The sequence below is a fragment of the Vibrio mediterranei genome, assembly GCF_900088415.1.
In the GTDB taxonomy this organism is placed as follows: domain Bacteria; phylum Pseudomonadota; class Gammaproteobacteria; order Enterobacterales; family Vibrionaceae; genus Vibrio; species Vibrio mediterranei.
This window is the reverse complement of record NZ_FLLQ01000001.1, coordinates 1-57,671: the sequence shown is the minus strand read 5'-3', so window position 1 is coordinate 57,671 and position 57,671 is coordinate 1. Positions and strand designations below refer to the sequence as shown.

The 57,671-nt window shown below is 43.7% G+C and carries 50 protein-coding genes (1 of these 50 running past the window's edge); 22 read left to right on the top strand and 28 right to left on the bottom strand.

The genetic code is table 11. From position 1 onward, the window contains the following. The 4 genes in view from potG to VME0621_RS00240 are tightly spaced (at most 60 nt apart) and all read right to left on the bottom strand, a layout consistent with a single transcriptional unit that may run on beyond the window. On the bottom strand, positions 1–434 hold the beginning of the coding sequence (potG, locus tag VME0621_RS00255) for a putrescine ABC transporter ATP-binding subunit PotG (RefSeq protein ID WP_031494535.1). 709 nt of this gene lie to the left of the window's left edge; 434 of the gene's 1,143 nt are visible here — the first part of the coding sequence; the start codon lies at positions 432–434; its stop codon lies beyond the left edge, outside the window. A gap of 55 nt (positions 435–489) precedes the next feature. After that, a complete protein-coding gene (locus VME0621_RS00250) occupies positions 490–1,599 on the bottom strand; it encodes a polyamine ABC transporter substrate-binding protein (RefSeq protein WP_062461176.1) in 1,110 nt (369 codons plus the stop codon). A 58-nt stretch (positions 1,600–1,657) separates the two neighbouring features. Continuing rightward, a complete protein-coding gene (locus VME0621_RS00245) occupies positions 1,658–3,022 on the bottom strand; it encodes an aspartate aminotransferase family protein (RefSeq protein ID WP_062461173.1) in 1,365 nt (454 codons plus the stop codon). Positions 3,023–3,082: 60 nt separating this feature from the next. Beyond that, positions 3,083–4,414 (bottom strand): glutamine synthetase family protein, encoded by a 1,332-nt coding sequence (locus VME0621_RS00240; RefSeq protein ID WP_006069543.1) that lies wholly within the window; start codon positions 4,412–4,414, stop codon positions 3,083–3,085. Positions 4,415–4,650: 236 nt separating this feature from the next. On the opposite strand from VME0621_RS00240, the gene VME0621_RS00235 reads away from it, so the two are divergent. Together VME0621_RS00235 and VME0621_RS00230 are read left to right on the top strand one after the other, a co-directional pair. Next, a complete protein-coding gene (locus VME0621_RS00235; protein ID WP_031496044.1) occupies positions 4,651–6,063 on the top strand; it encodes a glutamine synthetase family protein in 1,413 nt (470 codons plus the stop codon). A 13-nt stretch (positions 6,064–6,076) separates the two neighbouring features. Further along, on the top strand, positions 6,077–7,354 hold the full coding sequence (locus VME0621_RS00230; RefSeq protein WP_062461170.1) for an NAD(P)/FAD-dependent oxidoreductase: 1,278 nt from the start codon (positions 6,077–6,079) through the stop codon (positions 7,352–7,354). Positions 7,355–7,512: 158 nt separating this feature from the next. On the opposite strand, the gene VME0621_RS00225 is transcribed toward VME0621_RS00230, so the two are convergent. After that, on the bottom strand, positions 7,513–8,145 hold the full coding sequence (locus tag VME0621_RS00225; RefSeq protein ID WP_031496042.1) for a response regulator: 633 nt from the start codon (positions 8,143–8,145) through the stop codon (positions 7,513–7,515). Further along, the gene (locus VME0621_RS00220; RefSeq protein WP_062461167.1) at positions 8,142–9,521 is read right to left on the bottom strand and encodes a sensor histidine kinase; all 1,380 of its coding nucleotides are present in this window, start codon (positions 9,519–9,521) and stop codon (positions 8,142–8,144) included. Before VME0621_RS00220 ends, VME0621_RS00225 begins: the two co-directional genes overlap by 4 nt. A gap of 332 nt (positions 9,522–9,853) precedes the next feature. Between VME0621_RS00220 and pstS the strand changes: the two genes are divergently transcribed. From pstS to pstB, 4 genes are all read left to right on the top strand, one after another. Continuing rightward, positions 9,854–10,897, top strand: coding sequence for a phosphate ABC transporter substrate-binding protein PstS (gene pstS / locus VME0621_RS00215; RefSeq protein ID WP_062461164.1), 1,044 nt, complete (start codon positions 9,854–9,856; stop codon positions 10,895–10,897). Between the two features lie 53 nt (positions 10,898–10,950). Next, complete coding sequence (gene pstC / locus VME0621_RS00210; protein ID WP_062461161.1) at positions 10,951–11,880, top strand: phosphate ABC transporter permease subunit PstC; 930 nt, start codon at positions 10,951–10,953, stop codon at positions 11,878–11,880. Next, positions 11,877–12,713 (top strand): phosphate ABC transporter permease PstA, encoded by an 837-nt coding sequence (gene pstA, locus VME0621_RS00205; protein WP_062461158.1) that lies wholly within the window; start codon positions 11,877–11,879, stop codon positions 12,711–12,713. The genes pstC and pstA overlap by 4 nt, the downstream gene beginning before the upstream one ends. 116 nt (positions 12,714–12,829) lie before the next feature. Further along, positions 12,830–13,576: a phosphate ABC transporter ATP-binding protein PstB gene (pstB, locus tag VME0621_RS00200; protein WP_370736754.1), complete on the top strand. Its 747-nt coding sequence runs from the start codon at positions 12,830–12,832 to the stop codon at positions 13,574–13,576. Between the two features lie 49 nt (positions 13,577–13,625). Here the strand turns inward: pstB and VME0621_RS00195 are convergent, their stop codons facing one another. Then, positions 13,626–14,285 carry a DUF3313 family protein gene (locus VME0621_RS00195; RefSeq protein ID WP_143696321.1) on the bottom strand — a complete coding sequence of 220 codons (660 nt, stop codon included), beginning with the start codon at positions 14,283–14,285 and terminating at the stop codon, positions 13,626–13,628. Between the two features lie 158 nt (positions 14,286–14,443). Here VME0621_RS00195 and VME0621_RS00190 point away from each other — a divergent pair, with 158 nt between their 5' ends. Beyond that, positions 14,444–15,589, top strand: coding sequence for a ribosomal protein uL16 3-hydroxylase (locus tag VME0621_RS00190; protein ID WP_062461152.1), 1,146 nt, complete (start codon positions 14,444–14,446; stop codon positions 15,587–15,589). A 49-nt stretch (positions 15,590–15,638) separates the two neighbouring features. Here VME0621_RS00190 and VME0621_RS00185 read toward each other — a convergent pair whose 3' ends face one another. Beyond that, positions 15,639–16,814 carry an MFS transporter gene (locus tag VME0621_RS00185; protein WP_062461149.1) on the bottom strand — a complete coding sequence of 392 codons (1,176 nt, stop codon included), beginning with the start codon at positions 16,812–16,814 and terminating at the stop codon, positions 15,639–15,641. A 325-nt stretch (positions 16,815–17,139) separates the two neighbouring features. Here VME0621_RS00185 and VME0621_RS00180 point away from each other — a divergent pair, with 325 nt between their 5' ends. Together VME0621_RS00180 and VME0621_RS00175 are read left to right on the top strand one after the other, a co-directional pair. After that, the gene (locus VME0621_RS00180; protein WP_006069531.1) at positions 17,140–17,877 is read left to right on the top strand and encodes a nucleoside recognition domain-containing protein; all 738 of its coding nucleotides are present in this window, start codon (positions 17,140–17,142) and stop codon (positions 17,875–17,877) included. Next, positions 17,874–18,341 carry a YjiG family protein gene (locus tag VME0621_RS00175; protein ID WP_006069530.1) on the top strand — a complete coding sequence of 156 codons (468 nt, stop codon included), beginning with the start codon at positions 17,874–17,876 and terminating at the stop codon, positions 18,339–18,341. Before VME0621_RS00180 ends, VME0621_RS00175 begins: the two co-directional genes overlap by 4 nt. A 61-nt stretch (positions 18,342–18,402) precedes the next feature. On the opposite strand, the gene VME0621_RS00170 is transcribed toward VME0621_RS00175, so the two are convergent. Beyond that, positions 18,403–20,400: a methyl-accepting chemotaxis protein gene (locus VME0621_RS00170; RefSeq protein WP_062461146.1), complete on the bottom strand. Its 1,998-nt coding sequence runs from the start codon at positions 20,398–20,400 to the stop codon at positions 18,403–18,405. 157 nt (positions 20,401–20,557) lie between these two features. On the opposite strand from VME0621_RS00170, the gene VME0621_RS00165 reads away from it, so the two are divergent. The 4 genes from VME0621_RS00165 to VME0621_RS00150 all read left to right on the top strand — a co-directional run bounded on the left by VME0621_RS00165 (position 20,558) and on the right by VME0621_RS00150 (position 23,984). Then, entirely contained in the window at positions 20,558–21,475 is a 918-nt protein-coding gene (locus VME0621_RS00165) for a LysR family transcriptional regulator (protein ID WP_062461143.1), read from the top strand. Between the two features lie 179 nt (positions 21,476–21,654). After that, positions 21,655–22,677 (top strand): hypothetical protein, encoded by a 1,023-nt coding sequence (locus tag VME0621_RS00160; protein ID WP_062461140.1) that lies wholly within the window; start codon positions 21,655–21,657, stop codon positions 22,675–22,677. 73 nt (positions 22,678–22,750) lie between these two features. Next, entirely contained in the window at positions 22,751–23,434 is a 684-nt protein-coding gene (locus VME0621_RS00155; protein WP_065311637.1) for a hypothetical protein, read from the top strand. 10 nt (positions 23,435–23,444) lie between these two features. Then, a complete protein-coding gene (locus VME0621_RS00150; protein WP_038227055.1) occupies positions 23,445–23,984 on the top strand; it encodes a hypothetical protein in 540 nt (179 codons plus the stop codon). Positions 23,985–24,058: 74 nt separating this feature from the next. On the opposite strand, the gene VME0621_RS00145 is transcribed toward VME0621_RS00150, so the two are convergent. The 6 genes from VME0621_RS00145 to VME0621_RS00120 all read right to left on the bottom strand — a co-directional run bounded on the left by VME0621_RS00145 (position 24,059) and on the right by VME0621_RS00120 (position 31,408). Further along, positions 24,059–25,663, bottom strand: coding sequence for an ABC transporter ATP-binding protein (locus VME0621_RS00145; protein WP_062461137.1), 1,605 nt, complete (start codon positions 25,661–25,663; stop codon positions 24,059–24,061). A 10-nt stretch (positions 25,664–25,673) separates the two neighbouring features. After that, positions 25,674–26,696, bottom strand: a complete 1,023-nt coding sequence (locus VME0621_RS00140; protein WP_062461134.1) for an ABC transporter permease — start codon at positions 26,694–26,696, stop codon at positions 25,674–25,676. After that, positions 26,697–27,785: a microcin C ABC transporter permease YejB gene (locus VME0621_RS00135; RefSeq protein WP_006069524.1), complete on the bottom strand. Its 1,089-nt coding sequence runs from the start codon at positions 27,783–27,785 to the stop codon at positions 26,697–26,699. It lies immediately after the preceding gene. 9 nt (positions 27,786–27,794) lie between these two features. Beyond that, entirely contained in the window at positions 27,795–29,591 is a 1,797-nt protein-coding gene (locus tag VME0621_RS00130; RefSeq protein ID WP_231892912.1) for an extracellular solute-binding protein, read from the bottom strand. A 197-nt stretch (positions 29,592–29,788) separates the two neighbouring features. After that, positions 29,789–30,745: a sensor domain-containing diguanylate cyclase gene (locus tag VME0621_RS00125; protein ID WP_062461131.1), complete on the bottom strand. Its 957-nt coding sequence runs from the start codon at positions 30,743–30,745 to the stop codon at positions 29,789–29,791. 234 nt (positions 30,746–30,979) lie between these two features. Then, entirely contained in the window at positions 30,980–31,408 is a 429-nt protein-coding gene (locus tag VME0621_RS00120) for a PACE efflux transporter (RefSeq protein ID WP_062461127.1), read from the bottom strand. Between the two features lie 135 nt (positions 31,409–31,543). Between VME0621_RS00120 and VME0621_RS00115 the strand changes: the two genes are divergently transcribed. Next, positions 31,544–32,440: a LysR family transcriptional regulator gene (locus tag VME0621_RS00115; RefSeq protein ID WP_062461124.1), complete on the top strand. Its 897-nt coding sequence runs from the start codon at positions 31,544–31,546 to the stop codon at positions 32,438–32,440. A gap of 45 nt (positions 32,441–32,485) precedes the next feature. Here VME0621_RS00115 and VME0621_RS00110 read toward each other — a convergent pair whose 3' ends face one another. The 10 genes from VME0621_RS00110 to VME0621_RS00065 all read right to left on the bottom strand — a co-directional run bounded on the left by VME0621_RS00110 (position 32,486) and on the right by VME0621_RS00065 (position 46,622). Further along, positions 32,486–33,262, bottom strand: coding sequence for a carboxylesterase family protein (locus tag VME0621_RS00110; protein ID WP_062461121.1), 777 nt, complete (start codon positions 33,260–33,262; stop codon positions 32,486–32,488). 102 nt (positions 33,263–33,364) lie between these two features. Further along, positions 33,365–34,888, bottom strand: a complete 1,524-nt coding sequence (locus tag VME0621_RS00105) for an MGH1-like glycoside hydrolase domain-containing protein (protein ID WP_157769582.1) — start codon at positions 34,886–34,888, stop codon at positions 33,365–33,367. A gap of 135 nt (positions 34,889–35,023) precedes the next feature. Then, positions 35,024–36,685: an ABC transporter substrate-binding protein gene (locus VME0621_RS00100; RefSeq protein WP_062461113.1), complete on the bottom strand. Its 1,662-nt coding sequence runs from the start codon at positions 36,683–36,685 to the stop codon at positions 35,024–35,026. A gap of 434 nt (positions 36,686–37,119) precedes the next feature. Then, positions 37,120–38,067 (bottom strand): LacI family DNA-binding transcriptional regulator, encoded by a 948-nt coding sequence (locus VME0621_RS00095; RefSeq protein ID WP_062461110.1) that lies wholly within the window; start codon positions 38,065–38,067, stop codon positions 37,120–37,122. A 221-nt stretch (positions 38,068–38,288) separates the two neighbouring features. After that, positions 38,289–40,856: a glycoside hydrolase family 3 protein gene (locus VME0621_RS00090; RefSeq protein WP_062461107.1), complete on the bottom strand. Its 2,568-nt coding sequence runs from the start codon at positions 40,854–40,856 to the stop codon at positions 38,289–38,291. Positions 40,857–40,877: 21 nt separating this feature from the next. Further along, positions 40,878–41,906: an ABC transporter ATP-binding protein gene (locus tag VME0621_RS00085; protein WP_062461104.1), complete on the bottom strand. Its 1,029-nt coding sequence runs from the start codon at positions 41,904–41,906 to the stop codon at positions 40,878–40,880. A 2-nt stretch (positions 41,907–41,908) separates the two neighbouring features. Beyond that, entirely contained in the window at positions 41,909–42,916 is a 1,008-nt protein-coding gene (locus VME0621_RS00080; protein WP_062461101.1) for an ABC transporter ATP-binding protein, read from the bottom strand. Further along, positions 42,909–43,847 carry an ABC transporter permease gene (locus tag VME0621_RS00075; protein WP_062461098.1) on the bottom strand — a complete coding sequence of 313 codons (939 nt, stop codon included), beginning with the start codon at positions 43,845–43,847 and terminating at the stop codon, positions 42,909–42,911. The genes VME0621_RS00080 and VME0621_RS00075 overlap by 8 nt, the downstream gene beginning before the upstream one ends. Before the next feature lie 13 nt (positions 43,848–43,860). After that, positions 43,861–44,850, bottom strand: a complete 990-nt coding sequence (locus tag VME0621_RS00070; protein ID WP_062461094.1) for an ABC transporter permease — start codon at positions 44,848–44,850, stop codon at positions 43,861–43,863. Between the two features lie 116 nt (positions 44,851–44,966). Continuing rightward, the gene (locus VME0621_RS00065; RefSeq protein WP_062461093.1) at positions 44,967–46,622 is read right to left on the bottom strand and encodes an ABC transporter substrate-binding protein; all 1,656 of its coding nucleotides are present in this window, start codon (positions 46,620–46,622) and stop codon (positions 44,967–44,969) included. A 355-nt stretch (positions 46,623–46,977) separates the two neighbouring features. On the opposite strand from VME0621_RS00065, the gene VME0621_RS00060 reads away from it, so the two are divergent. Then, complete coding sequence (locus VME0621_RS00060) at positions 46,978–48,759, top strand: ABC transporter ATP-binding protein/permease (protein WP_062461090.1); 1,782 nt, start codon at positions 46,978–46,980, stop codon at positions 48,757–48,759. An 84-nt stretch (positions 48,760–48,843) separates the two neighbouring features. Here VME0621_RS00060 and VME0621_RS00055 read toward each other — a convergent pair whose 3' ends face one another. Together VME0621_RS00055 and VME0621_RS00050 are read right to left on the bottom strand one after the other, a co-directional pair. Continuing rightward, positions 48,844–49,113, bottom strand: coding sequence for a hypothetical protein (locus VME0621_RS00055; protein WP_006069509.1), 270 nt, complete (start codon positions 49,111–49,113; stop codon positions 48,844–48,846). Between the two features lie 518 nt (positions 49,114–49,631). Then, positions 49,632–50,531 carry a LysR family transcriptional regulator gene (locus VME0621_RS00050; protein ID WP_065311636.1) on the bottom strand — a complete coding sequence of 300 codons (900 nt, stop codon included), beginning with the start codon at positions 50,529–50,531 and terminating at the stop codon, positions 49,632–49,634. Positions 50,532–50,634: 103 nt separating this feature from the next. Between VME0621_RS00050 and VME0621_RS00045 the strand changes: the two genes are divergently transcribed. The 4 genes from VME0621_RS00045 (at position 50,635) to VME0621_RS00030 (ending at position 54,217) form a co-directional block, all read left to right on the top strand. Further along, complete coding sequence (locus tag VME0621_RS00045; RefSeq protein ID WP_062461087.1) at positions 50,635–51,501, top strand: MBL fold metallo-hydrolase; 867 nt, start codon at positions 50,635–50,637, stop codon at positions 51,499–51,501. A gap of 13 nt (positions 51,502–51,514) precedes the next feature. Further along, positions 51,515–52,186 (top strand): glutaredoxin 2, encoded by a 672-nt coding sequence (grxB, locus tag VME0621_RS00040; RefSeq protein ID WP_062461084.1) that lies wholly within the window; start codon positions 51,515–51,517, stop codon positions 52,184–52,186. A gap of 11 nt (positions 52,187–52,197) precedes the next feature. After that, positions 52,198–53,403, top strand: coding sequence for a multidrug effflux MFS transporter (locus VME0621_RS00035; protein WP_062461081.1), 1,206 nt, complete (start codon positions 52,198–52,200; stop codon positions 53,401–53,403). 217 nt (positions 53,404–53,620) lie between these two features. After that, complete coding sequence (locus VME0621_RS00030; RefSeq protein ID WP_062461079.1) at positions 53,621–54,217, top strand: tyrosine-type recombinase/integrase; 597 nt, start codon at positions 53,621–53,623, stop codon at positions 54,215–54,217. A gap of 867 nt (positions 54,218–55,084) precedes the next feature. On the opposite strand, the gene VME0621_RS00025 is transcribed toward VME0621_RS00030, so the two are convergent. After that, a complete protein-coding gene (locus tag VME0621_RS00025; RefSeq protein WP_065311635.1) occupies positions 55,085–55,312 on the bottom strand; it encodes a hypothetical protein in 228 nt (75 codons plus the stop codon). 706 nt (positions 55,313–56,018) lie between these two features. Here VME0621_RS00025 and VME0621_RS00015 point away from each other — a divergent pair. The 3 genes from VME0621_RS00015 to VME0621_RS26740 all read left to right on the top strand — a co-directional run. Beyond that, positions 56,019–56,252, top strand: coding sequence for a hypothetical protein (locus VME0621_RS00015; protein WP_062463950.1), 234 nt, complete (start codon positions 56,019–56,021; stop codon positions 56,250–56,252). 219 nt (positions 56,253–56,471) lie between these two features. Beyond that, the gene (locus VME0621_RS00010) at positions 56,472–57,413 is read left to right on the top strand and encodes a substrate-binding domain-containing protein (protein ID WP_065311633.1); all 942 of its coding nucleotides are present in this window, start codon (positions 56,472–56,474) and stop codon (positions 57,411–57,413) included. 11 nt (positions 57,414–57,424) lie between these two features. After that, positions 57,425–57,671 (top strand): hypothetical protein (locus VME0621_RS26740; RefSeq protein WP_197498241.1); only part of this gene is annotated, 247 nt, incomplete at its 3' end.

Genomic DNA, 57,671 nt, shown 5'->3' with positions numbered 1-57,671 from the left:
TCGGTCATTCTGACCAGCTCAAGCATATGTTTAACGGTACTAGCGATTTCTTGGCTTGGCATGCCGTCTTGCTTTAACCCAAACGCAATGTTCTTTTCTACTGTCATGTGAGGAAACAGTGCATAGGACTGAAACATCATATTGACAGGTCGTTTGTATGGAGGGATATCGGCAAGATCTTCACCATCAAGAATAATCTGTCCTGCGCTTGGTTGTTCAAATCCAGCGAGCATTCGTAGCAAGGTTGATTTTCCGCACCCCGACGCGCCTAATAGCGCAAACAGTTCACCTTGGTTGATCGTAAGATCGATGTTATCTACCGCAAGATGGCCGCCGAAGTCCTTCGTCAGTCCTCGGATTTCTAATAATGGTTTTGGTGGCACCGGCGAAACATGTTGGTGATTGAGTTCTGTATCAAGTGACATCACTGTCATGGTAGTCTCCAAGCAAAATTGGCGACTCAAAGCGAGTCGCCAAATTAGGGTTTGATCAGTTCTTAATGAAATCCGTCCAAGCGCGAGTCATAGCACGTGATGTCTTATGCGGTAACATCTTTGAGCTATATAACTTCGCTTGCGCTTCTTCTGTTGGGTAGATTCCTGGATCTTCCAAGATTTCTGCGTCAATAAACTCACGTGATGGTGGGTTTGGATTCGCATACCAAACATAGTTACTGATTTCAGCAATCACTTCTGGACGAAGTAGATAGTTGATAAACAAGTGAGCGTTTTCTGGGTGCTTCGCTTCTTTTGGAATCGCCATTAAATCAAACCAGGCAAGCGCTCCCTCTTTTGGAATCGAGTACGCCACTTCTACGCCATTATCTGCTTCAGCTGCACGATCTGCCGCTTGCAGAACATCGCCTGACCAACCAATCGCCACACATACATCGCCGTTAGCTAGGTCATTGATGTATTGTGATGAGTGGAAATAGGTTACATAAGGACGAACTTGTTTAAGCAGTGCAAGCGCATCTTTTTTATAAGCGTTAGGATCAGTACTGTTTGGATCTTTGCCGATATAGTTCAGCGCCGCTGCCATGATCTCTGTCGGTGCATTCAGGAAACCAACACCACACTTAGAAAGTTTCTCCATGTTTTCTGGTTTGAATACTAAGTCCCAGCTATCCACTGGCGCGTCTTCACCCAAAACCTCTTTCACTTTAGCAACGTTGTAACCGATGCCCGTTGTGCCCCAAAGATATGGCACAGAGTAAGCGTTGTCGGGGTCGACAGTGTCCGCCAGAATCCCCATTAATTTAGGGTCTAGGTTGCTGTAGTTAGTTAGCTTTGACTTATCCAGCTTTTGGAACGCGCCAGCTTGGGCTTGACGTCCCAGAAAATCATTACTTGGCACAACTAAGTCAAAGCCTGTATTACCAGATAATATCTTCGCCTCTAATACTTCATTTGAGTCGAATACATCGTAAACCACCTTGATGCCTGTCTCTTCCTCAAACTTTTTAATCGTATCTTCCGCGATATAGTCTGACCAGTTATAGATATTGAGCACTTTTTCCTCAGCCGCATAGGATGTCATTGAGCTAAGTCCTATCGTCATCCCTAACGCGATACCGAAGCATGCTTTTGTTTTCTCCATTTGGATCTCCGTTCCTGTTTGCTCTTTGGTTAATACCTTTGGGTATAAATCTCGTCGGCTACTGCGAAACGTCGGCGAGTGTGTTGTCTAAGGCTATTTTTGCCTTGTCGATAAACTCATCAATTTCTGCACGCGTAATGATGAGCGGTGGTGAACAGATCATGGTGTCGCCAACAGCTCGCAACACGACACCCGCGGCAAAGCAGTGTTCACGACATCGAGTACCGACATCAAGTTCTTTGTCAAAACGCTCATTGGTGGTCTTGTCCTTGACTAATTCAATAGCCCCGACCAGTCCTTTCGTTCTAGCTTCTGCCACCATTGGGTGTTCAAGAAGTTCATTCCAACGAGAAGCAAAATACGGAGCAATATCTTCACGCACACGATTAACAATATTGTGTTTTTGCATCTCTTTAATGTTGGCGATAGCAACTGCACATGCCGCTGGGTGACCCGAATAGGTAAAGCCATGAGCGAATTCAGTATCTGCGTCTGTCAACACTTGTGCGACATGATCTCGGACCATTACACCGCCAAGTGGTAAATACCCAGAAGTAATGCCTTTCGCCATACACATCAGATCAGGTTTGATGTTGAATGTTTGGCTTGCGAACCACTCACCGGTACGCCCAAAGCCACAAATGACTTCATCAGCAATAAGTAAGACTTCATACTTGTCACAGATACGTTGAATTTCAGGCCAATAACTGTCAGGCGGAATAATAACGCCACCTGCACCCTGAATGGGTTCCGCAATAAACGCAGCGATATTGTCTTCACCCAGTTCTAGGATTTTGGCTTCAAGCTGCTGCGCACGTTCTAGACCAAATTCATTCGCGTCGATCCCTTGTCCTTCACCAAAATGATACGGTTGATCAATATGAACGATATTCGGTAGTGGTAGACCACCTTGGGCATGCATAAATGCCATGCCACCTAGACTTGCCCCTGCCATCGTACTGCCGTGATATGCATTCTTACGACTAATAATGGTTTGTTTATTTGGCTTATCTAAGCTTGCCCAGTAATGACGCACCATTCTAACCACGGTATCGTTGCACTCTGAGCCTGAACCGGTAAAGAACACGTGGTTCATGCCTTCAGGCGCTACTTCGGCAAGCAAAGTTGAAAGCTCTACAGCTGGTGGATGAGTGGTTTGGAAAAACAAATTGTAGTAAGGCAACTCTTGAAGTTGATTCGTCGCAGCCTCGATAAGTGGCTGGCAGTTATAGCCCATATTGACGCACCATAACCCTGCCATTCCATCTAGGATTTTGTTGTCATCTTCGTCGTAAATATAAATGCCTTCCGCTCGGGTAATAACGCGTGAGCCTTTATCGTTGAGTGCTTTAAAGTTGGTAAATGGGTGCAAGCAGTGTGCACTATCTTGTTCAATCCATTTAGACCCAGTTTGTTTTGACATAACTTAATTCCATTTCTCGCTGTATTAACGGGTTTGCTTTTCTCTATAGCGTTGCCTGTATTAAACGTTCAATAATAAGAACTCTCTTTCCCAAGAACTGATGACTTGGAAATACGTTCTGTACTCCTTACGTTTGATGGCTACGTAAGCAGATACGAATCGGTCACCTAAAATTTCTCTCAGCTCGTCACTGTTTTCTAACAACACCAAAGCATCTTCTAGGTTGTGAGGAAGTGAGTATGGCTCAGTGGTCATATCGCCGGTGCTTTTTTCCGTTGGTGTAAGCTTCTCTTTCATGCCTAAGTAGCCACATGCCAACGTCAATGCCATAGCGAGATACGGGTTTGCATCCGCGCCGGCGTAGCGGTTTTCAAGACGGCGAGACTCTTTATCAGAGATAGGCACACGTAATCCAACAGTACGATTATCTTCACCCCAAGCCACATTCGTTGGTGCAGAGTCACCAAATACTAAACGGCGATAGGAGTTCACGTTAGGTGCGAAGAACGCAATAGCCGCTGGCGTGTATTTCTGCATACCGCCGATATAGTTCAAGAAGAGGTCACTGTTAGTACCATCTTCATTGGCAAACAGGTTTTTTCCGTTTTTATCCACCAAACTCTGGTGAATATGCATTGCACTACCAGGCTCATCTTCCATTGGTTTTGCCATAAAGGTGGCATACACATCATGTCTTAAAGCTGCTTCACGTACAGTGCGTTTAAATAAGAACACTTGGTCAGCTCTATCGAGCGGCTCACCGTGGTCAAAGTTCAGCTCCATTTGTGCAGCGCCAGATTCATGCACCAAAGTATCGACGTCCAATTCTTGAGCTTCACAGTAGTCGTACATGTCTTCAAAAATAGGATCGAACTCATTCACTGCATCAATACTAAAAGACTGACGAGCTGTTTCAGGGCGTCCATTTCGACCAATTGGCGGCTCTAATGGATAGTCCCAATCTAGATTCTTCTGTACCAGAAAGAACTCAAGTTCAGGGGCAACAACAGGTTGCCACCCCTCTTTTGCATAGAGGTTTAGCACTCGACGTAGCACGGCTCTCGGTGAGATATCTACCGGGTCTCCATCGACGGTAAAACAATCATGGATAACCTGAGCGGTAGGCTCTTTTGTCCATGGAACAAAACGAATGGTATTTTGGTCAGGCTCCAGAGTCATATCCTTCTCTGTCAGGTCGATCATACTTTCATCGTCTGGCCAGTCTCCGGTTACAGTCTGGAAAAAAACCACTTCGGGAAGACGCATGCCCCCTTCTCGAAGGAATTTTTTCGCAGGCATAATCTTGCCTCGCGCGTTGCCTGTAATATCGGGGATCAGGCACTCAACTTCAGTAATACGGTTCTCTTCTATCCATTTCCTAATCGTTTCCATAAATCCTTCTTTTTCAAAAATTGCTCAACGAATTTATCAATAAGCTCCATTTAGGATTGGCAGCAAGCTGTACAATTGTCAAACAAATATGTTAATTATTTTGTAACTTTTGAGATGCTGATTAACATTTTATATACATTTGTGTTGTCTTTTACTGAACATTATGTCTATGGTTAAAAAGCAACCAGTGGCGCAAGATTCAAAACAAAGGCTTGCTATACATGGATAGGTTGGAGATAAGTGGAGGAGCCACAGTGGGAACAAGTCAACTTTCAAACAGTGCTGACAACATAGAACCAATACAGGTTAGTCACGATAAGCTAACAATTGAACGATTTATTGAACACCACCCTGACGTGACAACGTTGGATCTCATATTGTTCGATATGAACGGCGTAGTGAGAGGTAAGCGCGTTCCTTTATCACAACTAAATAAGGTACTAGAGCAAGGTATCTGTCTTCCGGCTTCTGTATTTGCCTTAGATATTTGTGGAGAAACCGTAGAAGAAACTGGTTTAGGTTTCGAAAAAGGCGATGGTGACAGAATTTGTCGTATGGTCACAAGTTCTTTGGTTACTACACCATGGCAGGAAAACAGTGCTCAAGCCATTGTGACTATGTTTGAACCCACATCCAATCAACCGTTTTTTGCCGACCCTCGCCACGTACTAGAAGTACAGCTAGACAAATTAGCTACGAAAGGCTTTAAGCCTTGTATAGCCGTTGAGCTCGAGTTTTACTTACAAGACCTTGAGCCCGATGAAGCGGGTAACCCGCAACCACCATTGATGCCGATAAGCGGTGAAAGGATGACACAAACGCAAGTCTACTCACTCGAAGAGCTCGATGAGTTTAAAGCGTTTCTAGATGAAGTGATTGAGACCTGCAACGCTCAAAATATCCCTGCCGACAATATCACCGCCGAATACGCACCTGGACAGTTCGAGGTCAACCTCAAACATACGAGCGACGTACTTCTGGCTTGTGACCAAGCTATGCTGCTAAAACGTGTAGTGCGAGCGGTGGCAAAGAAACACGGCTTCTACGCAAACTTTATGGCCAAACCCTACACCGAGTATGCTGGTAACGGCTGCCATGTCCACATTAGCCTGCAAGACGACGTCGGCAACAACGTATTTGGTGAAAATGAAGAACTACTACTCAATGCCATCGCGGGCGTTCTCGCTCATTTAGAGGATAGCATGGCAATATTTGCGCCCAATGCAAACTCCTATCGTCGACTTCAACCCAATATGTTTGTACCACTTCACGCTACATGGGGATGGGACAATCGTACTGTAGCGGTAAGAATTCCAGCGAGCGGTACCGAAGACAAAAGAATTGAACATCGACTCTCCGGCGCGGACGTAAACCCTTATCTCACGGTAGCAGTATTGCTAGCATCAATAATCGACGGAATAGAGAACAAACTGACTCCACCAGCACCAATTGAAGGGGATGCGACCCTACTAGAACTGCCTATGCTTCCTATTTCATGGGATATGTCTCTCCATGAGTTTGAAAACAGTCAGTTTATGAAAAGCAGTTTTGGTGAAGAGTTTTGTAAAGTCTATCTTGCCAATAAAAAACATGAACAGGCGCGCTTTTCAGCACAAGTCTCTCCATTAGAATACCAGTGGTACAAATAAGTAAGGATACAAAATGAAAGTCAAACACACAGACTCTTACTATGCAGCATCAAGAAATCAGCATTTCGATTTCCCCAAACTTATGGGAGAACATGTTGCCGACGTCTGTGTGATAGGCTCCGGAATCACCGGAGCCACCGCTGCATTAGAGCTGGCTAACAAAGGCTTTAAAGTCATTGTGTTAGAAGCTAATCGCGTGGGCTGGGGGGCATCTGGTCGCAGTGGAGGCCAAGCCATTTTCGGTTGGGCATCAGAGCAGGACACACTTGAGAAATTAGTCGGTAAATCCGATGCAAAAAAGCTTTGGGACATCTCTGTCGAAGCGCTGGCGTTAACGAAATCGAACATCAACAAATACAACATTGATTGCGACTGGCGTGATGGCATGGTTCATGTAGGTATGAAACCACGCCACGATAAAGAGTTAAAAGCATGGTATGACGATTTAACTGAAAACTATGGTTATGAATCATTAGAAATGTGGGACAAAGATGAAGTTGCCAGTCGCATTGCAAGTACCAAGTATACCTCTGGAATGTTTGATAGTAACAGTGGCCACTTACACCCGCTCAACTATACCTTAGGTTTGGTTAATGCAGCCAAACTCGCTGGGGCAGAATTTTATGAAGATAGCGCAGTAAACAAGATTGAACATGGTGATCCGGCAACGCTGTTTACTAGAGATGGAAAAGTAAAAGCAAATCACGTCATTCTTGCTTGTAATGCCTATATGGAAGGGCTGGAATCGAAACTCGAAAATAAAGTAATGCCGGTTGGTACTTATATTTGCGCGACCGAGCCATTAGGCAAGGAAGTAACAGGATCGCTGATGCAAGATCATATCTCAGCTTGCGATATCAACTTCGTTCTCGATTACTACCGATGTTCCGGTGATCACCGTATGCTATTTGGTGGAAGGGTGAGTTATTCAGGCGTCGCACCATTTAACTTAGAAAAAGCCATGCGCGCGCGGATGCTTGATATATTCCCACAGCTTAAAGACACAAAAATCGAATACGCTTGGGGCGGAAATGTCGCCATCACTATGAATCGAGCCCCCCACTTTGGCCGGCTAAAACCAAACGTCTATTTTGCGCAAGGTTTTTCAGGCCATGGTATCGCCGCGACAGGTATGGCGGGTACATTAATGGCGGAGTGTATTGCGACCACTGCAGAGCGATTCTCTATATTTGATAAAATCAAACACATGCCCTTCCCGGGTGGTCGAATGTTTAGAACCCCAGCGTTGGTTCTAGCCATGTCTTATTTTAGAGTTCGAGACCTTTTATAAAGTAGATAAAAAAGGAGCTGATAGTAGCTCCTTTTTTTAGATTTTTAAATATTAAATTAACCAACAACCTATTGAGTTATATTAACGTCATAGTTTGATAGATAATGTATAACGCTTTTCTTAGGGATTTAATTGTTATATCAATTAAATCCCCATCATTATTTTAATAATCCCGAATGGACTTGCAGCCCCATTTGAGTCAAAGAATAAATTTTCCCTTCACCCTTAAACACCAGCCCGGCTTTAACTAATTGACGTAAATGAAAATTGAATTTGGTGTGATCTTCTACCCCCACTACTCGACATAGATCCATGAACTTCATTTTACGATGCAGTCGTAATTGTTTAAGCACTTGTCGTCGAATAGGATTCGACAGAGCGCTAAACACTAAATCATCATCCCGCTCTAGCTTAGGGGACTTAGGAGATCGCTGAGCATGAATTCGTTTCAAGGTTGTCGACACTGTAGTGAGGTTAAAAGGTTTAGTAAGAAACTCGTCCGCTCCCTTTTTCATCGCATCCACAGCAACATCTACCGTCGCAAATGCCGTAGAAATCACTATGCCAATGTTCGGGTGAATTCGACGAAGACTTGATAACGCTTCTATGCCCGTTATACCAGGCATCACCACATCGAGTAACGCAACATCAAAGTGTTGTACCAATGCAGCCTCAATGGCATCTTCGGCATTATCAAATGCAACGACATCAAATGACTCGAGGCTAAGTGCTTCAATCAGTGCTTCTTGCAGTTCTTTGTCATCTTCAGCTAGTAACAATCTCAGTGTCATTTCAAATATCTCGGAAGTTTTATTTCTACGGTCAAACCACAACCTTCGTTGTAGAGGTTCATTGACCCATTGTGCTGCATTACCAATTGATTCACTATAGCAAGCCCCATCCCTGTCCCTTCACCTTTTGGTTTCGTTGTGAAAAATGGCTTACAAGCATTCGCAATGATCTCTTTACTCATACCGCCAGCATTATCTTTAAACACTAGGACTGCGTTCAACTGCTCTTGATAGGCCTTAGAGGTTATAATTAACCCATCTTTTTTAGCGTCACAAGCATTCGATATCAGGTTAGAAATTACATCTTGCAAAGCTTGAGCATCACCAACTATCTCTAAATCATGTTGACAATCTACTTGCCAATCAGTGCCGTCAAGTCGAAATCGATTAAGCTCAAATGTATTGTAAATCACGTCTTGTACGTTCACTCGTTCTCGTAATACGGGCTTTTTATGTGCGTAATTTAGGACTTCTTGACTGATATCTGCAGCTCGTTCAAGCCCAGTACGAATTCGCGTCAACTGGCGTTGATATACATCGTTTTCAGGTAGCTGACGCTCAAGAATATCACAGCCCATCGTTGCACTTGAGAGTGGTGTCTTGATCTCGTGGGCCACGGCTGACGATAGCTCTCCCAATTCACGAAGCTTCACGTCATGCAGTGACTGCTGAAGCCGAGTTTCTAACTGTATATCTCGTTCACGATCAAAGACTCGCAAAGCTCTCCAAATGAAGATAAGTATGAGTATTGCGCTAACCGTTCGCAGTATTATTACCCAGATGCCAAACTCGGCAGTAAGTACTCCTGCTGAAATGCCATATAAAACTAATGCGAGTCCAGTTAATTTAAACGGTTTTGAAGCACCATGCCCTTCGTGTTCAAGCTCATTCGCGTAAACGTACATCACTAAACCTGCTGAACAAGCAGCACCAAAGCCAAAAATCAAGCGAACTTGATTGGCAATCAGTTGCAGGTAATCGCTATAGCTTAACGCCCAGTACTGGATAACCACACTGAACATGAAATAGATAAACGCAGCGCAACCTAATGCTTTTATCCATCTTATCTGCCGCCAAGTGGTTACTGAAAGCAACTGCCACGCAAAAACACCCAATGCAATATACGACAGCCACAACTTGGCGACCTTGAAGGTTGCTAAGCCCGTGACACTTTCTAGGTCGTCAGCGTAAATAACAAGATAAAGCTCAGACCACTCATGCAGACCATGTAATAAACCGAACGCAGCAAGCGTCGGTAGTGCCGATGCCATTGAAATACGACTTTGACTCAGGTCTCGGAACAATATAGCGAAAAAGATCGCAAAGAAAGCGAGTCCATAAACCAAATAAACTGAAAAAGTAAGTAATTCATCCATACTTTGTAATATTTTAATTCACATCGTTAAGTTACCTATTAATAGAAGTATTACATGCCAAAACAACCAAGTAAAATGTTGTGAAGTTTTATTATCAGATAGGCATCACTTTATATAAACCTTTGCGTTAAATAGCACTGTCACGTACTCGCTTAATATAACTGTAATATTTGGTTCTTAATCTCCGCTTTGTTGATTGGTACATACCGATTAATGGATTGAGTAGTTTCAATCACCTTAGTTTTATTTGAACACAAAACTAAACCGGGCCATTAAAAAGTATTACTCCTTTTTAATGGCCCACACTAAACGAATTATATCGGAGATATATTGTGAAATTTATCAGATCAGCTCTCTTGTCTTCTGTGTTAGTCACTGCATCATTCGGCTTGGCAGCAAAGACCACTATTAACGGTGCGGGCGCGACTTTCCCTCATCCAATTTATGCAAAGTGGGCTGAGCAATACCAAAAGGAAACGGGGATCCAGATCAACTATCAAGCTATCGGTTCTGGTGGTGGCATTCGTCAGATCACAGCAAAAACGGTAGACTTTGGCGCGACAGATGCACCGCTTACTATCGAAGAGTTGAACAAAGAAGACATGATTCAATTTCCTATGGTCATGGGCGCGATTGTCCCTGTAATCAACCTACCAGGTATCAAGGCAGGTCAATTAAAACTGACAGGCAAAGTATTAGCTGATATCTACTTAGGAAATATCAAGAACTGGAACGATAAAGCTATTACGGGACTTAACCCAGATATAGTGCTCCCGAACCAACCTATTTATGTTGTCCACCGCTCTGATGGGTCAGGTACTACATTCAATTTCACTGAATATCTTGATCAAGTTAGCCCAGAATGGCACGAAAAAATCGGTGCAAGCAAAGACATCGCATTGCCCTCGGCAGCGACGGCAATTGGTGGAAACGGTAACGCTGGTGTCGCCAACTTCGTTACGCGCACTCGTGGTGCTATCGGCTACGTAGAATATGCATTCGCTAAACAAAATGATTTGGCGTACACACAAATGCAGGCTCGCGATGGCGCATATCTAATGCCAACCATGAAAACCTTCCAAGCCGCTGCCGCAAACGCCGATTGGGAAGACGCTCCAGGATATCATTTGCTTCTTAATAACCAACCGGGGGCTAATTCATGGCCAATGACCGCCGCCACTTTCATCTTAATGCATAAGGATCAACCTGACGCCAAGAAAGCACAAGAGATTATTAAGTTCTTTAAATGGAGCTATACCCAAGGCAAAGCTGCTGAAGAACTCGACTATATTCCAATGCCGAAGAAAGTCGTTAGCATGGTTAATGACACTTGGAAACAAAGTCTAAAAACCAACAATCAAGCCATTATTAAATAATTCACTATTAACGAGCCTCGCCTCTCGAGGTCTAGGCTCGTATTCCCAGTATTATGACTACTTTAACTTTATCCAACAAAGTAAATGGCGACTCAATTTTCGAACGATTGAGCTTTACTAGTGCCCTACTTATTCTTGTTACTCTTTCTGGAATCTTACTGTCACTCATTGATGGAGGATGGCCTGCATTTAAAGAATTCGGACCGGGCTTTGTATTCCATAACGTGTGGGATCCGATTCGAGGCCAGTTCGGCGCTGCGTCAGCCATCTACGGTACTCTAGTGACATCACTAATTGCCATTATTATTGCCGTCCCTATTGCCTTAGGCACAGCAATATTTCTCGCCGAGTTAGCGCCTAAATGGGTCAGCGTACCGGTAAGTAAAGCGATCGAATTGCTAGCGGCTATTCCGAGCATTATTTATGGTATGTGGGGTCTTTTTGTCTTTTCTCCTTGGTTCTCAAATGGCTTCCAAACCTGGGCTGGTCAACACCTTATTGAAATCCCCATCATCGGACCTTGGTTTAATGGTCCGCCTATTGGCATCGGACTTCTTACTGCGGGCATTATTCTGTCCTTCATGATTTTACCAATCATGACGTCACTTACACGAGATGCACTAAAGTCTATCCCCAATGTGTTGAGAGAAGCAGCTTATGGTACCGGAGCGACACCTTTTGAGGTGATTACCAAGGTACTGATTCCTAAAGTGAAAAATGCAACCGTGAGCGCTGGTATCTTGGGTTTGGGTCGCGCACTAGGCGAAACCATGGCGGTCGCATTTGTGATTGGGGGTGCAAACCGTATTGAAACTTCTTTCTTTATGCCTGCTGCATCAATCTCATCGACAATCGCTCAGCAGTTTAATGAAGCCACCAACCCAACGCATATTGCATCACTGATTGCGCTTGGCGTTGTACTTTTCTTTATTACGTTCTTCGTAATGGGATTTGCTCGTCGTCTAGTAGGGAAAGCATCATGAAAATAAGAAAGCTAAAGAATCAGCTGTTTCTCGCATTCTGTACCTTCTCTGCAGCATGTGGTGTGTTTGTATTGGCTTGCGTACTGTATACCTTAGTGGGTGAAGGAATCAAAGGCATCACGTGGGCAGTCTTTACTGAGATTACTCCAGGCCCTGGCAGTCATGGTGGACTCAAAAATGCTCTATTAGGGAGCTTAATGCTCACCACTATCGGTATCCTCATAGCTACACCTATCGGGGTACTTGCTGGAACATGGTTAGCAGAGGCTCAGCCTGGCAATAAAGTTGCCGAATCAATTCGCTTCCTAAACGGTATGCTTATGAGTGCGCCTTCAATCCTAGTTGGCTTGTTTGTTTATGCGGTTATCGTGGTTCCAACCGGAGGTTATTCAGGCTGGGCAGGTGCAATTGCATTAGCAATATTGGCGTTGCCTGTGATCGTAGCGTCGACAGAAGAGATGCTGCGCTTGGTCCCACCAACATTGAAAGAAGCAGGAAGTGGCCTAGGCGCTCCGAAGTGGCGAGTCATCACCCAGCTTGGATATCGAGCCGCTGGACCCGGAATTATGACTGCCGTATTACTGTCTGTCGCACGTATTTCTGGCGAAACGGCTCCTCTGCTTTTCACTTCATTGAACAGCAGTTTCTTAACGACTGATTTGAGCAAACCAATGGCTAACTTGCCTGTCACCATATATCAATTTGCTATGAGTCCTTTCGCCTCTTGGCAAGAACTGGCATGGGCGGGCGCTCTCATCGTTACCACCTTTATTTTGATTGTTAATATCACGGCAACAGCTTTGCCGAAACTTCTAAAAGCGAGAAAGGCATAAGTATGGCTACTGCAAACATAATTCAAAATAGCGAACAATCCATTCTTGGAAGCTGCATTTCTACCCTTGATTGTGAGACAAACAACGCCAACGACGTGTCTAATCTGACACACCGTATGGATATTCAAAATCTTAACTTTTTCTATGCTAAAGGGCTAAATCCTGCATTGAAGAATGTGTCGATGCCGATATATAAAAACCGAGTAACGGCACTAATTGGACCGTCGGGCTGTGGAAAATCCACGCTACTGCGCACCTTAAATCGCATTTATGATCTTTATGGTAACCAGTACGCAGAAGGTGAGATTCTTCTTGATGGCGAATCCATATTTTCTAATACAGATGTAAATGAACTACGTTCTAAAGTCGGGATGGTATTTCAAAAACCCACACCATTCCCAATGTCTATTTACGACAACATGGCGTTTGGGTTAAAGATACAAGGCGAGCTATCAAAAGCCGAGATTGACGCTCGTATTCAATCGGCACTTAAACGAGCGCACCTATGGGAAGAAGTAAAAGATAAGTTGCATCACGATGCGAATGGCCTTTCGGGTGGGCAGCAACAACGGCTATGTATTGCACGTACGATTGCCCTTGAGCCTGAAGTTATTTTGATGGATGAACCGACTTCGGCGCTTGATCCTATTGCGACTGCCGCAATAGAAACCTTAATCACAGAGTTACGAGAGAAATACACGATCGTTATCGTCACACATAATATGCAACAAGCCATGCGTATCTCTGACTACACAGGCTTTATGTATTTGGGAGAACTCGAAGAGTTTTCCCTTACTGAGACCATCTTCCATAACCCGACAAACGAGCGCACAAGGCGTTATATTTCAGGGGACTTTGGTTAGTATTACGCAACCAACGACTCATCTTCATGGCCCGCTCTTATCGAGTGGGCTAACTTCTCTGACTCAAATATTCGATGAAAGCAGAAACGTTATCAGAGATTTCTTTAACATCTGGCTCAAGTAACTTTACTGTTATTTCTGAGTTTCGATTCTCCAATACCCCTTTATCAGTGATAACGAATAATCTCTTTCCCACTACTTGTTTGCTCTCGCTCTCAACAAGTTCGACGGACACAATCAATCGGAGGTTACGATCTCGTGTGCCTGAAACAACCTTAGCTAAATCGATAACCGCACCAATAGGAATGAAATCCGTTGGCTTCACTGCACCGGAAACTCCTTCAATGTTCTGTACATCAACAGCCACTTCCAGAGTTTGTTTGCTATTCATCGATGGTTTCACAGAGTGATTTTCTATTCGCTTTCGTAGCGATTGCTCAAGTTCAGAGCGCAATGTATCAACGACACTCTGTGACACATACGCTTGGTTTGCTTTACGCTCCGCGGTGACGGTTCCTAATTCTAGAGCAGCATAGTTATTGAGACTAAAGCCCTGTTCATACCAAGAAACGCCATCGTACGTACCTATGCTTTCCACCGCAAAGTGTCGATAATTGTCTTGCGGCTTATAGTCTGACTGCGTTGGAAGCGTATTTGTACATCCCGTCACAGCTAACATCATCGATAACACCAAGATTTTTACTTTCAAGCTCCGGACCTCCTCAATTGTCTCCTTTCAAGCATAGGCGCCACTCACTTAATAAACAGTGTCGAGAGTAAAAAACGTGAGCCATCGTGATTATCGTGGGTGTTGCTAGCTGTTTTTGTTAGAATCCCTCCGCAATCAAACGAAGACTAGGTAAAACCATGTATAAATTGACCATCTCTCTCGACGAGTTCTTACGCAATTATTGGCAAAAACAGCCAACAATCATCAAGGGGGGATTCGCTGAATTCCAAGATCCTCTCACTCCCGAAGAACTTGCAGGATTAACGATGGAAGAAGTGGTCGACTCACGTTTTGTATCTAATCTTGATAATAATTGGCTAGCCGAACACGGTCCTTTTGGTGATGATAAGTTCGCCTCTCTACCTCAGAGTAATTGGTCTTTTATCGTTCAGGCGGCGAACCATTGGCATGACGGCGCAGCGCAACTTGTTAAACCTTTTCAAACTATGCCGCAATGGCTATTTGATGATCTAATGATTAGCTACTCTGTCGAGGGTGGTGGTGTTGGTCCTCATATCGATCAATATGATGTATTCATTATTCAGGGCATGGGAAAACGTCACTGGCGAGTTGGCGCAAAAGATATTGGACAGTATAAAGAAACTCAGCGCCATGAAGCGCTACGCCAAATCGAATCTTTCGAAGCAGAAATTGATGACATTTTGGAACCCGGTGACATTCTTTACATTCCACCTGGTTTCCCACACGATGGATACGCCCTTGAACCTTCAATGAGCTACTCTGTTGGATTCCGCTCTCCAAAAGAACAAGAACTTATTAGTAACTTCGCAGATTACATTTTGGCTCACGATTATGGTGATGAGCATCTCCACAAGCCCGATCTTCGCACACAAGATAACTTTGGTAAGATTTCAACAAGCGACTTAGATTCCCTTGTCAGCATGCTAAAAGCGAAACTGGATGACGAAGACACTATCAAAGATTTCATGGGATGCATGCTGAGCCAATCTCGACACCAACTTAATATTATTGAGCCTAGTTCAAAGTGGAGTTGCGAGGATGTGTATCAGCACCTCGAAAGTGGTGGCGCTATATTCAAAGTCGCTGGATTAAGAACACTTTCACACGAAGCCGAGCCCAACATGATTTATGTAAACGGTGAAATGTTCAAGATCCCTGAAGAGTTAACTAGCTTCGCAGAATTGCTCTCTAACCAAGATACTATTTGTCTTGAAAACAGCGGAGAATCGTTAACACAAAACTCCGCTGCGATTTCGTTAATCACTGAACTAGTCAATAAAGGCTATTGGTTTGCTGAATAACTAGCATAATGGCGTGGCTGCGTTTACCGTTAACACGCCAATTTTTCTTCTAAGATTTGATTCTTGATAACGTAAGTACAGCAAACAGCCCAGCAATCGCTGAAGCGCCTGTAACTAAACTAAAGATACTCGCTAATCCAAACCATTCTGCGGTGATTCCACCCATCGTTGTACCAGCAGCATAACCGCCCGCGATAGCAAACAGTAGCAAACCTTGTGTAGAAGCCGGAGGCAGAGTGGTTACTTTGGCGACAATAGCCGGTTTAACCATGTCGACCATAGATAAGCATTGCATAAACAACAAATGCATGACTAACGGCAAGTAGAAAAATCGCGCGTGCCCTGTCGCCAGTAAAGACAATACCAAACCGACGACAACATAACCGATTAAACCGACTATCCATACCTTCCCTGCACCAAATTTCGTTAACGCTCGACCTGCGATATCCAACGTTAGTAAACTAATTACGGAGGAGAATGCCAGTAATAATGAAGTCGCTGACTTATCGATTGAGAATAAGCTTTCAAATAGATTAGGACCTTGCGCCACCTGATTGGAACTCGCAATCATAGCAATGAACACCGCCAATAAAAACGTCACGAACGTGGCATTCCAATGACCTTTTTCCGTTGTTTCTGACTCAGTCGTCTCTTCTAGTACCAAACGTGATGCCGCTTTCTTACTGTCAATTCCACTGATCATTAATGAGAGTACCGCGGTAATAGCGACGACAAGAAATGCTACTTGAGAGCTCAGGTTTATACTCAGGGGGAGTATTACTCCCATCATCACTGCACCAACAAAAATACTTTGGTTCATTCGAGTAAGACGCAGAGCTTGCTGTTCGTCGTTGTAACCCGCAGCCACGATAAATGTAGGATTAACCGTCATTAAAGTGATTGAGCCCAAGCCGACAAGAAACGTCGCCAAATACATTGCCAATGTTTGAGGGACAAACGCAAAAATAACCATCGCAACAACGTGACTCAACAAGGCGAGCTTCTGCGCTAAGGCATGAGCTCGCAAACGATCTATCACACTGCCTATGATTGGCGCAACAAAACCACTCAGCCCCACAAAGGCTAGAGCTGCGCCAGTATGTGCCATCGACCCTGTTACTTCAAATATATGACTTGGGATCAAAATCGGTAACGCCACCAACTGCACCGCACCAAACATAAACGCTGCTGCGTACCAATACGAAATACCATGTTTTTCCATCATAATTAGGAACCTAATGTCTAAAAGTATCCCAAAGTGTCCCAATTATGCTGCTGCGAAATAAGTAAAACACGGGATAGTTAAGTAACATACTATGACTAGTGCCCACTCTGTTCCTTAACCAAATTGAATACATATTCTGCCCTCTCATTAGAAAATTTAACCTTGGGATTAGCAGAGCTATATCTAATTTCAAAGCTGATTCACAGATATATATTTTGTTACAGTCGCTTCATATAAATACATATTCTAATTGACCGCGATCATCTCTCTAGCACATCAAACTCCTCAAAATATGCACACTGTTCCACTATCTCAAGGCTGTCATATGACTGATTCAACTAAAGAACGTAAGGTAACGATAGGAAGCTACATTGCGCTAGCTTTTGCTATTGTGTTTTTCTCTGGGTTACTCCAATCCAACGAATGGTATGGGGTATTTGACTTTACAACACTCAACGGCGCATTTGGACAAGTTGCCCACAACGTAACTGAAACGGAAGCTGGCGTACAAGCTGCTACCACTTCGTTTCGAGGTGTTGGTGGTAGCGGTGCTCGTGACGGATTCATTTTTGCACTAACACTAATTCCAACCGTTATGTTTGCACTGGGCATGATCAATGTTTTAGAGCACTACGGAGCACTTGATGCGGCTCGCAAACTTCTTTCTCCTCTTCTCCGTCCTTTAATGGGTATCCCAGGAAACTCTGGCTTGGCACTTATCGCTTCACTTCAAAGTACTGATGCGGGTGCTGCGATGACTCGACAGTTGAAAGACGAAGGTCATTTGACCAAACGCGAAACGGATGTCTTCACTATGTTCCAGTTCACTGCTGGCGCAGCAATTGTTAACTTCTTCTCTTCTGGCGCGGTGCTGTTTACGTTAACGATGATGGACGGCTCACTAGCTGTTTCTTCCTCAATCGGTTTAGCGGTAGCCGTTATGTTCTTATTTAAGTTTGTTGGTGCCAATCTATTCCGTGTTTACCTAAATATCACTGAAGGTAAAGAAGACAAGTCGAATAAAGACGACGAAACTATGACTAAACAAGAGGCGACATCATGAGTGAAGTAAAAGCGAAAAAACCTATGGTGACGGACATCTTTGTTGAAGGTGCTAAGAAAGGTTGGGTTATTGCAACTACATCTACAGTCCCTAACGTTCTAATGGCGTTTGTCATTATTAAAGCGCTACAGATAACGGGTGCATTGGATGCAATGGGCGCTTTATTCTCTCCTGTGATGGCTGTATTTGGCCTACCGGGTGAAGCTGCCGCTGTACTTATCGGTGCTTGGATGTCTATGGGCGGTGCTGTCGGTGTGGTAATCACTTTATTCGACCAAGGCATTCTAAACGGCACTCATATTGCCATCCTAGCTCCAGCTATCTATTTGATGGGTTCTCAAATTCAATATATGGGACGTATCATGGGACCAATCGGTACAGAGGGTCGTTATATCCCAGTAATGATTGCAATTTCTGTCTTGAACGCGTTTGGCGCTATGTTCCTAATGAACATTTTGGTTTAACTCAGCAGCGCTTAACATATGTAAAGAAAATGCCCTTCATATGAAGGGCATTTTTTGTTTGCTAGACCTTGAATTTAGCGACTTGAGCGTGCAACTCCCCTACGTTGCTGGTGACTTGCTCCGTCACATGGTTTGTTGTGCGAGATTGTTCCGCTACTAATTTAAGCGATTCATTAATCTCGTTAACAAGCTTCGAAATAGACTGAGTAGCCACCGCCTGCTGCTCCGCGGTTGCCGCCAAGCTTGCCATCTGGTCATTTACGAGCTCTACCTGTTCACCGGATGATTGAATTCGACTCAATGCGCCACTAGTTTGTTCCATAGCTTCGGATGCTATGGTAGTGCCGACATTGATTTGCTCTACAACTTTACTTGTGGAAGTTCGAATAGCTTGAATGATAGTGTTGATTTCCGTTGTCGATTCCGTCGTTCTACTAGCCAGCATTCGCACCTCGTCAGCAACAACGGCAAAGCCTCGCCCTTGTTCTCCAGCCCTCGCTGCTTCTATCGCTGCGTTCAGTGCCAGTAAGTTGGTTTGCTCTGCTAGCCCTTCGATGACCTCAGTCACTTTACCGATCGCTTGACTCTCGTTACTTAATTGTTCAACTAACTGCTGAGTTGTTTCAATGGTCGTGACTAACGAAGTCATGTTGGTATGGTTTTCGGTCAACACATCCTCACCAGAAATCAGTTCTTGTTTTGCATCAACCAATGCAGAGGACGACAACTGTACTTGACTGGCCGTTTGCTCGGACCCTACCGCAACCTCAGACAAAGAGTGACCTATTTCATCGACATGTTGTGACTGCTGTTCAACTTTAGTCAAACTTTCACGGCTGTTTTGAGTTAAATCGCCCATCCTCAGTTCAACAGCTTCTACACTATTGGTCACTTGACCAACTAATGTTGCCAGCGCATGGTTCATGGCGTTAATAGAGTTGGTTAAATCAGCAAGCTCATCACTGCCAGACACCGCCAATGGTTCACTGGAGACGTTACCTTCCGCGATTATTTGAGCTCGTTTGACAATAAGGGAAATACGCCCTCCTATTTGGCGTCCCATAATATGAGAAATGACGAACGCTGCGACAAGTACCGCAATACAGCTGATACCTAACACCGTAATAAGTGCGGTCACGCTACTGCGGATACTTTGTTCTGTCGATGACGCTTTTTGTTGTTGTGCGCTAACGATACCATTCAGTTCATTTTGAACCACATTAATCGCAGGCAGCAAAGTGTCAGACATCAGACTATTCGAGCGATTCCAACCATCCGATTGTCGTATCTCAATAACTTGCTTTGCGAGCGGAACATACAAGGCTTTCATTTCGTTAAATAGAGACCATAAACTCTGGTCACTATCACTCATGAACGATTGCTTGTAACCAATTTGGGTCACGACTTGATCGTGGAATTTCATCAAGTCCACATACTTATCTAGATAATCTTGCGCACCATATTGCAAGTAGTCACGTAGCGCCGCTAATGCATTTGCGAGAGAGTTATAACCATCGGCATAAAGCTTAAAGAGTCGCTTTCTCTCTCCACCTTCCGTTTTTCCGGCTTCATCATTGATAAGTCCTTGCAACTGATCGAGAGCCACTTCCGCAATAGGAGCGGCTTCATTAATAAATAGAGAGTGCGCCGGTAAATTTTCATCGGTATGGCTTATTGCTAAAATATCAGCTGAAGTGGCTTTAATAGTGCTCCATTCATCATTGATGACTTGGTATTGCTGAGAAGAAATCAATGACTCCAAGCTAATCAACTGGATATCAACTAGATCTGTTTTTGAGAGAACCTCTCCACGATAGCTTTCGACTTGCTCTTCAGAGCCCACTAAGAGCAGAAAGCCTCGCAATTCTGAAACCGTTTCTTGAATAGACTGACCAAGTTGCCGACTGGCATCGACCGTTGGAAGGTCATGTAATAACAAAGACTGGGTGTCTGCTTGCACGCTTTCTACACTGCGATACACAAAAAGTGATGAGACGATAAAAAGTACGCCAAGCGCCAGAAAACTTGTTCTGAGCTTACCCGATATCGAGAGCTTCATCCTTAAACCTCTATAAAATCCTGATTAATTTATCACTATATCGGCATCTATCTCGAAAATTCAATGTTTTGTTTTACGATTTGTTACCAACTCTTTGCGAAGGTAAGTGTTTGTACTTATTATTGAGTAAATGCTAAGCAGTATTAGGAACTCTCTAATGGCAAAAGATCTATTCGCAAACCTAGATTTGAACCTACTAAGAACCTTCATCATTCTTAATCAAGAACGCAATATGCGAAAAGCGTCAGAAAGGCTATTTGTATCGCAACCTGCTATTAGTAAAGCGCTCCAACGTCTACGTGACCATTTTGATGATGAGCTGTTTGTTAAGACTCATCATGGATTGAGAGCGACTCAAAAAGCGACACAATTGGCAGAAGCAATTGCACCGATACTCGATGACTTATCCAGCGCAGTGAATCATAGCTCGAAGTTCTCCCCATCACAGCTCGATGGCGTAATAAAAATCGCGATTTCTCCCTACTTTTTATCTGGTATAGCAAGCCCGTTTCTATCTAAAGTCAGGATAGAAGCGCCTAATGTACAAATACACCTGCTCAATTGGAGTAAAACCACGCTTCAAGATCTGGTAAATGGAGATGTTCACATTGGTATGAATTATGGGATCTCTCATGCTCCCAAGGAAGTGATACAGAAACACATGGTTGCAGATAGATTTAAAGCGTACGTCAGAAAAGAGCATCCATATGAGAAAGACCATGTTGAGTTCCAAGATGGTGTCGAATTTGAAATCGCTACCCTTATTGCTGCAGATTGGAACTCAAACTTGTCACATGCAGAAAAAATGTTAAAGATGCGTGGATTCCAGCCCAATGTGGTTTTTCGTTCAGAGCTGCCCTCGGCGGTTATTGATGTAGTTAAGAACAGCGACATCCTTTTCCCAGGTTCTAAGTACTTAAATTTGGATGCACACCCTGGACTCCGTGCACTAGATATTTTATTTGGAAACACTGAGGTCAATACAGATATAAACGCCTTCTACCACTTTAAACACCGAAATAACCCAACCACTCAATGGTTACGAACCATGTTGTCCGATATCCTAAACAAGTGATAACCTTTGGTTATCACTTTCATTCCCCCTCCTTATTAATAACTTAGGGTAATCTGCCTTATTAAAGCCTTTCATTAGAGCCTTTTTTTCCATTTAATTAGACTTCTCTCATCGGCCAGGAACGCCAACTCATAAGCAAGACGCATCCTTTTGTTCCAACACATTTTTGAGAGATACAAATGAAACTTAAATTAATCAGTGCAGTTATCGCGGCATCATTTTTAGCGGGTTGTTCATCTAGTGGGTCTAGTAATGGTGGCGAGTCTGGCCCTGCACCACAAGATGGCGTTGCTGATGTCATTTACAATGAAGACACCAACTCAGTCTTAATAAAGGGCGACAATGGTAACAACGTTGTAGTTACAGGTAACTCAGAAGGCCAAGCTCTAATCAACGTCAACGGCGAAAACTTCTTCGTTACTGACGGAAACGCAGTTATCAATGACCAAGCAGAAATTGTTGGTCATGTACAAAAAGAAGGTGAATCACTAATACTCCGTTTGGAGACTGGTGACGAGTATCGCTTACACGTAGAGAATGGTCGCCTTATCGTATCAGACGTTATTCACAGTGAGCGTGACCCAGGCTTTGATGGTCCAGACGTAAGTGATGTCTGGTACATCGATACTGAAACAGGCGAACTAAAATTCAACGGCGAAACCGTCGGAACAGTTACTCCAACAGACAATGTTATCGATGGAACAGGCACTTATGAAGTAGTCATTGGTGATTCTGGCGAGGTAAAGTTAATTCAAGTAATCAACTATGGAGGATACGTTGAGATTAAAGTTCCTGGCAAAGGTCGCCTAGCAATAACAATCGACAATGGTGTAATTAGTCGTATTGGTTGGGACGCTCCTGAAATAGATCACCCAATTGAAACTGACCCAGGCTTTGGTAATGACCGAATCATTAAGCAAGTAGACCGTTTTGAAAGACCAGACGGAACAGTGATAGTTCGCGTTTCTGGCTTCAACGGAGGAGATGTTGAATTTACAACTGACCAACATGGTAAGATTGTAAGCATTCATGCGAATGAACAGGCAAAAGCGTTCTTCCGAGACAAAATTGAAGGCAGTGTTGGGCACCTTCCTAGTAACGATATCGATCGTCAGGAATTGAAATCTAAACTTCAATCTCTAACCCAAGAACAACGCCAGCAAATTAAACAGGCAGTTAAAGACCGTGTTGGTCGCTCTTAATAGAAACACAATAATAAAATAAAACCAAAGGAGTCGGATTTATTCGACTCCTTTTATTTTGAGCGAATGAAACATGAATAAATACATTGTTACAGCGATGGCGTTTCTACCTATATTGGTAATGGCGGACCATCACGAACTGTCGTATTACGAACCAACAATGAGTTTTCAAACATCAAAGGTTGGTGATACTTGGGTTGGAACGCTTTCTGGAACAGTTCAAGCGACTGAAGAAATAAATCTTGGGTTTGAGGTCGATTCGACTGGTTACCTCGAGCTAGGAGCTGGCTACGGTATGTTACTAGGAGAAACCTATACCGAAGCGTTTGCCACATACGGTAGGGCCGACCTCGTTGATATATATAACCTTGGCGTTTTCGCTGGAAAAATGCTCACTAATGAAGTTTTAATTTTCGGTTCTACGTCGTACGAATGGCGTAAGAGTGTATTTCAAAGTGATGACTTCCCTATTTTAAGTCCAAACTTCAACACTCATCGAGAATGGAAAGCAAGTATTGGAACAAGTTATACGCCAATTAACTGGCTTAACTTTAGCTACTCGTTAAACCACGAGCGAATTATGTCGGAAACCACACTAGAACCTAGTATTTATCACGCCGACTTTACTCTTACTTTTAAACCTAAATACATTGAACCCTATGTGAAGTACCGATATGGGCAGCACCGTGTGCGTCCAGGTGAACCTCGAACCACGGAAGGTACTTACGAATTTGGTTTCAATCTCAACTTTAAATAGAAGTGACAATATGAATATGCAATCAGAGCAAGCTAAACCATCTTGGATATCTAAATTAATTGCAACAGTCTTCCTTTTATTAGGAGGGCTTTCACTTGCGGAAGCGAAGCAAGACGACGCTATTAACAGTGAAGACAAAAACAAACTATTCGTGTCAGCAGGCTTTGCTTGGAGCGACACATGGAGCAACTCTTTACAACACAATATCGGTGCCATGGCTGGAAAAATGCCTAGTAAGGATGGCTGGGCGCCGCTATTGAGTTACCAACACTTAAAATACTCTGAGATACGCGGAGAAAAACCGTCTCTTCAAACCTATATGCTCGGTGCTTCTTACGGATTTACTGATAACGTCGCGTTCTATTTCTCAGGCGGTGTAGGTGATTATCGTTATAAAGATGAGGACAACAAAGCTCTTGCATTAGGCACCGGAGTACTAGCTAGTTTCGATTTTGGTTTAACTCTATCAGGAGGATTAGAAACCAGCTTAGTGGACTCTCACAATGGGCAGCTCACTCACTTCATTACACGAATCGGCTGGAGCTTTTAGATTTTTGCCAAGTTTCATTGGTAGCTCACCCCCTACCTCTCTGTTTTGGTAGGGGGATTTTTCTCGCAGCCATTCTAGAATGCCGATAAAGAAACCAAGGTCTTTGTGTAGTCTTTTTGAGGTGTTGCGAACAGCGTTTGTGTATCGCCCTGTTCTACAATTTCGCCATCTTTCATTACGATGGTGTAATGGCAAAGTGACTTTACAACATTCAAGTCGTGGCTAATAAATAGATAAGTCAGCCCATGTTTTATTTGTAGCTCTTTGAGCAAATCAAGAACTTGTGCTTGCACTGTTCTATCTAGAGAAGACGTAGGCTCATCTAGCAAGATAAATTCTGGTTTGAGAATCAATGCCCTTGCAATCGCAATACGCTGCCTTTGTCCTCCAGAGAACTCATTTGGATATCGGTGTCTTGTTTCAGGGTCTAAGTCCACCTCTTGCATCACGTCACAAATCATCTTTTCTAGAGTTGCCTCGTCGTGCTCAAAATGAACTCTTAATCCTTCTCCAATGACCTGTGCCACAGACATTCTTGGGTTTAGTGCTGAGAAAGGATCTTGAAACACAACCTGCATTCGGCTTCTAAAAGGCAACATACCTTTGCGGTCCAACGTCTGAATGTCTTGGCCATCAAACTCAATGATACCTTCACTTTGAACTAACTTAAGAATCGCCATGCCCGTCGTTGATTTGCCTGAACCGCTCTCTCCAACTAAGCCAATCGAGTAACCCTGCTTAAGTTCAAACTGCATATTGGTTACTGCTTTGACATGACTGACAACGCGTTTGAACAAGCCACCCGTGATAGGAAACCAAACTTTCAAATCATCAACAGCAAGCAGTGGTTTCGCGGAGGCAGAGACCTCAACAGGTAAGCCTCTAGGGTCGGAGTTGATCAGCTTTTGTGTATAAGGATGTTCAGGTGCATTAAACACTTGATGACACTCGCCAACCTCAACCAAACGCCCTTGTTGCATGACCGCCACTCTATCAGCAATACGGCGCACAATACTCAAATCATGAGTAATAAACAGCATCGCCATGCCGAGTTCATGTTGTAGATCTTTCAGAAGGTCCAGAATCTGTGCTTGAACCGACACATCTAGTGCTGTGGTAGGTTCATCAGCGATTAGGAGTTCAGGCTCGTTAATCAGCGCCATGGCAATCATGACACGTTGACGCTCTCCACCGGAAAGCTCATGTGGATAGGCTAAGATCTTCTGTTCTGGATATCGAATGCCAACTTTCTTCAGCCATGAAATCGCCAGCGACTCTGCTTTACTGGTTCTCATACCTCGGTGAATCGCTAAAGTTTCTACCAGCTGTTTGCCTATTTTATGCAGCGGGTTCAATGACACCATCGGCTCTTGGAAAATCATTCCGATGCGACCACCTCGAATACCTCGAAGTTGCCGCTCGGAGCAATTAAGCATATCAATATCATCAAACGTAATGTGACCGTTTAGATAGTGGCTAGAGCCTTTCGGCAGCAGCTTAAGGATCGCGTTGGCTGTTACCGATTTACCTGAACCACTCTCTCCTACTAATGCTAAAGTTTCCCCTTTGCGGATTTTTAGGGAAACATCATAGGTCACTTGTTCTACTTGCTTACCTCTACCAAACCCAACGGAAAGGTCCTCAATAGCAAGTACGTGTTTTGGATCATCTTTCGTCATACGTTGCCTATTAACCTTGCTGGTGAGGGTCAAATGCGTCTCGTACCGCTTCACCAGCAAATACAAGTAGCGTTAACATTATCGATAGAACGGCAAACGCCGACAAACCAAGCCAAGGCGCTTGTAGATTAGCTTTACCTTGCGCAAGCAATTCACCTAGCGACGGCGAGCCTGCGGGTAAACCAAATCCTAAGAAGTCTAGCGACGTTAACGTGGTCACTGAGCCAGAGAGGATGAATGGCATCATCGTCAGTGACGCCACCATCGCGTTGGGTAACATATGCCTGAGCATGATTCGCTTGTCGTCTACACCCATGGCGTGAGCCGCTTTCACGTAATCGAAATTTCGGCATCTTAGAAATTCAGCCCGAACGACACCAACCAAACTCATCCAACTGAATAGCACCATAATACCGAGTAGCCACCAGAAGTTTGGTTCAACAAAACTCGATAAGATAATCAATAAGAAAAGAGTCGGCATGCCAGACCACACTTCAATAAAGCGTTGACCGAATAAATCTATCCAACCGCCGTAATAACCTTGTGTCGCACCCACTGCAACACCAATCACACTGGATACTATGGTTAGGATAAAACCGAACAATACAGATATTCGAAAGCCATAAATAATCCGAGCTAACACATCCCGACCTTTATCATCTGTACCCAGCCAGTTGACGTTATCCGGTGCAGACGGAACTGACGCCACTATATCGTAATTGATGGTATCGTAGCTAAAGCGGATTAACGGCCAAATGATAAAGCCCTTTTCCTCAATAAGGTCAATAACATATGGGTCAGTATAATCAGCTTCTGTTTCAAACTCCCCACCAAACTTGGTTTCTGCATACTGTGTGAAAATTGGGTAATACCATTGGTTGTTGTATTCCACCAGTAGCGGCTTATCGTTGGCGATAAACTCAGCAAACAGACTCAAGAAAAAAAGAACGAAGAATACCCATGTTGACCAGTACCCACGTTTATTGGCTTTAAAGCGCTGCCAACGAGCTCTTGTAAGAGGATTCATTGCCATTTAACGCGCCTCGAAGTCGATACGAGGGTCAACCCACGTATAAGTTAAGTCAGAAATAATACTCAAGATCAGACCTAGTAACGTCATAATGTAGAGAGAACTGAATACCACGGGGTAATCACGTTGAATAGTAGATTCAAAACCGAGTAACCCTATCCCCTCAAGCGAGAACATTACCTCTATCAACATAGAACCGGTGAAGAAAATGCTGATAAAAGCACTAGGGAAACCGGCAATGATGATCAGCATTGCATTTCGGAATACATGCTTGTAGAGAATACTGCTTTCATCAAGCCCTTTCGCTCTAGCTGTCACCACATATTGCTTGTTAATTTCATCTAGGAAAGAGTTTTTGGTCAGCATACTGAGCGTAGCAAAACCGCCAATAACCATAGCAAGAATCGGCAAGGTTAAATGCCAAAAATAGTCAACGATTTGCTGATACCAAGTCAATTGATCAAAGTTGCTCGACACCAAACCTCTTAATGGGAACCAACTGAAATAATTGCCGCTGGCAAAAAAGATGATGAGGATAATGGCGAACAAAAAACCCGGGATAGCATAACCGACAATGACAACGGCGCTCGACCAAATATCGAAGCGAGATCCATGATGTATCGCTTTAAGAATGCCTAATGGTATCGATATCAAGTAGATAATTAGGGTACTCCATAACCCCAATGATATCGATACTGGCAGCCGCTCTTTAATGAGGTCTATGACATTACCGCCACGAAACAAACTGTCTCCAAAGTTGAACATCGCGTAGTTTTTGAGCATGTCAAAATAGCGTTCATGCATTGGTTTATCGAAACCAAACTGCTTTTTAATTGCCTCTACAACTTCAGGATCTAGCCCACGGGAACCTTTGTATCCCGTTGCTTCATCACTAGGGCCTGAATCAAGATCAACCTCGCTCCCGCCGCCACTAAAGCGCTCCATGACTCCAGATTCCAGACCTTGCATTTGAGCAAGAGCCTGTTCTACAGGCCCTCCAGGTGCAATCTGAATAATGAAGAAGTTAATGGTTATAATTGCCCAAAGTGTTGGAATCACCAGCAACAAGCGCCGGAATATATAAGCCGCCATCTATCCCTCTTATCGACGTTTTGCAGGAAGCTTTTCAGCTTTCTCTTTAGACACCCACCAAGTATCGACACCTAAGTCGTAAGTAGGTAAGACATCAGGGCGCTCAAATTTATCCCAAGTGGCTACACGGTATTTTTTGATATACCACTGAGGAATAATGTAAAAGTTCCACTGAAGTACTCTATCTAAAGACCTTCCCAACGCTAATAAGTTTTCAGGGTTTTGCTGATTTTGTTCAATCAAGTCAGTCAGATCATCAATAACAGGATCCTTAACGCCCGCTTGGTTATAGGTCGAATCGATGAAATTAGAGTTCCAAACAATCTTCAAGTCAGAGCTTGGATATGGATGTGCTGTGTAACGAGATGATACCATGTCAAAGTCTCGGTCACGCCAACGTTTCAAATATTGCGTAGTGTCGACAGTACGAATACGCATATCGATACCCATAGCACGCATGTTCTTTTGCACCGGAATCGCGAATCGTTCGGAAGTTGGGCTATAAATCAATAGTTCAAAGCTCAGCGGCTCACCCGTTTCCATGTTAGTCATGACTTTATTCTTTAACTGCCAGCCGGCTTCTTTTAGCAGTGCAAAGGCCTTGCGCATTTGTGGTCTGATGCGACCTGATCCGTCTGTGACCGGTGGATTATATTCATCGGTGAAGACGCGCTCTGGGATCTTACCTTTATATTTATTTAAGACCTCAAGTTCTGCTTCAGATGGTAGACCCTTCGCTTCATAGTCGGTGTTTTGGAAATAACTACGAGTTCGAGTGTACTGGTTATAAAACATATTCTTGTTCATCCACTCAAAATCCATGGCGTAGTTTAGAGCTTCGCGCACTTTGGGGTCGCTAAATACAGGACGCTCTGTGTTAAACACAAATGCTTGAGTAGCCATTGGTTTGTGGTGCTCAATCTCTTCTTTCTTGATATAACCTTTATCAAAATTCACACCGTTATAGGAACTAGCCCAAAACTTAGCACTGGACTCTTCCCTAAAATCAAACTCCCCTGCTTTGAATGCTTCTAACATAACCGTGTCATCACGATAGTAATCGTACTGAATCGTTTTGAAGTTATTGCGTCCGACATTCACCGGAAGATCTTTTGCCCAATAGTTTTCATCGAGTTGGTAAGTTAGAGATTGTCCCATCTTATAATCGACGATCTTATAAGCACCACTGCCAACAGGAGGTTCATTTAACGGCTCCGAAAAGTTCTTATCTTTCCAGTAGTGCTCAGGCAACACACGAGTGCTTTGCGCTAAACTGAATAACTTTTCCTTATTTGGAACCGACATTTCGATACGCACAGTGAGATCAGAAATTGCTTTTACGCTTTTAACGTCTTTATAGTATGCACGAAATTGCGGTACCCCCTCTTTTACAAACTTGGCATAAGTAAACTCAACGTCTTTGGCGGTAATAGGAACACCATCGTTAAATTTCGCTTTAGGATTGATATCGACTTCAAGCCACGAATAATCGTCTGAGTAACGCACTTTCTCAGCAATCAGAGGATAAAATGCATCGATCTCATCGCTTGGAGAGAACATAAGCGTATCGTAGAGGTTACCAGTAGCGGCAGCAGGTTGTCCGCGAGAGGCGTATCGGTTGAAGTTATCAAACGTGCCGTTTTGGCCGTAGGTTACTTTTCCGTATTTGGGTGCGTCAGGATTGACATAATCGAAGTGTTTAAAGTCTGCGGGGTATTTTGCGGTTCCAAAACCCACCAAGGTTGTCGTCTCTATTACATTGGCAGCCCATACGCTACTCGTGAATAAACCAACTCCCACAGCCATTGCTGCTCTCTTCAATAGCGCCATTCCTTTCTCCCCAAAATAGAGAAAGGCCGAGTTGAAACGTCCTTTCTCTTCTTATCATCATCTTGATGCTTAAACGTATTTATACTGATATAAATAGCTGTATTTCACGGGGTTTTCAAGGGGAGGAAGGCTCTAGCGTGCTAATAAACGGTTAATCTTTGCAACAGTTGGAGCTAGGCGCTCACTTCTGCATCACAATAGTGACAATGAAGGATTTGTTGAGTTTTAGGACAATGCATATGTACTTTTTCTGAGCAGCCTTTCTTCGAGACATACAAAGCTTTATCAGCCAGCTCAATGATGTTCGCATCGTCGACCGTATGAGTCGCTACCCCGATGGAGCAAGAAACATTGAACGACTTACCCCCGCTGCTCTTAAAGGTTAACTTATCTATTTTTTCGGACAAACGCCCCGCTAATGCATAGGCTTGATCGATATTGCTGCCCGGCAACAAAAGTACAAACTCATCACCGCCATATCGGCACAGCATATCTTCTTCACGCGTGAAGCGTTTAATAACCTTAACGACGTCAATTAATACTCTATCTCCTATGGAGTGACCATATTTATCATTAATTGGTTTAAAGCGATCTACATCAATAATAAGCAGTGAACTTGGCGTTTGGCTCTGAGCGAAGTTTTGTTTTTGCTGTTCTAAGGCTAAATGCAGGTAACGTCGATTGAAACATCCGGTAAGGCCATCAGTGTTAGCTTCTTCTAGCAAGGTCTGACGTTCTTCCATATCCTTTGAGACATCAACAGCAAACCCAATAACTCCTAGCACTTTGCCGTTCTTGATAATGGGTGACGAAACCGTTAAGTGGTACAACTCCTGATTATCGATATTGAAAGGGATTTTTTGCTGCGTCGGCTTCTTAGTTGCAATCACCTTTTTGTCATTGATACGCATTTTTTTAGCAACACTGAAGTTGAACAGGTGCCAATCCGTTTTGCCTTTTATCCCTTTCATTGTGACATCAAAGTTGTCGAGTACTTTACGATTCACATACTGGTACTTCCCTTTATTGTCTTTAATGAAGATATAAGCATCCACCGCATCAAAGACTTCGGATAAGCCTAGTAATTCTTCGGAGGAACCTTGATGTGCTGACAATATAAGTTCAAGCATAAATCGTAAAAAAAGTGCATAACGTTGAATATCGAATAATAGAGTCTAAACCCTAGTTAGCGATATTGCTTCGATGAGATCCCTTTTTTTAAGCCAAAAGTTTAAATTTGGTAGATGCCCCACATTTTTGAACCAACATCACATGATTAGAGCTACACAGTTCAACTTTCGTGCAGACTATCCGTGTTTTCAGACAGAGCGTTTTTAAAGTTCACTCTGTCTTGTCTTCATAGGTTATTTCGCCATTTCTATACGGCTGGTAACTATCCAAACACGAGCATAGTCATAGATCAGGTTGAACAAGAAAGCGTAGATGGTAATAAAAATCGTGACACCAATATCCATCACAAACGCCTCTAGTAAAGAAACGTTAAGTAAGTAAGCCATTGCAGGAATAGTAACCAGCAATAGACCTGCTTCAAAAAGAACAACATGAACTATCCTCGTCTTCAAAGAACGCAGTGTCTTTTCCCCTTGAACAAAAGAGTCAAACATCATGTTAAATAGATAATTCCAACACATCGCCATGGTAGCAATAACTATCATAGTTCCTGATAATGAAGCAATATCATGGTTGGTAAACAACGCTAATCCGATAACTGAAAACGTCACTGCCAACGCTTCAAAAAGCACTGAGTGAAAGATACGCTCTACTATTCCCATTATAAATTCCTCACTATTTTTTGTTTGGGGACATCGTATGCGGTGATTATCGGTATTCTCAGCAATATAGAAAGTTAACAACCATCACACATCGTGATAGCCTAAATTGGCATTTGGATTTTTTGGGGTATCACAATGTACAGTTTTGAGCAGCTTAAAGTGTTTGTTGCGGTTTGTGAGCACGGTTCATTTTCCGCCGCAGCCCGTAAGCTTAAAAGAGCCCAATCAGGGGTAAGCCAAGCCATTTCTAATTTGGAGATCGCCATTGATCAAACCTTATTTAGTCGAGAAAAAAACACGCCCGAACTCACCGAAAATGGCAAAGCGCTTCTTCCTATTGCTCGTTCTATATTGCATCAACAAAAATACTTCGACCAAAAGATCGAAGCTCTTTCCAATGACTCAGAACACGAACTGACCATTGCTGTCGACGATAGCTTGATGAGTCAGGAGTTTATTAAACTGTTGTCCCCATTGGCGGCTCAGTTCCCTATTACTAACTTCGAGCTTATCTGCGCCTCAACGTTTGATATCGAAGAACTCATTCGACAAGACAAAGCACAGATAGGTATTGTTTATGCCGACGGTGAGTTAAAAGTAGACATGGATATTTTCATCCTCGGTCAAGCTCGTTTCTTAACCGTTGTCGCACCAAACCATGAGCTTACTAGACTTCCCGTGGTAAAAGATTCTGACTTAAAACACTTTAGACAATGTGTCCACAGAAGTGCGGGGAAACAGGAACTATGGTTTACCTATGGCATCAGTTCAAATATTTGGTACGCAAATGACCACAAAACCCTCGTTGATATGGTCACCGAGGGTTTGGGTTGGGCTAACTTACCAGAAATGTTACTTAAGCACGCACTCCAGGACGAGCAAATCGTGGCATTACCTGTTGCTCACGAAAAAAGCGGCTGGGTAACGCCTGTTGGCTGTTTAGTTTCGCGTAGCCATTCAAGTGGTCCAGTTCTCAATGCTCTGGTGACTTTGTTACAACAACATCAGTTCGTCGATAAACACTGGACTTAGTCGGTTCGTAAAATCACTGATGATAACGATCTCGATGCAGAGCTATCACTCAGATTTGCGCTTATTTACCAACCAAAGGTACAGATCTGAGCTGCCATAAGCCGTTAGCCATGAGTCGTCATGTTGCCCACCTTCAATTTCTGTATAGCGAATGTTTGCCGTCGAACCACCAGAGCGAATCACTGCGTCAACGATCTGCCGACTATAATCAACATTAGTCACACCGTCGTCGACCCCATGAAATACCCAAGTTGGAATGTTGGCAATTCGCCCAGCCTCTGCAGTGTCGGCACTGCCAGCGATCGGCACAGCAGCCGCGAACAGGTCGGGGCGCTGTATCATTGCATTCCAAACACCTTGTCCCCCCCGCGATAAGCCCGTCATGTAAATTCGATGCGGGTCTATCTCAGCATTTTCCGCAACCATCTTATCAATCAATCGCAGTAGCGCAGTCATCGATTCTGTCGATGGCGTGTTTGCATATACATAAGGTTCTAGTGACTTAGATGCCCATCGCATCGGTTTAGGTGTTTGTGGAGCCATTATGTAAGCCGCTTGAATGCTTTGGTTTTCATTATTGCTAAAATACTGTGGGCCAATATTCGTTCCTTGATACATCTGCGCCAGGTTATCCGTTCCAGCCTCACCACTACCATGAAGGTGAATAACCAACGGTACTTTACCTTCATGTATGGGTGTAAATAATTGATATGGAAGTGTAAATCCATCGCTAGTGAATGTTTTTTTCTGCCAACTCGCGTGCAAAGGAGAAGAGACTAATGTCAAGGCGATTGCTCCGAGAACTATATTTGATTTACTCATATTAAAACCTAATTAACCAATTAAAAATAGGATGATTGTTGCGATAGCTAATAACAATGTAGAACGTCAGATTGCCCACTCAGTTACGCAACGTACTTTGTTCTACCCATCAATGACTGTGATGTTTATATCAAGAGCAGTTTTCACCACAACTCTATCTAACCCACTAGCGTCCACTTTGCTGCTAACCTCGATATCGACAGAGCCAAGCGTACCAAACTGCAGTTTTCGTACAGAATAGGCTTCATCAAGATAAGGTCGAATAACAATCTGGTTGTTTGGAACATCCATTTTTATCCCAAAGACAAACTCTATTAAAATACTGATAAGGCTTAGGCCACTCCAGCCAACAAAATCGCGCTTAGCAGGCTCTCCTGGGCGTGACAACTCGGGAGAGTAGTTCTCCCACACCGTACCGGTCTCACCATAGATAGCGGCGACGTGTTGTACATGGTTTAGTGCTATATCGAAGGCTAAATGATGGAAACCATGACACTCTAGCCCTTTCAACACCATATAATTGGTAGGCGCCCAAACCCCTCCTCGCCAATACCCACCGTCATCAGCGTAATGTTCACAGTCCGCGGCCATCGCTGGCACCCTGTGCGGACGTTTAAAACTACTCTCATCATCAAGGTGAGCGACGAAATCTGCCATATGTTCTTCCGGGACAAGGTCGGTTAGCAACGCCCAATATGCTGCGATCGACTTAATCGTAGAAAACGAGTCATCACGGAGCGTATCAAAATAGAACTGACGGGAGGGATCCCACATTTTTTGGTTGATCAGGGACTTGAGGTTGGCCAGCTCTTGTTTAATGCTATTAATGTCCTCTCCCGATTGAATCTCTTCATGTATTTTTACTAAAAGTGTTCCAGACAGATATTGTTGGAGTGTTACGTCAATCCACGATGAATGACTGTGGTGAGAATAATCTTGTTTTTCTTTTTCCACCCGTAATTGGTTGTCCATACCACAAGACCAACCACAACCCCAATAAGATCCATCTTTCCAAGTTCTGTTGTCTGCGATCCAACGATGTAGACCCAAAAGCGGCGGAAACACCTCGCGCAAACGTTGCAGGTCTCCCGTTAGCTCATAATGTTGCCACTCTGCCCAAGGCAAAATATTGGGCCCGGTTGATACTGGGTCATGTCGATGGAAGTGCTCATTTCCATTTTCAATCGAGATCTCACGACTAATGAACCCGTCCGGTCTCTGTTTAACATAGAGATTATCCAAGGTTTGGATAAATGGGAAACAGTGATTAGCGTATTTACCAAACATAGTGATAAATGCGCTATCCCACATAAACAAATAGTTGTTAAAGGCAGTATCGATAAAGTTGCTGACAAAACCATTCTCAGCAGTCGGCTGACGAAGGTTGCTGAATGCTATTTGCCATGTTTTGTAGTACCCTTCAACAACATTAGGGTTGGTGTCCCAGTTGATCTGCGGCAATCGAACGATGTGATCTTCAAAACAAGGTAACGACTGTTGTTCAACCGCTTTCTCCATGAATACATTGCGACTCTGGACTTCAGGGTCAACATATATCTCAATAAAGCCAGTACGCGCATCTTCGTCAACAATCACACCATTATTAAACTCTTTTCTAAAACGCATTTTGTCGTTTCCTATTTCACGGTCACTCTTCTTGCAGAACCAACCTTCATCCATAAGCAAGACTCAGATCGACTCTTATCTCTTACAGTGCTTACCATTTACCTAGTATTAACCACCTTCGTTAACTGCCTTTTTTTATCGTGCTCTCGGCTTAAGGTGCATAACTTGTACAATGCGATTCAAGCGACTCCACGGCACAGGCAACGCCACAGGATTCTGTTCGGAGAACCACCCAACATAGCGGCTATCGTTGTAGCTAAACCAAGTGCTATTGTAATAAAGAGGAATATGAACAAGGTACTGCGCGTAATACATTTCGATTTGGTCAACGATCACTTTTTGAGCCGATTTATCAACCGTCACAGCTAACTCATCAATGAGCTTATCTATTTCAAGGTTAATATGATTGGTCATACCTGTTGACCACCAATTTGCAGTATTTGCATAGCGTGAGTGCGTGGTATGTTCATAGAACTTCCAAATTGACGACTGAATCGAGTTACCGCAAAAACAAGCGTCAAAATTATTTGACTCCCAATTGGATACGTACAGATTGGTTTCAGGGGTAGTGACATTGGCGTTGATACCAATGTCACGCAACCCTTCAACCGCAATCGACGCGTTGTTAATCCAGTCTGACCACCCACTTGGCACTTGAACGATAAAATTCAGCGGTTTTCCGCTTGGGGTTTCTCGGAAACCATCTCCCGTTACATCTTTAAAGCCACCAAGATCCAAATATTGCTGAGCTTGCTTTAGGTCATATTGATAGTATTCAGCCCAGATATTGTCAGCTTTCTCATTGCGCCACTCCCAAAGGAACGGGGGCAGACCAGAGGCAGGGTTATTCCCCGTAACATAGCCATAAACTCCGATGTCAATCATCGCTTCTCGATCCATAGCTAAGTTAAAGGCTTTACGGAAATCTAGATTATCGAACGCCTCCCTAGCACCTTCATTCTGGGTCTGATAGTTTAGGGTGATTCTTACGCCATCATAAGAAGGGAACCAGTATTTATTCCCCTCCGCCTTGTCCACAAACATACGTTCTACATCTGGTATAAACAGGCTGTTCCAGTCAGTTTCTCCCTTTGTCATCAGCTCTAAACCATTATCATTGGTACTAAACTGAGGAAACTCGACACAAGGAACGGCCAATTTGTCGTTCCAGTAGTGATTATTTTGACAAACAATATAGACTTGTGGGTTAAAGCGTTCGATCTCAGTGAATGGTCCCGTACCAACAGGGTTAACGTTGGTATACTGCGCAGGTTGATCTATATTTTCCCAGATGTGTTTGGGTACAATTAGAAATGATTGATCAATAACATCAAACTGTGCGAAAGCATTCGGCTTTGCCAGATGAAGTTTAATTTTATGTTCACCTAACTTTTCTACTTTTGTTACTTTCTTGCCCATCCCACTCAAGTCAATCTCGGGATGTTTCTGCATATACTGGTAGGTAAAAATAACGTCATCAGCGGAAAAGTTTTCTCCATCCGACCATTTGACTCCTTCTCGTAAAACCACGGTTAGTGATGCTAGGTCATCCGACAGTTCATACCCCGTTGCTAGCCATGGGAAATCTTGGCTACTATCCAACTTATTAAACACATAGAGTGGTTCATACATTAGATCTGTAACATCGCGACCTCCTACCCAAGGGTTGAAGTTTTTTACCCAACCTGTAGTTCCTTCGCTCAAAATCTTAAGGTTAGGTGCCTTATCTGATTGCGCGAAGGTTGGCGTTGAGACACTGAATAACAAAGCAAGTGCAGCTATCCCGACTTTTTTCATAACGATCCTCTACTTTAATTTGCTTATAACGACCATCCTATTACTCGACGCTCAACGTAATCTGTATGGTTCCATTTCAATAATCACTGAACCCACTTTAATGAGTTACGTAAATACTTACTTAAACTTCGATCACAAGAGAAAACATTTACAAATTGATTTGTGCTATTTATGAATGACATTACATTTATGGCTCACATATGAAACAAATGGGAATGGCGGAGATGAAAGCTCAAAATAATGACTATAATTCAATGATTTAACTCATTACCCAGAAGGAAACTTTGTCGATTTAAGTTGGAGAGATAAAGGTGACGGATAGGGAAAGAGCTTCACTACATTGCAGCGGACTTGCTCAGATCTAACAAATAAGGATTAAGCGCTGCGCAGCCAGCGTTAAATCCCAAAACTAAGTGATATGGATCATTAAAGAATCAGGCTGTTTGACCTATTTTTAGTTTCACGGGTAATACAACACCAACGGGTTGTTCACCAGCAATAGCAGACTCCAACAATATTGCAGCTTTTTCAGCTATTGCATTGACGTCTTGTTTGATGGTTGTCAGTTCTTTTGAAAAACGTGGTAAGCCATCAAACCCCACAATAGCTATGTCTTTTGGTACATTAAGCCCTCTATCTTCTAGGGCAATTTTTATACCTATCGCCACCTCATCACTTTCACAAACCAGAGCATCAAGTTCCTGTAGGCTTTTTGACTCGATGGTTAAAAAGTAACGATATGCAACCAGCTCGGCACTGTGCTTTTGTTCTAAATGAAATTCGATGGTGGGCAGCTGTCGTTCAGCCATGGCAGAACGATAACCTTGTAATCGATGTTTATAGACTAACCCATTACCAGTATGAGTCACACAGCCAATCCGGTTAAACCCCCGCTTTATAAGATACTCTACCGCCATTCGTTCACCATTGAAATCATCGGGCGCAACCCAAAACTGATTGGCAACACTCCCAATTGAAACAAAGGGTATGCTTTTAGCTACTAAATGCTCGACACGGGGATCGTTCTCAATCACGTTCAGCAACACCACGCCAGCCAATTCATTACCTGCCATTTCACCAGTATTGACTGGTAATAGTCGCCGACCCGTTCTTTGCAGTGCAAAAGATAATGCGGGCCACAACAATCCCATATAACGTGACTCCTCGATAACATCGCTACCAATGGAAACCGCCACGATTCCAGATTTAGGCGGCAACATTCTCAAAGAATGAGGAACGTAACCTAGCTCGCGACAAATACTCAGTATTTCTTCTCGCTTGCTAACACTAATACCTGGCTTATCATTCAAGGCACGGCTGACCGAGGCGATAGAAACGCCGGCCAATTCTGCGGCACGTTGGATAGTTGCTTTTTTATTCATTTAAGACACGCTCGATACACTTTCAAATCAACCAGATGGTCGTTATATCCTATTGCAGCCTTTTGTGTGACTCAAGTAAAAGTTTACGGTTCACATGTCGCTATCAAAAAACTAGCCCGTGACAGCCAAAGTATATTATTTACGCCTAGAATAGTGGCTTGTAGATACAAAAAAGACTCCACCAAGGGAGTCTTTTTTGTCCATAATTATCGTTTAGTTCACTAGCGATTGTACCAACGAATATTCGCCAGAACGGTCGTTAACTCACCTGCTGTAAATAGCATAAACGGTGTATCTAAATACGCCAATTCAACGCCTTGTTCTACGAACCAACCCACAGGTATGTTAACGACCACGAACTCGTCTAGAGTTTGTAACTGAGCACTGATATCAAGCTTAATCACATCATCATCAATCTTGTTCTCTGTCCATTTCTGTAATGAGAGATAAACGGGATGCGTAGCAGCTTTTGACACTTTCACTTCAAAGCTCAGTGTACCTTTCTCAGAACCATAACCGGTTAGGTTCTCAACACCACCGTCACCTGTTTGGATATAGGCAGCAGCAAACCCACCTTTGAACGTCAACTCTACCGCATCTTGCTGCTGCTGATAGTTATACGGTTTGGTATCTATCGTTCTCAGAGACATAGGATTGTTGCGCGATACATCGCTGCCGATCCAATGAACAAAATCGGCGACTTTCAGTTGGAAATCACCAATTGTCGATTTGATACCGTATATCTCTGTAGCACTATCGGCGACACCTTCACCCTGAGTACCAGCCTCATCCAACTCGATCTGGTCAAGGTCGGCCTGTTGAAGCGTATCTGAATAGTTGAGTCCGTAGCCGTATTCAAATAACGGAGCGTGCTCACCCAATGGAGATTGCTCCAACTCAGACACCTGATAATCTGGAATATGTGGCGGAATACGGCTGACCGTTGCACTTCGTTTTTTATTTGGCCAACTGTATGACAGCTTACCTTGGAAGTCATAACGAGCGTTACCTTGAGCGTCAGCAATCAACACATCTGTGATGCCCTCACCTTCACTTCCTGGAAGCCAAGCAGCGACAAAGGCATTCGACTTAGCTATCTCTTCATTTAAGTACAAAGGACGACCGCTGTAGAATACGGTAATCACTTTAGCACCCAGCTTGTGTAACTTGTGAATTTTCTCTACATCAGCCTTGTAGCTACGTTTAAGCTTGCCAAACTCAAGTGTTTGCCAGGCCTTGATATCACCCATCATTTCAGCGTAAGGATCTTCACCAATGACTACAATTGCAACATCGCCTGCTTGAATAGTCGACTCTAGTTGCGGATCGTAAGTGACATTGTCACAACTCAGTTCATTGACAAGAGCCATTTTGAACGTCGTTGCTCCCGGGAAATCATCAAGTGTATTCTCATCACCCTGCCACGTTAAGTTCCAACCACCAGACTGCTTTTGTAGGTCGTCTGCAGCACTACCCGTAAGCAATACTTTTTGATTTGGATTCAGAGGTAATAACTGATCTTTGTTTTTTAATAACACCAAAGATTTGCGTACCGCTTCTCGTGCTACTTCTCGATGCTCTGGCGCACCCAATAAAGATTGCTTGCCTGCTAGCGCTCTCTTTTTCGGTGAAGGCTTATCCCATAAACCAGCACGCATTTTGACGCGGAGAATACGAGTAACCGCATCGTCGATACGCTCCATTGGAATTACACCTGACTTAATGTCTTCTAGCGCTTTGTGGTACACCGCTATCCAGTGCTCATGCACCGGAACCATTAACACATCGTTGCCTGCATTAATCGCATACGTTGCATCGCCGTCGGTACATTTGCTAACTTCCGCATGCCCATGCCAATCCGTGACAATAAGACCATCGAAGCCCATTTTGCCTTTGAGCACATCATTTAGAAGATATTTACTACCATGAATCTTATAGTTATAGCGCTCACCCACTTCGGGATTGTGGTCATAATTCGCTTCATTTTCCCATGTATTGAATGAAGACATGACTACTTGAGCACCGGCCTCTAGACCGCTGAAATAGCCCATTGCATGGATATTTCTGAGTAGATCTTCTGAGTAGCCATTTTTACCTCTGTCTACCCCAGTGAGCGTACCGCCATCTCCAACCCAGTGTTTCACGTTAGAAATCACATGATGCTCACCTTTCAGATCATCCGCCGTACCTTGAAGGCCCGTGACCATTTTAGCGGCATAAGCGAAGGTGATTTCAGGATCTTCAGAGTAACCCTCGTAAACACGTCCCCAACGTAAATCACGTGGCGTTGCTACTGTTGGAGCAAAGGTCCAGTCTAATCCTGTTGCTGCAACTTCAACCGCCGTAATTTTGCCAATTCGTTGAATCAACTCAGGGTCGCGTGCTGCGCCTAAACCAATGTTGTGCGGGAAGACTGTCGCGCTAAATACATTGTTGTGACCATGCACTGCATCAGTCGCCCACATAAATGGAATACGGAATGGCCTATCTGCATAGGCTTCTTCAATCGCATGCCAGAACTCATCCGCTTTATCGCTCCAATCTTGAGCGCTAGAGTGCTTATTCTCGTTTGGCCATGCTCCGCCGCCATTCAATATTGAGCCTAACTTGTATTGCTTAGCCTCTTCTGGGCTTACACCGCGAAGATCCGGCTGAATCATCTGACCCAGTTTCTCTTCGGTAGTCATCTGAGCCACAATGCTTGCGACTTCGTTTTCTATTGCAGCGTCTTTAGCGATTGCAGATTTAATTTGTGGCCATTCTTTAAAGTAAGGTGTTTGATAAGACATCTTGAATTCCTAAATACAAAACTATGTGAATAAATGACAACGAGTAAAGTGATTAGCTGAAATTTCTACCGGTTCAGGCAAATACTGCGAACATTCCGCTTTCGCCTGTGGGCAACGCCCTGCGTACGGGCAACCTTTCTTTTCAGGTGACCACATTGGTGTTTCCATCGAGCGGTGCGTTGGTAGTTTCTCGTGAATGCTGCGGCTCGGATCCGGCACCGCCGCAAGCAATAACTGGGTATACGGGTGTTGTGGGTTTTGCGTGATTTGCTCTGTATCTCCCCACTCGACCATATGACCGCAGTACAACACTATGGTGTCTTCTGCAAAATAGCGTGCCGTAGCAATATCATGGGTGATATACATAAATGACTTGCCCATCTCATGCTTCATGCGATTCATTAAGTTAAGCACACCAATTCGAATCGAGACATCCAACATTGACGTTGGCTCATCCGCCAGAATCACTTTCGCACCTATAGCCAGTGTTTTTGCCAAGAAAACACGCTGACGTTGACCGCCTGACAACTGATGTGGAAACTTATCCAACACTTCTTGCGGCGGTGTTAAACCCACTTGGGTTAGGATTTTTATTAGGCGATATTCCATTTCTTTACCCGGTTTTAATCCGTGGTAAATCTGCATTGGACGCATCAGGTGATAGCGAATCGTATGCAGCGGATTTAACGAACTGAACGGGTCTTGGAATACCATCTGTACATCGCGTCGATATGCATCTAGCTCTTCTCCAGAGGTAAATTCATCGATGTTGGTGCCGTGATAATAGATACCACCTTCTGTGGCCTTGTGAATCTTAGTCGCTATTTTTGCACTGGTACTTTTGCCACACCCAGACTCCCCAACCACTGCTACACAACGCGCTTCACGTAGTTGGAAATTGAGTCCATTAACAGCACGTAAGTACTGCTTTGGTGAAAAAATAGAGTCACCTTTTTTGCGAAAGTCGATGCAAAGGTCTTTGGCTTCCAAAATAACCGGATGCTTTGCATCCAATGCCGCTTGGTCAATATGAGGACTTCTTGCATTCATAATTACGCCACTCCTTCGGCTTCAAGTTGTAGTGGAGTATGACAAGCCACCCAACGCGACTCTCCTAAGCTGACCAAATTAGGTTCTTGTGTTCGGCACTGTGCAGTGGCTTTAAAACAGCGAGGCGCAAAACGACAGCCTGAAGGCACATTTTTTAGATCGAGAGGCGAACCTGGAATTCCTTTCATCTCTTGTAACTCACCTTTTAACGTCGGGAATGAGTCACCCAAGCCATGTGCATAAGGATGGTTTGGTTGCTGCAAAATGATCTTCGATGGTGCGAGCTCCACCAGTTGACCTGAGTACATGATGCCAATACGGTCACATAGCTCCACCATCAAACTGAGGTCATGGGTAATAAACAAAATAGAGAAACCAAAACGCTCTTTAAGCTCATACACTTTTTGCAGGATTTCGCGTTGTACCACCACATCAAGTGCAGTAGTAGGTTCATCCATAATAAGTAGCTTTGGATTTAGAGCTAACGCCATAGCAATGACAACTCGTTGTCTCATACCACCAGAAAACTGGTGTGGGTAGTCAAACAGACGCTCTGTTGGAATATCTACGATACGGAGCAACTCTTTCGCTTTCTCAATGGATTCCTCTCGGCTAGATACCAAACCATGAGCATCGAAAATATCAAAGAACTGATATTCAATGGTTTTCACTGGGTTTAAACAGTTCATTGCGCTTTGGAAAACCATCGACGTATCCTTCCAGCGGAAGTTTCTTAACTCATCGTCATCCATTTTCAGTACATCTTGACCTTCGAATAGGATTTCACCTTCAGAGATCAATGCAGGCGGTCTGTGCAAACGCATTAGCGAGTAAGCAATAGTTGACTTACCGCAACCTGACTCGCCCGCTAGCCCTAAAATCTCGCCACGGTTAATGTGAAAGCTGACGTTATTCACTGCACGAACTTTGCCATCAAAAGTCACGTAGTCGACGCAGAGATTTCGGACATCCACCAACTTAGACGTTTCTGTATGTGTGAAATTAACCATTGGTACTCTCCATTTCTAAGCGCTGTTGCTTCGCAGCTTGTTTCGCTGCTTTCTTCTCTTCACGACGATAACGGGCCATGATTCGTTGAGCTTTCAGTTTCGGGTTTGATATTTCATCAATCGAGAAGTTGATAAGCGCTAGACCAATGGCGACCGATGCTAACGCAACAGAAGGGGCCATAATTTCCCACCACGCACCGATACGTATCGCAGAAGTTTGGTCGGCGTTGTACAACATACCGCCCCACGTCACTGCAAGAGGGTCGCCCAACCCAATAAACTCTAAGGTCGCTTGCGTCATAATGGCGTAGATGACCGTACCAATAAAACTACTCGCCAGAATCGACATCATATTTGGCATAATTTCAGCAAACAGCATTCTCGGTTTGGTTTCACCCATCACTTCAGCGGCGTGGACAAAGTCCTTATTTCGAATCGCTAAGGTCTGAGCACGTAGTACGCGAGCTCCCCACGGCCATGACGTCGCACCAATTATTATCGCGATAACCAGAGGCGATACTTGGTCTAAGAACGCAGCCAATACCAGCATTAACGGTAGGCTTGGAATAACCATCACTAGGTTAGTAAAGAATGATAATACGTTATCAATCACACCACCGAAGTAACCGGAAGCGATACCTATCACCATCGCCATTACAATCACAAACGTGCCAGCGACGAAGCCAACCATAAGCGAAACGCGACCACCGTAAAGGAGCTGAGACCAGACATCACGTCCCATTCGCGTCGTACCTAGAATATTGTCTGGGTTTGGAGCTTGGTGTGGTCGACCAACGCGAGCTCCCGGCAATACATCGGTAAGCAGCGGTGCAAAAACACACATCAACACCACTGTTGCGACTAAGAAGATCCCAACCGCAGCTTTGGGGTTATCCAAGAAAAATTGTTTAGCCATTTTAAAGTATTTCATGCTCTTAACTCCTTTAACCCAACTCAGTGCGAAGACGTGGGTCAAGCACGAACAGCAGTAAATCTGCGATAAAGTTAGCGCCCAATACCATGATGGTCATGATAAGCAGGTAGCCTTGAATCAACGGGTAATCACGCGCAAGCATGGCTTGGAACATGACCTGTCCTAATCCCGGGTAATTGAATATGATTTCGATAATCAGCGAGCCCGCAAAGATGGCGCCAACCGACATAGCAAATGTAGTGATCATTGGCAGCACTGCGTTGCGCGCACCGTATTGCAACATCACCTTTTTGTCTTTCACACCTTTAGCCCAGCCCATGACAATAAAGTCTTCACCAAGCTGGTTGATCATGTTGGAACGCATGCCCATAACGTTGCCCATTCCAAGCAGTACCATGCTGAACAATGGCAGTGCTAAGTGATAAGCCACACTGCTGACAAATTCAAAGCTCATTGCAGGATCGAGCGATGGGTCGTACGCATAACTCGTCGGAAACCAGCCGAGATCTGATGCAAAGATAAAGTACATAAGTAGAGCCATTACTACGGCAGGAATCGACGATATCACTACCGAACCCACAGTGATGACAGAATCGACCCACGTGCCTCGCTTCCAAGCCACCCAAATACCGAGCAACGTTGTGATGGTATAAGACACGACAAGGTAAGAACCAACCAACAACAACGTCCACAACATGCCACGGCCAAGAACATCAAATACAGGTTGGAAGAAACGTGTCGATGTTCCCCACTCACCCGTCATGATGCTTTGTAGGTAAGTTAAAAACTGTTGAAACAGTGGAGTATTGGTGGAATAACCATAAAGAGCTTCAAGAGAAGCGATGGTCTCTGGTGTAATTTGCCCACCATTTTGTGCAAGACGCCCCAAAAATGATTGAATTGGGTCACCAGGCATCAATCTTGGCAAGAAAAAGTTAATGGTTACTGCGGCGACAAAGGCCAGCAAATAGAAGCCAAATCGGCTTAATAAATATCTCATAACCTAAATTCCAATTAGACTTTCCCCTCAGCTCCCCCTTATGGGGAGCCGACAAGTAAGAGAAGTGAGAGAAAAAAGCGCAGCCTCCCTCGCTCAAGAGACCACGCTAAACTGGATTAACCTTTCGGTTTTAGGTTCATTAGGTGAACAAGACGGCTCATGCCATTCCAAGGTGCAGGGTGACCAATTTGATTATCTTCATTAGCCCAACCTTCGAAGCGAGAGTCGTTATATGCATACCAGATACCGTTGTAGTAAAGAGGAATTTGAATCACATTTTCGGCAAAGTAACGTTCTACGTTAGCCGCAATTTTCTTCTGTTGATCTTCGTCTTTAGTCAAACCTAGCTCTGAGATCCACTGGTCAAGTTGTGGGTCAACATAGTTACTAACGGTAGTAGACCACCACACTGGGCTTTGTACGTATTCAGAACCCATAGTGAAATCGTAGAACTTCCATACTGAAGATTGCATCGAACCTGCACCGAATGTGGCATCGAAGTTCGCTGTTTCCCAGTTTTTCGCATACGCATTAGCTTCTGGAGTAATTACCGTTGCATCGATACCTGCCATGCGCAGACCTTCTACCGCAATAGAAGTGTTGTTTACCCAATCACTCCAACCACTTGGTACCTGGATCTTAAAGGTTAACTTGCTACCATCTGGGTTCTCAACAAAGCCGTCTCCATTAGTATCTTTGTAACCGCCGTCTGCTAATAACTGCTTAGCTTTGTTAATGTCGTACTGGTTCACTTCAGCCCAAGTTTTGTCGGCTTGTTCGTCACGCCAATTCCACATACCTTTTGGTAAGTTTGTTGCTGGGTTTCCACCGACAACGTAACCATAGGAGCCAATCATCATCATGGCTTCTCGGTCCATTGATAGGCTTACAGCTTTACGGAAGTTCACATCATGGAAGGCTTTATTTGCGCCTTCATTCTCTGTTTTGTAGTTGAATGTGATTCGAACACCATCGTTTGATGGGAACCAGTACTTGTTATTTGGATGTTTAGAAACAAACGTACGCTCGATATCAGGAATAAAGATACCTGCCCAGTCCACGATTCCTTTTGAAAGCATCTCTAGCGCTGCATCGTTACTTGAGAATTGCGGGAACTCTAAACAGTCAATTTTGAGGTCTTTATTCCAATAATTTGGGTTACGACACTGAACATAAACTTGTGGTGTAAAACGCTGGATTTCTGTGAATGGGCCCGTGCCCACTGGGTTATCATTCGTGCTTTGGGCTGGCGAATCATTACCTTCCCAAATATGTTTAGGGACGATACGAACCGTTTCACCAAGAACATCGCGCGCTGCAAACGCATTCGGTTCTTTTAGATAGATTTTAACTTGTAGGTCATTAACCTTCTCGACTTTGTCAACTTTACCGCTGACACCGCCGGTATCGATCTCTGGATGTGCTTTCGGATACTCGTAAGTAAACACAACATCATCAGCCGTGAACGGTTTCCCATCAGACCAAAGAACACCCTCACGAAGATCAACAGTCAGTACCGTCAAATCATCGCTCAGTTCATAGCCTGTTGCTAGCCAAGGATGGACGTTTTTCGAGTCTAAGATATCGAAGATGTATAGCGACTCATAAGCAAAGTCTGAACGACCACCAAACCAAGGGTTAAAGTTACGCACCCAGCCAGTTGAGAATTCATTGAGAATCTTCAAGTTTGGCATGGAAGACGACTCTTCAGCGTGAGCGGGGATAACCATTGATGCAGCAATTGCAGAAGTAAGAAGCAGCGTTTTTTTCATCTATCTATCCTTGTTTATGAACTGTGTAGGCGAAGTTCGTTATCGTTGTTTTTCAAGGATACTAGCGAGGAATTCGGTTTATAAACGTGACTAAGACCACATTGGATCGGCAATGGGTTGCCTATTTGTTAAAACTAAAAAGCGTTGCACAGAAACCTTCTCACTCATGAAACTTTTCTATAATTTGCATAATTTAACTTATATTAATCATTGATTTAGGTTGAAATATTTCATGAAAATTCATTCTCTGGCTATTCAAGCTCACGCTTTTGGGATCAGAAATAGGCAATAGTGTTGCTATTTGTTAATCCACCCCCATAACCTTAAGTAATAAAGCGAACGATTAGGCACATCAATGCAACAACAAGAGCAATCCAGAGCTAAGAGCAAAAACTTAGGTATTCTATTAGAACTGGTTAACTTCATTCGCCCTTACCAAGCCAAAGTATTTGCGGCTCTGGTAGCACTCATCTTCACCGCAGGCCTCACTCTCTCTGTTGGTCATGGGGTTCGAATCTTAATTGACCAAGGCTTTGCTCAGCAATCACTGCAAGACTTGGGTAATGCGATTCAATTTATCATGTTGGTCACCGTGTGCATTTCCATTGGCACCTTTTTTAGATTCTATTTAGTTTCTTCTGTTGGTGAACGCGTCAGCGCAGATATTCGCCTCGCGGTATTCAATCACATCATTACCCTGCATCCGAGTTATTTTGAGACCAACGGCAGCGGCGATATCATGTCTCGAATCACCACGGATACGACGCTATTGCAAAGTATCATTGGTTCTTCTTTTTCTATGGCAATGCGCAGTGCGCTTATGTGTATTGGTGCGATTATCATGCTGTTTGCCACCAACATTAAGTTGACGCTCATTGTGTTAGCATCGGTTCCGTTTATTTTGATTCCCATCTTGTTCTACGGGCGTCGTGTAAGAGCACTCTCACGTCAAAGCCAAGACTCTATGGCGGACGTAGGCAGCTACGCAGGCGAAGCGATTGAACATATCAAAACGGTCCAAAGTTACAGTTTTGAGGCGCAAGAGCGTGCGGCTTTTGCTGAGGAAGTAGAACGGGCTTATGACATTGGACGTAGGCGCGTTAAGCAGCGCGCTATCTTGATTTCTGGCGTTATCGTTATTGTTTTTACTGCTATTGCTGGCATGCTTTGGGTTGGGGGCAGCGACGTGATCCACGGCACCATGTCAGCCGGTGACCTTGGTGCTTTTGTTTTCTACGCCATTATGGTGGCTTCTTCTTTAGCGACCATTTCAGAAGTCTTAGGTGAGTTGCAACGCGCTGCAGGCGCAACCGAGCGCTTGGTCGAAATCCTGCAAGTTGACAGCCATATCAAGGCGCCAGAAAGCATCTTCAATGCTACCAATACGCTGCGATCTGAAGTTACCTTTGACGATGTAACCTTCCATTACCCTTCCCGACCTTCTCAATCTGCCACTGAACGGTTAACCCTCAAAGCAGACGAAGGCAAAGTACTTGCACTCGTTGGACCGTCTGGAGCAGGTAAAACAACGGTATTTGAGCTTTTGCAGCGTTTCTACGATCCTCAAGCCGGACAAGTGAAGTTAGGTAATGTCGATATTCGAGAGTTTGACCCTCACGAACTTCGCAAGCAAATGGCCCTAGTTCCACAACAGCCCGCTTTGTTTAGTCACGACGTCTTTCACAATATCCGTTACGGCAATCCAGACGCGACCGATGAGCAAGTAATTGAAGCAGCGAAAAAAGCCCATGCCCATGATTTCATCATGCAGTTGCCAGATGGCTACCACAGCTTCTTAGGAGAAAGGGGCGTGCGACTTTCTGGAGGGCAACGCCAACGCATCGCTATTGCGCGCGCTATCCTCAAAGATCCAAAAATCCTTCTGCTTGATGAAGCCACAAGCGCCCTCGATAGCGAGAGTGAACATCATGTACAACAAGCATTAGAAGAGTTAATGGTCGGAAGAACCACTATCATCATCGCGCACCGTCTTTCAACCATTCAGCACGCAGACCAAATTGCGGTGTTAGACCATGGTCGTTTGGTCGATATTGGCGATCATCATTCGTTGCTAGAAAATTGCGAACTATATAAGCGTTTGGTGGAGCTACAGTTTAAACAGCCCATCGTGAGATAATAGCGGCAGTTGTACAAATCATTAATGTAAGAGCCCTTGTTTGGTCAAATCCAAACAAGGGCATAGAAGTTTCTATTCGAACCGCTACCAGTGGATATCTAGATCTTGGTTCAAGTTGTTTTGTATATCACCCCACTCGTCCATTAATTCAGAGGCTTTTCGGTGTGAAATCGGTTTAACCAGCGTTGAACCAGCATGATCTTTCAGGTTGAGCGTATAGGTTTTAGCATTAAGGTCGGCCGTTATACTGTGGTATTCGTCAAGACACTGCTGTTTAGTTTTGTTAGGTCCCCATGCTAACGTCAAATCCGTTCCGTTAATATTCATGCAAACCGCAAGCGAGCTACAATCCATCGCATTCTCCTTGTCGTTAGTGTAGTCACTCTATGAAGCTAGCCAAGTCTGGTCATTTCGCCAACACAAACTGTCAAATCTTGAGTAATCACTCATTAATGCGCTAACATTTACAACATCCGTCACTGTAACTCTTCGACTCCCCTGCTCTTTTTCAGGTTGAGCAGAGTTCCAAAATAAATGCCCAAACTCAAACCCTGTCATTCCTGCGAAGGCAGGAACCTACCTAAAACGCCCACTTAATCATATGGTCCATTTCGCAAACTGAGTGACGAGGCTAGCTTATTATTGCCCCTTTCAGAGTTGAACTAGTGACTGGGAAATACTCAAACTCAAAGCCTGTCATTCCTGCGAAGGCAGGAATCTACTGACAACGCCCACTGAATCATGTGGTCCACTCCACAAGGTGGCTGACGAAGCTAGCTTATTTTTGCCCCAAAGTGAGTTAGAATCAGTGCTCTACAAAGTTTAGGTGTGTGTATTTTCCCTACCATATTTAATCCTACTTTAAGATTTGCTTAGGAAGTGATGATATGGATAAAGTTCGTTTTTAGGTAATCTAAGAACAACGATAGCCTATAAGGCACATGCTTACGTGTTGGGTACATTCCGTAAATATTGACCACTGGAAATTCAGCAACATTTTCTATTTTGACTAAGTCGCCATCGCTTATGTGTTTATTAACAAATACGCTCGGTATCATGGCGATACCCATTCCATCCACAGTCGCTTGAATAAGCGTATTTGTGTCTGAAATTACAGCTATCCACGGTTGTCGATACGAAAGGCTTTTACCATCGACAGTAAGCATCCAGTAGTCTCCATCTCTTGAGCTTCCCATATGTAGGCAGTCATGTTTTTTTAGCTCTGTGTAATTAGAGGGGGCTTGATATTCATCTATATATGATGGAGCGGCATACAAGCCAAAATCGGACTCGCCAAGCTTAGTCGCAATATAAGATGAATCTTGTAACTCGAATGCGAATCGAATACTAAGATCGATCTCCTCTTCAATCAGATTTGACTTACTGTTAGATAAGGCGAGATCAAATCGAATCCCCGAATATTCTGTTCGAAATTCTTTAATAGCTTTCATTAGAAACGGGCCCATTGCATCAGGAGCAGACAAGCGAATAAGACCTTCTGGATTATTCTGATGGGCGGTTGTTAGCGAGTCTTCTAATTGCTCTATCTGGCTCAATACGGTTTGCGCACCCTGATAGTAAGCTTTTCCACCTGAGGTAAGGTGCATACTGCGTGTTGTACGATTCAGAAGTCTAAATCCTAACGATTCCTCCATAGCGGCAATATGTCTGCCGACTATTGCTGGGGTAATACCTAACGCTTTAGCCGCCTTAGAGAAGCTGCCTCTATCGACAACCGTACAAAATAACTGCATATTCCGATACTTATCCATTCGATACCTTTAGTATTAAGTGAAGTTACTTTTGGCTGTATTGTTCTACTTGGTAATGTTAATTATCTTTTGTTTCATCTTCAACGATGAATAGGAAAGAACAATGTCTATTACTTCAAAGCTCACTACTTTAACTCTGACGCTAAGCATGGTTGCTGGGGCTAGTGCAGCCGATGGGTTTGACCCGTCGAAGCCAGTATTAAAAGAACTAAAGAATGGTATCTATCAGTACTCCCAGTTTTTTTATAACAGCCTGATTGTTGTTACAGACGAAGGCGTGATTATTACTGACCCTTCAGGCGATGCTCGTTCTGCACAAATGATGAAAGAAATCCGTAAAGTGACAGATAAGCCAGTCAAAAAAGTTATTTATTCCCATGATCACTTTGACCATTCCCGTGGCGGCAATATCTTCAAGCAACAAGGCGCAGAATTTATCGCTCAAGAAAATTGCTCAGACCTTCTTTCTCGTGATTTAGAAGATAAGGTGGCTTATCCAACGACTACCTACAAAGATGACATGACAGTTTCGTTAGGGGGAAAAAACGTCGACCTACATTACTACGGTAAGAATGATGGCAATTGCATGAGTATTGTTCACATGCCTGAAGACAAAGTATTAGTTGCAGTAGATTGGCACTTGCCACAATACCTAGTGAGTTCTGGGCGTTTAATCGAGCAGGACTACGTAGCCACATTGAGTACGATTAAGCGCGTACGTAAAGAGCTAGAATTTGACACCATCATAAATGGTCACATCCCTGTCGATTCACCAGAACTGCTAGAAGAGAGTGAAGAGTTTGCTCAGGCTCTATTCGATGCGGTTTGGAAAGGGCTGCAAGATGGCAAATCAGTTGATGAATTAAAAGAGTCGATAAAGCTGCCTGAATTCAGCCATTGGAATGGTTATGAGGAACATTTGCCTGCTCATGTTGAGCGCATGGCTTACTCAATTTGGCATGGTAATTAGTAGGGGGCGAATGATGAAACTGCATGTATTTGATAGCTGCCCATTTTGTGTTCGTGTTAAGACCGTTGTTGGGCTTAAAAATATTGATTGTGAAATTAGCCCGATGACTTTGGGGCAATTACCAGAGTCGTTAGCGGGGAAATTAGAGAGGTTGACTGTCCCTGTGCTTAAACAGCGGCAGCATGATGGTGAGCACACGGTGATGGTCGAGAGCCTCGACATTATCCGCTACTTGGATCAACAAGGTGAACCAATGTTCACACGTTACGAAGTATCAGAAGCATTGAATAACCTTCTAAAGCGGCTTTACCCGACCTCTGGACAGCTTTTGTACCCGCGCATGCCACAGCTTAACCTCCCTGAGCTGTCTACGGCAGACGCCCTCAGTATGTTTGTTGAGTCACGCAAAGGCGCATTGGGCCAATCCATTGAGCAGGCGTTGGAGAGAACAGAAGAGTACCTTTCGGTGCTTAAACAACTCTTGGAAGAGCTGGATTCCTTGCTCGATATTGATGCTCTTGTCTCTGGTGAGCGCAAGTTGAACATTGACGACATTGCTGCATTTTCTGAGCTGCGAAACTACACAATGGTAGCGGAATTAGAAATGAGTGAGCGCATGATGAGCTTTGTTAGTTTCATCGCATCACGCTCTGGTATGTCATTGTATCCACCGATAAGTAAGTAAAGGAGTTTAAGATGGCAGGTAACAAATTTTTCCAACTGCTGGTTATTTTTTCTCTCATACCTCTGGGGCCACTGGCTATTGATGTCTACTTGCCATCTTTTCCACAGATGATCGAGGCTTTTGCTGTCTCTGAGAGCGAAATAAGACAGACTATTTCGATTTACGTTCTGGCTCTGGGTGTGAGTCAACTCATTGCGGGCCCTGTTTCTGACCGCAAGGGGCGTAAGTTCTCTGCCATGCTTGGGCTAATCATGTATGCAGCAGGTAGCTTGCTGGTTGTAGCATCTTCCTCTTTAGAGATGCTATACGCAGCGCGAGCTCTGCAAGGTGTAGGCGCTTCATTCACTATGATCACCGCCATGGCTTGGGTTCGAGACAACTACGAAGGTGACGTTGCAGGTAAGTGGTTAAGCTATATGGGCGGTGTAACCAGTGCAGTGCCAACCATTGCGCCGCTCATTGGCAGTGGGTTGGCTCTTTTGTGGGGGTGGACAGGTGGCTTCTATCTCATGGCTGGTTTGGCTCTGTTGCTGTTTATTATGTCAGCTATCGCACTTCAATCTAAGAAGAGTGTTAAGGCTACGGTTAATGTAAAAGATACGCAGGCGCTTAAATGTAACGTGCGCGATATATTAACCAATCGTACATTTTTGGTGTATTCACTGACTAACATGCTCAGTTTCGGTGCGCTGCTGACTTACATTTCAGTAGCTCCAATTGTTGCAATTAGTGAGGGTGGATTTTCTCAAGTGCAGTTCTCTCTTATGTTCGGCATGATCGGAGGAGTTCAAATACTTGCTAGCCTTATTGCGCCTAGATTGATGAGGTCGTTTGGCCGCAGGAATACTGTACGATTTGGTGCCACTGTTATCACTGTCGGAGGTATGGGTTTGTTGTTTATTAGCTCTAATGCTACTTATCTGTTCTTTGCTTTATCGGCATTGGGAGCAGCAGGCTTCAGCCTCTTATCTGGCTCTGCTACATCTCTTGCGCTTGAGCCCTTTAAATATTGTGCTGGCTTGGCAACATCTATCGATGGTTTTTTCAGAATGATTGGAGGAGCATTGCTTGTCGCTGTATCGGGACTTTTGGGGGTTAGTAGTATCTCTACACTGGCCATCGTCATGCTGTTGTCACTAGCATCAGTTCTATTAGTCACGGTAGACAACCAAATAGTACAGAGAACTAACTCAAGGTTAGGCTCGCACCTAAATTAGTTGCTTTGAATTTGACGAGCAGAGCATGACTAAGCGCTAGATGTTAAAGGCCTTAGCTAATTGATAAGAGCATTTGCAATGCCTAACCTAACCTTTTTACTTCTAATTGAGTAAGTCACTGGCACGTTCTTGTCCGCCAACGTTTCAGCTCTTCCTGAACTCTACTAAATATGGCTGCCAAACTTCAAGTGACCAACGACACTAGGAGGAGGTCATCATGAGAAAGTTATCTTCTGGTAAATGCAGTGGCATCAAAAGGCCATTTAAGCTTGAAGAAATCTGGCGAATTAGAACTAGGTTGGAGATTGAAAACGATCTGATGCAGCTTGCACTTCTGAATCTAGCTATAGATAGCAAGTTAAGAGCGAGTGATTTGCTAATGCTACATGTTTACGATGTTTCTTCACAAGGAGTCATCTATGAAAGGGTTCAGTGCATCCAACAAAAAACGGGCACCGATGTTCACTATGAGATTACTCCGAGAACGCAGCAAAGTATTAGCAGATTGGTTTTTGCAGCATCCCTAGATGCAAGCAGTTTTCTATTCCCAAGTAGCCGACGCTCAGGGCAACCTATCAGCTACTCATTCTATCGTTCAATTATCAGAAACTGGGCTGAAAAACTGGGTTTAAATGCTGACTATTACGGCACTCATTCCATGCGTCGCACTAAAGCCACTCTAATCTATGCCAGAACGAAAAACATCAGGGCCGTACAGATCTTACTTGGACATTCGAAGCTAGATAACACAATTCGATACCTTGGTGTTGAGCTAGAAGACGCTCTGAGGCTATCTGAGAAAACAGACTGCTGAAAAGCAGGGTCTTCTATAGGCTTTTCTTCTGAAAAGCCTGTGCCCCTTTTCGTGTCAATAACCTAAATCCAAATCCGGTCATTCCTGCGAAGGCAGGAATCTACTGACAGCCCCCGCTGAATCATATGGTCCACTTCGTAAACTGAGTGACGAGGCTAGCTTATTTTTGCCCCAAGATGTGTTTAGAGCGCAAGAAACCATCATGAGATTTATTTGTGAAACAAGCTGTTCCCCAATTGTCCAACAGGTTATTGGACAAACTCTAGTAACCAATTATGCTAGAGGGTCTTGCACAATTGCGAAACAGGTTGTTTCGTAAATCACCTCTGCTCCAACCCAGCTCTGATCTCGTCGCTTCGGCAATAGAACTAACTAATGTGCAAAATATGCACATTGCTTATCAAGCAACTATCGAGGATTCCTCGGTAGTTGAACTGTTGCAATTTTTGCAATAGTTGCCCGAGTAACGAGAAAGCTCAGTGATTGCAGATTCTGCAACAACTCATATCTGTCCCATTATCAGTCTTACCGTTGTAGGGAGCGTCATTCCATAAATGAAATTTCCCCGAAAAAAAACTTATGGTAAAGGTAAATGGTATCACCAGACCAATGCGGACATAAATGGAGCAACGTTGTGTGTTGTAAGCCGACATGTAGTGTACGATAGGCAAAAAAAAGCACCATAAGTATAGATTTGGTGCTTGATACACGACAACAAGGAACTTAAAGTTACGTCCAACAGACTAGTATGAGAACTTTGATTTTCAAGTTATTTACACTGACTATTTCTGAATGTCATAGTAGGGTGAAATCAATTCAACTAAATACATAACCAGACTTGCCATGGCTAACAGATAAATGGCAACTTTATTCTGCAGGAGTATCAAAGTAAAAGACTCTACCCAGCAAAATTGCTTCAATGATATCTTTGTGCTGTTCAACTATTGAGGCTGATATCTCAGCATTTACCGCAAATTCTAACATCGATTGATTGCCACAAAGATAGTTAGCTTTTTCGGCGGCATTTAATGACTGAACGTAGCTGCAAGCCTTGGCGAAAGTTTGTTGCTTCGACACGATTAATGAATGCGACATTATAGTAGAATCAATCCGTATTACTCTGATTATATGAGCAGTATTCTTAAATTTTATATCAAACAAATATGTCGATGTTTGAGTCGGGTCTCCCGTAGGGGTTGTCAACTATGTCATAAGGTGTTTTATTGCAGTGTGGCAACACGTCCCCCTTATAACATTCGAACTCCACCTCTGTTGAAACATAAAAACACCCATCAATTTCAATTGTCTCTTGTATATAAAGCACCTTCATTTTTTCCATAGTCGCTCCAATGATTTCCTCTAGCGGCATAAAAAACCACTGGCTTGTTTTTGGTTATGGCTTTCTCGACTATGCCATCTGACCAAAAAGCGTAAACGAGTGCGCATGACGACAAATGAACCGTTTGCATTGCGATAATGTGTCGCATGCTGCTCCTCGCACATTGACTGCCATTCTTAGTTTAAGTAAAGGTCATTCTGAATATCAATCAAGACTAATTTTTAGGAAAAATCATATTGTAAAAAGCGATTGATTATCTAACCTATAAAATACTCAATATTATTCATGAGGTTATTATACGGGGATGACTATTTTTTCTAATGAAGAATGGTTTAGCATCGTAGAGGACGGTGAGTTTTGGGATATACATGGAGACGAATGTTGAGTGTCAGATAGAAATAGATGATGGTTCTGAATACCAATCGGCCATTAAAGTGTATGTTCTGTAGGAGTCGTTGATGTATGGACAAACCAGAGTGTGTGGAGTTACATCTATGTATTAAAACAAGCAGAGGTGGATTTATCTTAGCCTCCAGCAACACCTCAAGAGCAGAGAGCATCACCTATTGGCTCATGACTCCCAGAGAGAAGCGTAAAGTTGAGTACTATGTGGTTCTAGTTCGGGATGAACAAGCAGTAGACTTTAAGTTCATTTCGAAAGAGTGGGCTGACTTTTTGCTAGAAAAGTGGAGATAGTACTTCTTTGTAAATGTTCTGCGTGATAAGGAGGCAGCAGCTGATTAGGATCGACCTCGGTAGCGCAATATGGTGATCACTTCAAGGGATGGGGAGTTTCTTTTGTTATGAAGGCAGTAAAGACATTACATTAATTTATACTAATATAATAATGTTAGTTCTATGTTGCTAAGTCCAGCGTTACATGTGTTGCTAACTAGAGTTTGGTAGGAGACCATTATGAAAAAGATGATCGTGTTATGCTTGCTCTTTCTCTCTATGGATGGAGAAACGTCTGAAAAGCAATTGGTTTATCTTGTTTCAGATTTGAGAATACCCTTTTGGGAAATTATGAGTAGAGGAGTTACTTCGAAAGCAAACGTCTATGATTACGACGTGCTTGTCCTCTCTGCCAGCAATGATGCTAAACAAGAATTAGAAAATCTTGTAGTGGCCATCGATATGAAGGCTGATGCCATCATCATGTCTCCTACGAATTCTTCTGCCGCGGTGACCTTGCTTAATTTGGCAAAACAAGCCCAGATCCCTGTCGTCATTGCCGATATTGGAGCAGAGAGTGGCGACTACTTGTCCTACATAAAATCAAACAATCTCCAAGGAGCCTATGATTTAGGAAAAATGCTTGCAGCTAAGATGGAGCGTAGCTCAAGTGTTGACGGCACCGTCGGTATTATCGCTATTCCCCAGATGAGAGTGAATGGTCAACAGAGAACACAAGGTTTCATTGCTGCTCTTGATGAAAGTGGTATAGACGTTAATGGCCTTTATCAGCAAGTGGATTTTAGTTATCAGGAAACATTTGATTATACAATCGAAATCTTAACAAAAAATCCTAGAACGCGTGCTATTTGGCTACAAGGTTCGAACAGGTATCAAGCTGCTCTTGATGGTATAGCGAAAATGGGTAAAGAGAAGGAGGTTTTGTTGATTTGTTTTGATGCAGAGCCAGAGTTTCTGGAGTTGCTCAGAACGGATGTTATTGTTGGAGCTGCGATGCAACAACCTTTTAAAATAGGAGAGCGTTCAGTCGAGACTGTTTATGAGTTTTGGCAGGGCGCGAAGATTGAATCAACTCAAGAGCTTAAGGTGCTTGCTGTGGACAAAAATACCCTTGATAGCCAAGAAGAAGAAATTAAAAGAAATGTCCTCGGTTTGGATTAGAAAGGAACCTGATGGGGAAAATGAACGCTTCTTCCAAGTCCGTCGCTCTCATAAGAGTGACCATGCTAGTTATCATGCTCAGCATCAGTCTCGTGATAGCTATCTATACAACGATTACTCTTTCAATTGATAAACAAGCACTCTCAAAGCACATCAATAAACAAGTTGAAATGAGCTTAATTACACTGAGTAATAATATTGCTCCTTTGATGCAAGCGTATGCTATTAATGAATATAAAAAAATCATCTTAAATGAAG

Excerpts from the sequence above, each read along its gene's own strand:
- VME0621_RS00250 (WP_062461176.1), bottom strand. The coding sequence starts at position 1,599 with ATGGAGAAAACAAAAGCATGCTTCGGTATCGCGTTAGGGATGACGATA.
- VME0621_RS00245 (WP_062461173.1), bottom strand. The coding sequence starts at position 3,022 with ATGTCAAAACAAACTGGGTCTAAATGGATTGAACAAGATAGTGCACAC.
- VME0621_RS00240 (WP_006069543.1), bottom strand. The coding sequence starts at position 4,414 with ATGGAAACGATTAGGAAATGGATAGAAGAGAACCGTATTACTGAAGTT.
- VME0621_RS00230 (WP_062461170.1), top strand. The coding sequence starts at position 6,077 with ATGAAAGTCAAACACACAGACTCTTACTATGCAGCATCAAGAAATCAG.
- VME0621_RS00225 (WP_031496042.1), bottom strand. The coding sequence starts at position 8,145 with ATGACACTGAGATTGTTACTAGCTGAAGATGACAAAGAACTGCAAGAA.
- VME0621_RS00220 (WP_062461167.1), bottom strand. The coding sequence starts at position 9,521 with ATGGATGAATTACTTACTTTTTCAGTTTATTTGGTTTATGGACTCGCT.
- pstC (WP_062461161.1), top strand. The coding sequence starts at position 10,951 with ATGACTACTTTAACTTTATCCAACAAAGTAAATGGCGACTCAATTTTC.
- pstA (WP_062461158.1), top strand. The coding sequence starts at position 11,877 with ATGAAAATAAGAAAGCTAAAGAATCAGCTGTTTCTCGCATTCTGTACC.
- pstB (WP_370736754.1), top strand. The coding sequence starts at position 12,830 with ATGGATATTCAAAATCTTAACTTTTTCTATGCTAAAGGGCTAAATCCT.
- VME0621_RS00190 (WP_062461152.1), top strand. The coding sequence starts at position 14,444 with ATGTATAAATTGACCATCTCTCTCGACGAGTTCTTACGCAATTATTGG.
- VME0621_RS00185 (WP_062461149.1), bottom strand. The coding sequence starts at position 16,814 with ATGATGGAAAAACATGGTATTTCGTATTGGTACGCAGCAGCGTTTATG.
- VME0621_RS00180 (WP_006069531.1), top strand. The coding sequence starts at position 17,140 with ATGACTGATTCAACTAAAGAACGTAAGGTAACGATAGGAAGCTACATT.
- VME0621_RS00175 (WP_006069530.1), top strand. The coding sequence starts at position 17,874 with ATGAGTGAAGTAAAAGCGAAAAAACCTATGGTGACGGACATCTTTGTT.
- VME0621_RS00170 (WP_062461146.1), bottom strand. The coding sequence starts at position 20,400 with ATGAAGCTCTCGATATCGGGTAAGCTCAGAACAAGTTTTCTGGCGCTT.
- VME0621_RS00165 (WP_062461143.1), top strand. The coding sequence starts at position 20,558 with ATGGCAAAAGATCTATTCGCAAACCTAGATTTGAACCTACTAAGAACC.
- VME0621_RS00160 (WP_062461140.1), top strand. The coding sequence starts at position 21,655 with ATGAAACTTAAATTAATCAGTGCAGTTATCGCGGCATCATTTTTAGCG.
- VME0621_RS00155 (WP_065311637.1), top strand. The coding sequence starts at position 22,751 with ATGAATAAATACATTGTTACAGCGATGGCGTTTCTACCTATATTGGTA.
- VME0621_RS00150 (WP_038227055.1), top strand. The coding sequence starts at position 23,445 with ATGAATATGCAATCAGAGCAAGCTAAACCATCTTGGATATCTAAATTA.
- VME0621_RS00145 (WP_062461137.1), bottom strand. The coding sequence starts at position 25,663 with ATGACGAAAGATGATCCAAAACACGTACTTGCTATTGAGGACCTTTCC.
- VME0621_RS00140 (WP_062461134.1), bottom strand. The coding sequence starts at position 26,696 with ATGGCAATGAATCCTCTTACAAGAGCTCGTTGGCAGCGCTTTAAAGCC.
- VME0621_RS00135 (WP_006069524.1), bottom strand. The coding sequence starts at position 27,785 with ATGGCGGCTTATATATTCCGGCGCTTGTTGCTGGTGATTCCAACACTT.
- VME0621_RS00130 (WP_231892912.1), bottom strand. The coding sequence starts at position 29,591 with ATGGCTGTGGGAGTTGGTTTATTCACGAGTAGCGTATGGGCTGCCAAT.
- VME0621_RS00125 (WP_062461131.1), bottom strand. The coding sequence starts at position 30,745 with ATGCTTGAACTTATATTGTCAGCACATCAAGGTTCCTCCGAAGAATTA.
- VME0621_RS00120 (WP_062461127.1), bottom strand. The coding sequence starts at position 31,408 with ATGGGAATAGTAGAGCGTATCTTTCACTCAGTGCTTTTTGAAGCGTTG.
- VME0621_RS00115 (WP_062461124.1), top strand. The coding sequence starts at position 31,544 with ATGTACAGTTTTGAGCAGCTTAAAGTGTTTGTTGCGGTTTGTGAGCAC.
- VME0621_RS00110 (WP_062461121.1), bottom strand. The coding sequence starts at position 33,262 with ATGAGTAAATCAAATATAGTTCTCGGAGCAATCGCCTTGACATTAGTC.
- VME0621_RS00105 (WP_157769582.1), bottom strand. The coding sequence starts at position 34,888 with ATGCGTTTTAGAAAAGAGTTTAATAATGGTGTGATTGTTGACGAAGAT.
- VME0621_RS00100 (WP_062461113.1), bottom strand. The coding sequence starts at position 36,685 with ATGAAAAAAGTCGGGATAGCTGCACTTGCTTTGTTATTCAGTGTCTCA.
- VME0621_RS00095 (WP_062461110.1), bottom strand. The coding sequence starts at position 38,067 with ATGAATAAAAAAGCAACTATCCAACGTGCCGCAGAATTGGCCGGCGTT.
- VME0621_RS00090 (WP_062461107.1), bottom strand. The coding sequence starts at position 40,856 with ATGTCTTATCAAACACCTTACTTTAAAGAATGGCCACAAATTAAATCT.
- VME0621_RS00085 (WP_062461104.1), bottom strand. The coding sequence starts at position 41,906 with ATGAATGCAAGAAGTCCTCATATTGACCAAGCGGCATTGGATGCAAAG.
- VME0621_RS00080 (WP_062461101.1), bottom strand. The coding sequence starts at position 42,916 with ATGGTTAATTTCACACATACAGAAACGTCTAAGTTGGTGGATGTCCGA.
- VME0621_RS00075 (WP_062461098.1), bottom strand. The coding sequence starts at position 43,847 with ATGAAATACTTTAAAATGGCTAAACAATTTTTCTTGGATAACCCCAAA.
- VME0621_RS00070 (WP_062461094.1), bottom strand. The coding sequence starts at position 44,850 with ATGAGATATTTATTAAGCCGATTTGGCTTCTATTTGCTGGCCTTTGTC.
- VME0621_RS00065 (WP_062461093.1), bottom strand. The coding sequence starts at position 46,622 with ATGAAAAAAACGCTGCTTCTTACTTCTGCAATTGCTGCATCAATGGTT.
- VME0621_RS00060 (WP_062461090.1), top strand. The coding sequence starts at position 46,978 with ATGCAACAACAAGAGCAATCCAGAGCTAAGAGCAAAAACTTAGGTATT.
- VME0621_RS00055 (WP_006069509.1), bottom strand. The coding sequence starts at position 49,113 with ATGGATTGTAGCTCGCTTGCGGTTTGCATGAATATTAACGGAACGGAT.
- VME0621_RS00050 (WP_065311636.1), bottom strand. The coding sequence starts at position 50,531 with ATGGATAAGTATCGGAATATGCAGTTATTTTGTACGGTTGTCGATAGA.
- VME0621_RS00045 (WP_062461087.1), top strand. The coding sequence starts at position 50,635 with ATGTCTATTACTTCAAAGCTCACTACTTTAACTCTGACGCTAAGCATG.
- grxB (WP_062461084.1), top strand. The coding sequence starts at position 51,515 with ATGAAACTGCATGTATTTGATAGCTGCCCATTTTGTGTTCGTGTTAAG.
- VME0621_RS00035 (WP_062461081.1), top strand. The coding sequence starts at position 52,198 with ATGGCAGGTAACAAATTTTTCCAACTGCTGGTTATTTTTTCTCTCATA.
- VME0621_RS00030 (WP_062461079.1), top strand. The coding sequence starts at position 53,621 with ATGAGAAAGTTATCTTCTGGTAAATGCAGTGGCATCAAAAGGCCATTT.
- VME0621_RS00025 (WP_065311635.1), bottom strand. The coding sequence starts at position 55,312 with ATGTCGCATTCATTAATCGTGTCGAAGCAACAAACTTTCGCCAAGGCT.
- VME0621_RS00015 (WP_062463950.1), top strand. The coding sequence starts at position 56,019 with ATGGACAAACCAGAGTGTGTGGAGTTACATCTATGTATTAAAACAAGC.
- VME0621_RS00010 (WP_065311633.1), top strand. The coding sequence starts at position 56,472 with ATGAAAAAGATGATCGTGTTATGCTTGCTCTTTCTCTCTATGGATGGA.